This is a genomic window from Microbacterium sp. NPDC060117, from assembly GCF_042729315.1.
In the GTDB taxonomy this organism is placed as follows: Bacteria; Actinomycetota; Actinomycetes; order Actinomycetales; family Microbacteriaceae; genus Microbacterium.
The window spans coordinates 791,276-847,112 of the sequence record NZ_JBHWXR010000001.1; the positions used below are offsets into that span (position 1 = coordinate 791,276).

A 55,837-nucleotide genomic window follows, 5' to 3' on the forward strand; every position below is an offset into this window, starting at 1 on the left:
GACGTCGGGTGGGCTGACGGCGATCTGCTCGTCGTCGGGTCCAGTTCCCTCAATCCGCTCGCCCGGGTCTTCCTCGGCTCGCACGGCACGAAGATCGTCCGCAACGCAGGAGTGCCCGTGCTCGTGGTGCCCCGCGCGGCCGCCTGGGGGTGACGCCTCGCGTCCGGCCCAGGCTTCGTCCCGACCCCGTTGAGGCGATTGCGGTTCAGGCGTCCTGGTCCGCGGCGCGCGCCCTGGCCACGACGATGCCGCGCTGCGAGGTCCAGAATCGCTCAAGCATCGCCCGCAGCTCGGCGGCGTCGACGTCGGCGCCGAACGCCTCCGCGCCGGGTTCGAGCATGATGCCGCTCGCGAGATCGCCGGCCACCACGGGGTCGAAACCGAGGTCGTCGACCAGCCGTGCCACCTGCGCCACGTCTGCGGAGTCGTCCCCGGCGATGGCGATCGCCTTGCGACCCGGGGCGCCCGCGGGGCGGGCCTCGTCCTCGACGTCGTGGTAGCCCATGTGGTTGAGCCCCTTCACGACGCGGGATCCGGCCAGGAACCGCTGCACGATCTCGCTGGTGGACGTGCGCGGATCGTCGAGGTCGTCGCGGAGCCCGTCGGCGCCCCACCAGTAGTTCATGGCGTCGATCACGAGCTTTCCGCGCAGCAGCTCCGCCGGCAGTGTCGTGTGCCGGCCGAGCGGCAGGGTCAGCAGTACGGCGTCCGCATCGCGGGCGAGCTCCGCGACGTCGACCGCACTCGCCCCGAGCGCGGCGGCGGCGCGTGCGATCCGGGCCGGATCCGAGGATCCCGCGACCAGCACGCGATAGCCGGCCGCCACCGCGAGGCGCGCGAGCACGCTGCCGATCCGGCCGGCACCGATGATGCCGAGCGTCTGGATCCGAGATGTCGTGTCCGCCACGGCGCCATCGTAGCCAGAGCGCGCCCGGCCGTTCCGACGAACGCGCGCTGGCATCCGGGCGGCACCGGGACTAGGTTCTTCACGTGCCGCACACGGAAGCCGTCATCGCCTTCGCCCTCACCTCCCTGGTCCTCATCGCGATCCCGGGCCCCAGCGTGCTGTTCGTCATCGGACGCTCGCTCGCCTGGGGTCGCAGCGCCGGGCTCTGGAGCGTGCTCGGCAACGAGCTCGGAAGCCTGGTCCCGATCACCGCGGTGGCGTTCGGCGTGGGATCGATCGTCGCCCAGTCCGTGGCCCTGTTCACGGTGGTGAAGGTGCTCGGTGCGCTCTACCTGGCCTATCTCGGAATCCAGGCCATCCGTCACCGGCGCGACGGTTTCGAGGGCGCGTCCCAGACGGGTTCGCCGCGGATGTCCACGCTCATCGTGCTGCGGCAGGGCTTCATCGTCGGGGCCACCAACCCCAAGACCATCGTCTTCTTCGTCGCCGCGCTGCCGCAGTTCGTCGACTTCCACGCCGGATCCGTTCCCCTGCAGATGATGGTCCTCGGGCTGATCTTCACCGTCATCGCCTTCGTCTGCGATGGGACCTGGGCGTTGATCGCCGGCGCGGCGCGGTCGTGGTTCGCACGCTCGCCCCGACGGCTCGCCGCGGTCCGCGGCACCGGCGGGGGCATGATGATCGGGCTCGGCGGCGTGCTGCTGCTCGCCGACAACAAGGCCTGACGGCGATCCGGAGCTCTCCGGGAGCTCTCCGCGCCGGCTGGCCGCGGCCGCACCGGACGGGGACCGGATCAGCGACGCAGCGCCGTGGGCCGAGGCAGGCCGAGGTCCTCGATGAGGTCGCCGAGGGCGCGATCGAGCTCTGCGCCGGCCTGCGCGATCTTGTTGACACCGAAGCCGGCGAGCCGGGCGCCCGGAGCCTCGAAGCTCAGCGTCGTCCCCGGCGCGCTCGACGTGTGCGCCTCGATGCGCAGCGGGGCGTAGAGCATCGTGCCGGGATCGTGCCGGAACAGCCGCGCGGTGATCCCGTGGTGCGCGATCAGCCACACCACGCTGCGGGCGCCGCTGCCCGCGTGCGCCATGAGCGCGTCGGGACGCGAGGTCCAGACCCGGACGAACCCGCTGGGCGCCTCCCACTGCAGCCCCCGCACGAATCCCGCCCAGTCGCCGCCGCGTACCTCGGCCAGCGCCTGCTCCTCCGGCAGCGCCGGGACCGCGGCCTCGAACGCCCCCACCAGGGCGTCGAACTGCGCGTTCGCCTCCAGCCGGATCCGCCGTCCGGCATGCTCGAAGACGGTCTCGTCCGCGTCGTAGCTCACCGGACCATCCTCTCGCAGCGCACGAGATCCGTCGGCCACGCAAGAGAGCGCAAGTTGTCGTCGCGTTCTTGCGTAAACTGCCAGCATGTCGAAGCGTCTCGTCGAAGTGGCCAAGAAGGTGGGTGTCAGCGAGGCCACGGTCTCGCGCGTCCTCAACGGAAAGCCGGGGGTCTCCGACAGCACCCGTCAGGCGGTGCTCACTGCCCTGGACGTGCTCGGCTATGAGCGCCCGACGAAGCTTCGCGGTGAGCGGGCGCGACTGGTCGGCCTGGTGCTGCCGGAACTGACCAATCCGATCTTCCCCGCCCTCGCCGAGGTGGTGGGCGGCAGCCTCTCGCAGAACGGCTACACCCCCGTGCTGTGCACCCAGAACGCGGGCGGGGTGACCGAGGCGGACTACGTCGAGCTGCTCCTGGAGCAACAGGTCTCCGGCGTCATCTTCCTCGGCGGCAACTACACCCAGGCCGATGCACCCCACGGGCACTACGAGCAGTTGCGCCGCGTGAAGCTGCCCACCGTGATGGTGAGCTCGGGTGTACCCGACCTCCCCTTCACAACCGTGGCCACCGACGACGCCGCAGCGGCGGAGCAAGCGGTCAACCACCTCTACCAGCTCGGGCACCGCCGCATCGGACTGGTGCTCGGGCCGACGGATCACATCCCCTCCCGACGGAAGCGCGAGTCGGCCCGGCGGGTGCTCGCGGACCTGGGAGCACCCCTGAGCGACGACCTGATCGTGCACGGCCTGTACTCGCTGGAGTCAGGGCAGGCGGGCGCGACCCGCCTGCTGGAACGCGGCGCCACCGCCATCGTGTGCGCGAGCGATCCGCTCGCCCTGGGTGCCGTGCGGGCGGCCCGTCGGGCGGGGGCCAGGGTGCCCGACGACGTGTCCGTCGTGGGCTTCGACGACTCGGCGCTGATGAGCTGCACGGAGCCGCCGCTCACCACGGTGCGGCAGCCGATCGAGGCGATCGGGCGCACTGCCGTGGAGTTGCTCATGGCGCAGATCGCCGGCACCGCCGCCGCGGGAGAGGAGCTCCTCTTCGAGCCGGAGCTGGTGCTGCGGGGGTCGACCGCGCCAGCCCCTTCGCAGGAGATCGATTCTCGGACCGCGAGAACCTCCGACTCTTGATTGTCTGTTTCTTGCAAGATTTCGTTCATCTCTTGCTTTCCTGACTCCGGCGAATTACGGTGATCAGCACGCCCCGGATCCGGGACGTCCCGCTGCACCCCGAGCAGGAGCACGATGGCGATGACGCCTCCGAACTCTTCCGACGACGCCGACTGGTGGCGCACCGCCGTGATCTACCAGGTGTACGTCCGCAGCTTCGCGGACGGCGACGGCGACGGCACGGGCGACCTCGCGGGCGTGCGGAGCCGCCTGTCCTACCTCGCAGCGCTCGGCGTCGACGCCCTGTGGTTCAACCCCTGGTATCCGTCGCCGCTCGCCGACGGCGGCTACGACATCGTCGACTATCGCGCGATCCACCCGATGTTCGGATCCCTCGCTGACGCCGAGGCGCTGATCGTCGAGGCAGCCGAGCTCGGCATCCGCACGATCATCGACATCGTCCCGAACCACATCAGCGCTCAGCATCCGTGGTTCCAAGAGGCGCTCGCCGCGGATCCCGGATCCGCCGCCAGGGAGCGCTTCTGGTTCCACCCAGGCAAGGGCGAGAGCGGATCCACCATCCCCACGCACTGGGTGTCGAGCTTCCAAGGCGAGACGTGGACCCGCACGGTCACCGCCGAGGGTGATCCCGGCGAGTGGTACCTGCATCTGTTCACCCCCGAGCAGCCCGACTGGAACTGGAACCACCCCGACGTGCGGCGCGAGCACGAAGACATCCTGCGCTTCTGGTTCGATCGCGGCGTCGCCGGGGTGCGCATCGACTCGGCGGCGATGGTGATCAAGGATCCCCACCTGCCGGAAGTCGGCGAGCGCACCGGCCCCGGCACGCATCCGACCGAGGACCGCGACGAACTGCACGACCTGTATCGCTCCTGGCGGGCGATCGCGGACGCATACCCGGACCGCCGAGTGCTCGTCGGAGAGCTTTGGGTCGAGGACGCGGAGCGATTCGCGGCTTACCTCCGCCCCGACGAGATGCACACCGCGTTCAACTTCGACTTCCTCGCCCGGCCATGGGATGCCGCAGAGCTGCGCACGTCGATCGACACCACGCTCGCCGCGCACGCGCCGGTCGGCGCCCCGAGCACCTGGGTGCTGTCCAACCACGACGTCACCCGGCCGGTGACCCGGTACGGCCGCGAGAGGACCGGCTTCGCCTTCCTCGACAAGCGCTTCGGCATCCCCACCGACCTCGACCTCGGCCGACGCAGGGCGCGCGCAGCGGCCCTCCTGGTCGCCGCTCTCCCGGGCAGCCTGTACATCTACCAGGGCGACGAGCTCGGGCTCGACGAGGTCGAGGATCTCCCGCTCGAGCTCATCCAGGATCCGATGCACTTCCGCTCCGGAGGGGTGGATCCGGGACGCGACGGATGCCGGGTGCCGCTGCCCTGGTCCGGAGAGCGCGCCCCGTTCGGCTTCAGCCCGGACGGCATCACGACGTGGTTGCCGCAACCGGAGTCGTGGCGCGACCTCACGGTGCAGCGGCAGGAGTCGGATCGCGCATCCATGCTCAGCCTCTATCGAGCGACACTTCGGATCCGGCGCTCAGAGACCGACCTCGGCGGCTCCGATCTGGACTGGATCGAGGTTCTGGGCGAGAACGTCCTCGCGTTCCGCAGGGGTCAGCGATTCGCATGCATCGTCAACACCGGATCGTCCCCGCTCGAGCTGCCTCCCCACGACGAGCTGATGCTGGCCTCGGCGGAGCTGCACAACGGGATCCTGCCCGGCAACGGCGCCGCCTGGCTGCGGCTCGCACCTCGACATGTCCCCGAGGGGGGCCGATCATGACGATCCTCGCACCAGAGGAGCCCGGCGCATCCGCGCCATCATCCATGAAGGGAAAGACGATGAAGTCACGAATGAAAGTCCTGCTGGCCGGCACGTCGGTGCTCGCGCTCGCAGGCGCCCTGGCCGGATGCTCAGCCTCCGGATCCGGGTCGGGATCGGACGGCGGCAAGGTGCATCTCGTCGTCGCGCCGGTGCTGCCCGGCGCGACCGCCGACGCGTTGAAGGCGCTCGCAGATCGCGTGAAGCAGTTCGAGAAGGCGAACCCGGACATCGACGTCAAGGCGATCGAGTACCAGTGGACCGGCACCACATTCGCCGCCGAACTCGCCGGAGGCACCCTGCCAGACGTGTTCAATGTGCCGTTCACCGACTCGAAGACCCTCGCGAACAATGGCCAGCTCGCCGACATCACCGCGGACTTCAAGAAGACCGCGACCGCCGACAAGTGGAACAAGAAGGTGCTCGACGTCGCGACCGGCACCGACGGCAAGGTCTACGGCATCCCGTGGGGCCCGTACGCGATGTCGCTGTCGTACAACCGCGACATCTTCACCAAAGCGGGCCTCGACCCCGACAAGCCGCCCACGACCCTCGACGAGGTCGAGACCTACGCGAAGACCATCGCCGCGAAGGTGCCCGGCGTCGCCGGCTACATGCAGATGACGCAGGACAACACCGGCGGCTGGCAGCTCACAACGCTGACGGAGGCGCTCGGCGGGCGCATGGAGAAGGTCGGACCTGACGGCAAGGTGACCGTCACCGCCGACAACGACGCGACCGAGAAGGCGCTGGCGTGGCTGAAGAAGCTGCGCTGGGACGACAACGCGATGGGAAGCAACTTCCTGTTCAACTGGTCGGGCATCAACGAGGCGTTCGCCGCCGGCAAGATCGGCATGTACATGAGCGGGTCGGACGTCGTGGGCTCGCTCATGCAGGCCAACGGGCTGGATCCCAAGACCTACGGCGTGACGACCTTCCCTGTGGCGAAGGACGCCGATGCGGGGATCCTGTCGGGCGGAAACGTGGACGTGGTGAACGTGAAGGACTCCCCTGAGCAGATCGCCGCCGCCGTGAAATGGATCGACTTCTACCGCACTCAGCCGACGGTGGACAAGAACGCGGCGGTGAAGAACGCGGAGACCCTCAAGGCCGGGAACCAGGCGGTCGGCGCGCCCACCCTGCCCGTACTGGACAAGGCGACCTGGGAGCAGAACCAGGAGTGGATCAAGCCCTACGTCAATGTCCCCGCGGCCAACGTGAAGCCGTTCACCGACGGGATCTGGTCGCAGACGATCGTGCCGGAGCCGCCGGCCCACACGCAGGACCTGTACGGCGCCTTGGACGCGGTCGTGCAGGCCGTGCTCACCGATCAGAACGCGGATGTGGACACCCTGCTCAAGGGCGTCAACACCAAGATCCAGGCGCTCGTCGATTCCGGCAGCTGACCCGCCCGCACGCGGTGCGACCGGGATGACGTCCCGGTCGCACCGTGCCATGATCCGATACGAAGGTCCCCGCATGTCTCAGGCCGCAACCATGAGTCCCGACACCCCTCCTGCTGATCCGACATCGGCACCCGAGGCGACGTCGACGGCGGCGCGTCCGCCTCGTCGGACGCCGGTCACCTGGGTCCGACGAGGAGGGCTCACCACACTCCTCTTCGCGCTGCCGATGCTGATCGTGTTCGGAGTGTTCTCCTGGTCGCCGATCGTGCAGGCCGTTGTGATGAGCTTCCAGCGGACGAACCTCGTCACAGAGCCGCAGTGGGTGGGAATCGCGAACTTCGCAGCGGTGCTGCAGGACCCGCTCTTCTACACGGCGCTGCGCAACACCGCGCTGTTCGCGGGGATCGCGCTGTTGATCGGGTACCCGATCCCACTGGTCGTCGCCGTGCTGATGAGCGAGTTCCGCCGGTCGAAGGGGTGGTACAGCGTGCTCGCCTACCTGCCCGTCGTGATTCCCCCGGTGGTGTCCGTGCTGCTGTGGAAGGTGTTCTACGACGCGTCGCCGAACGGCGTCTTCAACACGATGCTGAGCTGGTTCGGGATCCCCGCGCAGCCGTGGATCCAATCCGCCGCGACCGCGATGCCGTCGCTGGTCCTTCAAGCAACCTGGGCGGGCGCCGGCGGCACGATCATCATCTACCTCGCCGCGCTCACCTCGGTGGCTCCCGAGCTCTACGACGCCGCTGAAGTCGACGGAGCCTCGATCTGGCAGAAGGTGTGGCACGTCACCCTCCCCCAGCTGCGCGGGATCCTGTTCATCACGCTGATCCTGCAGATCATCGCCACCGCGCAGGTCTTCCTGCAGCCGTTTCTGTTCACCGGCGGAGGGCCTGCCAATTCGACCACGACGATCCTGCTGCTCATCTACCAGTACGCCTTCACCAACAGCCTCGGCGGTGCCTACGGTAAGGCGACGGCGCTGAGCCTCATGCTCGCGCTCTTCCTGGGACTGATGTCGCTCGGGTACTTCCGGCTCACCAAGAAGTGGAGCGACTGATGGCGCTCACGACCCCTGCGCCGACCGCACCCGCGCCGCGGCGGACGCGCCGTTCCTCGACGGAACAGGCCGACCGCGGCATCCTCTCGCACGCCGACTGGTCCCGGCCTGCGACGCGGGCCTTGGGGACGGTCCTGAACGTGCTTCTCGGGATCGCCCTGGTCGCTGCGGGTCTCCTCCCGCTGCTGTGGCTGCTGAAAGCCGCCGTGACGCCGACGCGGGAGACGCTGACGCATCCGCTCCAGTTCATCCCGACCGACTGGGCGTGGTCCAACCTCGAACGCGCATGGAACGACGTGCACATCGCGAGCTTCTTCGGCAACACGATCGCGATGGCGGCCGGATCCTGGGCCGTGCAGCTGCTGGTGGCGACGACCGGTGGCTTCGTCCTGGCGGTGCTGCGACCCAGGTACGGCCGGATCCTCAGCGGCATGGTGCTCGCGACCCTGTTCATCCCGACGGTGGTGCTGCTCGTCCCGCTGTATCTGACGATCGTGCACCCGCCCCTGATCGGCCACTCCCTGATCAACACGTTCTGGGCTGTCTGGCTGCCCGCCGGCGCCAGCGCGTTCAACGTGCTGCTGGTGATGCGGTTCTTCGAGAGCCTGCCCAAGGAGATCTTCGAGGCGGCGCGCACCGACGGCGCCGGCACGTTCCGCCTGTTCTGGTCGATCGTGCTGCCCATGTCGCGGCCGATCCTCGGAGTCGTGTCGATCCTCGCGATCAACGCGGCATGGGCGGACTTCCTCTGGCCGAACCTCGTGCTGGCCGACATCTCGGTGCAGCCGCTGTCCGTGCGACTGCCGCAGATCCAGGCCTCCACGGACCTCGGCGTCTATCTGGCGGCGCTGGCGATCGCGACGATGATCCCCGTGGTGATCTTCCTCGTCTTCCAGCGAGCGTTCCTGAACAGCGGCGGGATCGGCGGTGCGGTCAAGGGATAAGCCGAGTCCGTCCCTCGATCGGTCGTCCAGGCTCGGCGGCGAGCGTACGCCTGATCGTGATGACGGACGTCGGGCACACATGACGCATGGCGCGGGATCCCGAATGTCCGAATAGATTGATCGTTTGATTTAATCATTTGATCAATTAGGCTGACGGCATGAGTGTTCAGGGTTCAGCCACCCCTGCGTCGTCACCGGCCCGCCCGACCGGCGATGAGACTCGGCATGCCTTGCTCGCCACGGCCACCATCGCCTTCGCCCGCGATGGCTTCCACGCGGTGAGCACCCGCCGGATCGCACAGGACGCCCAGATCAACCAGGCGCTCATCGGCTATCACTTCGGCGGGAAGGACGGCCTGTACCACGCCGTCCTGGCACAGGCCGCGGCCGAGGTGGGCGCGATCGCCGCCCCTCTCCTCGACGACATCGCGGAGGCCCTCGCGCGTGGCCGCGCCGAGCAGGTCGGCGCTGCCACGGCCGACTTCGCGACGACGATGGTCGCGGCCCTGCTCCGCCCCGAGTCCGCGGATCCGATGCAGCTGATCCTGCGCGAGCAGCAGAACCCGTCGACATCGTTCGACGCGCTGCTCGACGGGTTCATGGACCGCCTGGCGACGACGCTCACCGCCGCCGCAGCACGGCTGCACCCGGAGGGCTCGGCACAGACGCACCGCCTCACTGCCCTCTCCGTCATGGGTCAGGTGCTGATCTTCCGCACCGCGCACGCCGTCGCGTTGCGCCAGCTCGACGAGACCGACCCCGCCGCACGGATCCCCACGGTGCAGGAGCACGTCCGCCGAGCGGTCATCGCGATCCTGGCAGCCCCCGCATGAACACGCTCGTCCGCACCGAGCAAGGTATCGTCGACGGCTTCGCAGAGGACGGAGTTGCACGGTTCTTCGGGATCCCCTTCGCACAGCCGCCCGTCGGCGACCGGCGCTGGCGGCCTCCACTCGAACCGGTCGGCTGGGGAGGCGCCCGCCCCGCGTGGGAGTTCGGCCCGATCTGCCCGCAGACTTCCGGTGCGGTGTTCACCCCGCGCGCGACGTCGCAGAGCGAGGACTGCCTCTATCTGAACGTCTGGACGGGCAGCACCGACTCCGAGGCGAAGCAGCCGGTCATGGTCTGGATCCACGGCGGAGGTTACCTGGGCGGCAGCGGCTGCGAGGACGGCACGGACGGCGCCTCCCTCGCCGCCCACGGCGTGACTGTCGTGAGCATCAACTACCGGCTCGGCGCATTCGGTTACCTCGCCGATCCCGAGCTCGGCTGCAACTTCGGCCTGCTCGACCAGATCGCCGCGCTCCGCTGGGTGCAGCGGAGCATCGCAGGCTTCGGCGGAGACCCCGGCAACATCACGGTTTTCGGCCAGTCGGCCGGCGGCCATGCAGTGCGGATGCTGCTCGAGGCACCGGCGGCACGGGGACTGTTCCACCGCGCGATCGTGCAGTCCAGCGCCATCGAGCGCTTCACCTTCGACACCCTGCCGACCGGCGAGCGCACGCGGCTCGCGTCGCAGAGCCTGATCCGCCACCTCGGCGGAGGAAGCCCCGACGACCTGCGCCGCCTCCCGACCGCGGCCGTCACGGAAGCCTCGCATCTGTTCAGCGGGACGATCCCGAAGCGCGGCCGCGTGCACACCCCCGCGAATCTGGCGTGGATGCCGGTGCCGGACGGCGAGATCCTTCCTGCGCAGGGTGGCACCGCGGATCTCGCCCCCGTGCCGCTGCTCCTCGGCACGACCGAGAACGAGGCCCGCTACTTCATCAAGCCCGGCATGCTCCCCTACAACCGGATCCTGCTCTGGGCACTCACTCGTGCCCTCGCCGGCAAGCAGGCGGGCGCGGTGCGCCGGGCGGTGCGGACCGGATCCGATTCGATGTACTCCCGCTTCGACAGGGCCTACACCGCCGCGGTCTTCACCGAGACGACGTTGACGGCCGCCGAGCGGCTGCTCGCGAGCGGCGGCGACCTGCACGCCTACCGCTTCGCGCGCGTCTCCCCCGCCGCCGCAGCCTCGGACGAACGCGCCCGCCATACCGCCGAACTGCGCTATCTCTTCGGCACACTGACGCCCGAGGGGTATGACGACGCCGACCGGAACGTGTCGTCATGGATCCAGGAGCAGTGGGTCGCGTTCGCACGCGACGGCGCCCCCGCCGATCCCTCCTGGCCGCGCTACGACGAGCGCGGTCTGATCGCGATCATCGACGAGACCGTGGAGCAGGGACACATCGATGACGACCCGGTCGTCGGGATCATGCATCGGAACCGCTGAGCCCGCACCATCAGCCCGCGAGCCCCGTGATCAGCGCCTCCAGGATCCGTACCAGGCGGGGCTCGACGTCGACCCGGGCGTGCGCGAGTTCCGGATCGGTCTCGTAGAGCTCGCGGAGCGCCGTGCCCGGCGCCGCCATCTGCCACAGCGCGCCGGCCATCGCCGTGGCCGTGGCGACCACTTCCATGCCCGCTCCCCGCGGCAGCCCGGTCGCGTCCGACAGCGCATCCGCGACGGCGGAGGCGGAGGCGATCGCGGTGAGCTTGAAGTCCTTCACGATCGGCAGTGAGACGCCGCGCTCGAGGTTGAGCGGCACGTGCGCGAGCAGTTCGCAGAACAGGGGCCGAGTGAGCAACGTCGATGTCAGCAAGGCCGCGGTCTCGGCCGGAGCCCACCGCCTTGCGGCGCCGCCAGCGCTAACTCGCAACCCCGCAACGACCTCGCGCGACCACTCCCGCCACTGCGCCGCAGCGAGCCGCAGGAAGATCTCCTCCCGGGTCTCGAAGTACCGCAGCATCGTCGACTTGTGCATCCCGACACCGGCCGCGATATCGGTCAGCGTCACCGCGCGCACTCCGTCGCGGAGGCCCAGCTCGGCCGCCGAGCACAGGATCGCGTCCTCGCGCTCCTGCTTCGCCGCGGCCGATCGCGCGCGCTCGTATGCCACGTTCGTCATCCCACGATGATAGCGCAACAGGGTTGCATTACTCTGACGTCCGTGTTTCACTCATAGCACAACACCGTTGCGTTAAATAGGACGCAGAGAGGACCCGTCCATGTCATCGCCCACCGTCGTCATCACCGGAACATCAACAGGCTTCGGCCGTCTCGCCGTCGAGCGCTTCCACCGCGCAGGCTGGAACGTCGTCGCGACCGTCCGCAAGGAGGACGATCTGCGCACCCACGACGCCCTCCCGAACGTGCGGACGCTCCTCCTCGACGTCGACGACGAGGCGGCGGATCTCACGTTCGGCGAGGTCGCGGCGGCCGCGTTCGGCCGGGTGGACGCACTCATCAACAACGCCGGCTACTTCCAGGCGGGGCCACTGGAGGCCACGACGATGGAGCAGGTGCACCGCCAGTTCCAGACCAACGTGTTCGGGCTGATCGCGCTGAACAAGGCGTTCATCCCGATCTTCCGGCACCAGCGCTCCGGCGTCATCGTGAACGTCAGCTCGATCAGTGCCGACGGTGGCTTCCCCTACACCTCGAACTACCAGGCCTCCAAGGCCGCCGTGGCGTCACTGACGGAGGGGCTGCACGCCGAGCTCGCCGAGTTCGGCGTGCAGGTCAAGGCCCTGCATCCCGGCAACCACATGACACGGATCTTCAGCAAGGTCGACGTCGCCGACGACGTCCCCGAGGACTACCTGCCGTCGATGACGCTGTTCAACACCCTCAACACCGTCCGATCCGACCCGGCGGGCACCGCCGAGGTGATGTTCCGGATGGTCGTGGACGGCGACGCCGGGAAGGTGCACTACTACAGTGGCCCCGACGGCACCGCGATCCCCCGGGTGAAGCAGCTGCTCGGGCAGGACTGGTACCTCGAGGAGCTGAGCGCCCGCAACCGCGCGCAGGCCAGCCCGCTCTGGGACGCGCTCATGCCACGTCCGGTCGCGGCCGGCTGAGCGGCAAGGGAGCGGCATGTATCGGGTACCGGATCAGACGGGGCGACGGATCGTCGTCACCGGAGCCAACAGCGGGACCGGCCTCGAAGCGGTCCGACGCCTGGCCGCGGCCGGGGCGAGCGTGGTCCTCGGCGTCCGCTCACCCGAGAAGGGCGAGGCCGCGATGACCGCCGTCCGCGCCGAGACTCCGGGCGCGCGCCTGGAGGTGCACCGGATCGACCTCGCCGACCTCGCGAGCGTGCGTGCGTTCGCGGCCGCGGTGACGGCCCACGGCACACCCGTTGACGTCCTCATCAACAACGCAGGCGTGATGGCCCCGCCGCGCCGGTTCGAGACGGCGGACGGTTTCGAGTTGCAGTTCGGCAGCAACTTCCTCGGCCCCTTCCTGCTCACCAGCCTGCTGCTGCCGCGCCTGCTCGACGCCCCGGAAGGGCGGGTCGCGACGATGTCCAGTCTCGTGGCGCATCGCGGGCGGATCCGCTTCGACGACCTGCAGTGGCGACAGCGATATCGGCCGAACGCCGCCTACGGCCAGTCCAAGCTCGCCGACCTGCTCATGGGGATCCACCTCGCCGACACCGCCCGCGCGAACGGATGGCGCCTGCGCTCCACGATCGCTCACCCCGGGTACACACGGACGAACCTGCAGGTCGCGGGCGGCAACCTCGTCCGCGCCGCCGATCAGGCCAGGCCCCCGGTCCGTCGCACGCTCCTGCCCTCACAGGACGTCTCGCAGGGTGCCGAGCCGCTCCTGTTCGCCGCAACGGATCCGGGAGCCGGCAACGGCGAGTACTTCGGTCCGCGCCGCACGCTAACCGGCCCCGCCGTGCGCATCGGGATCCCGCACGCCGCGCGAACGGGACCCGACCTCGCCGCATCGCTGTGGGCCGTGGCTCAACGACTCATCGGCGCGGAGGATCTTCCTCACAGCGCTGTGTCACGTCGCCCCTCACGGGCGCCTACCGGATGACGCACCGCCGCCATCGACGATCCGCGTAGCGATGCGCTCTACTGTGCTGCACGCGCTCGTGCGCGGGACGTTTCCGCGGGATCGAGGTCGACGACGAGCAGACCCGGCTCCGGGCCGAGCTCACCGAGTGCCGCCCCCATCGGATCGACGACAAGGCTCGTACCGATCGAGACGGGCGGCGCCTGGCACACCGCCGCGGTGAGGATGACGTTCTCGATCGCGCGGGCGGCGGCGAGGGTGCGCCACTGGTCGATCTTGTGCGGTCCGGGTACCCATGACGCGCAGATCGCGAGCACGTCGGCGCCTGCGGCGGACAGATCCCTGGCCAGCGCCGGGTGGCGGAGGTCATTGCAGGTCATCACGCCGACCCGGATCCCCGCGATCGGCATCACGACCGGCAACGCGGGGTCGGGCCGGGATATCCAGTGCGACTCCCGGAACCCGTAGGCGTCGTAGAGGTGGATCTTCCGATACAACCCGACAAGGCCGCCGTCCGCGTCGAACCCCACGAGCGTGTTGTAGGGCCTGTCCCCGTCCGGGGCCGCTTCCACCATCCCCGCGATGACGGCGATCCCGTGCTCGAGGGCGAGCGCAGCGAGCGTCCTGCCGTACTCGCCGTCCACGGGTTGCGCGACCTCGGCGAAGCTGCCGTCCACCACCTTCTTCTCGTACATGGCGTACTCGGGGAACAGCAGCAGATCCGCGCCCCGCGCCGCCGCATCTTCGAACCCGGCACGGATCAGCGCGAGATTGTGCGCGACGTCGGTGCCGGAGTCGATCTGGGCGAGCGCGAGACGCACCGATCACTCCCCCGCGACCGCACCGGCGGGAGCGGCCGCGGAGGGCGCTTCCTCCTGCTCGTAGGTAAGCTCGGGCGGCAGCTTGCGGAAGCCCTTGGTGATGACCGCGAGCACGACGATGCCGACAGCGAGCCAGCTGAGCCCGAGGATGATCGCGTTCGCGTCGAGCTTGGTGAGCAGGTAGGCGGTGATGACGGCTCCGATCGCGGGGATGACGACGTAGACGAGTGGGTTGTGGATGCGTCCGGCCCGTCGTTCCTTCACGTAGTACACGATGACGGAGATGTTGACCATGGTGAAGGCCGTGAACGCGCCGAAGTTGATGAAGGACGTCGACGTCGCGACGTCGAGGAAAAGCGCGGCCAGCCCGATCACGCCGATGATCACGATGTTGAGCACCGGGGAGTGGAAGCGCTTCGAGACCTCGCCGAATACGCGCCGCGGGAGGGCGCCGTCCCGACCCATCGCGTACAGCAGCCGGGCGGCGGACGCCTGTGCGGCAAGACCGGATGCGAACTGGGCGATCACGAGCCCGGCCAGGAAGATCGCGCCGAACACGTTTCCGCCGATCGTCATCGCGATGTCGAATGCGGCCGACGACGAGTCCTTGAAGGCGCCGCCCGGATGCACGAGCTGCGTCGTGTACGACACCAGGATGAAGATGCCGCCGCCGATGAGCGCGATGAGCATGATCGCGCGAGGGACGTTGCGGGTCGGATCCTTCGTCTCCTCGGTGAATGTCGTCACCGCGTCGAAGCCGAGGAAGGAGTACGCGGCGATCGCGGCTCCGGCGGAGACCATCGGGAAGCTCGTCGTCGAGTTCCAGAACGGTCCGCCGCTGACGAGTCCGCCGAGGCCCTTGCCGCTGACCACGGAGCCGATCGAGAGCGCCACGAACACGACGATGACGAGCACCTGGAACGCCATCATGATGTAGTTCACGCGGTCGGCGACCTTGATCCCGAGGATGTTGAGCAGCGTCGTGACGAGCACGAATCCGATGATCCACACCCAGCTCGGCACGGCGGGGAACTCCGCCTTGAGGTAGGCGCCGCCGATCAGCCAGATGACCATCGGCAAGAACATGTAGTCCAGCAGCACCGCCCAGCCGACGAGGAAACCGACCCTCGAGTCGATCGTGCGGCGCACGTAGGTGTAAGCGGATCCGGCGACCGGATGCGCGGCCGCCATCCGCCCGTAGCTCGAGGCGGTGAACAGCATCGCTATCAGCGCCACCAGGTATGCGGAGGCGCTCGCGCCGCCGGTCGTCTCGGCGACCACGCCGAAGATGCCGAGGACGATGAGCGGGGTCATGTACGCGAGTCCGAACAGGACCAGCGAGGTGAGCCCGAGCGATCGGGTGAGGTGGGGTTGCTGTTCGGTCGACATCGTCGTCTCCAGAGGGGTGAGAGGGGATCGGGTTCGGGGAGGGGCGGTTTCGGGGGCCGGGATCGGATCGGGCGGCTCAGGCGGTTGAGGGGCGCCGCGGCTCCCATCGATGCGGCTCGATGCGGCCCTCGTAGAGCGGCAGCTCGAGGGCCGCATCGGCGGGGAGGAACTGCGCCCACATCCGATTGCTGCCGGCAGTGCCGTGGGTGCGCACGCGGTCGACGTGATCGAGATCGAGCGCCACCCTCAGGACCTCGGGGTCGACGCCGGCCTCGGCGAGCACCGCGCCCTCCGGGTCGACCACGATGCTCTGCCCCTTTCCGACGGGGCCGGCGCAGTTGACGCTGACGGTGAAGGTCTGGTTGACGATCGAGTTCGCGCGGGCGAGCACCAGCTCCTGCGCGCGGTCGGGAGTGGTGGTCTTGACGATATTGACGACCACGTCCGCTCCCATCCAAGCGAGATGGCGGGTGACCTCGGGGAACCAGGCGTCGTAGCAGATCGAGAGTCCGACGACGCCCGCATCCGTCCCGTACGTCACGAATCGGTCGCCGGGGTCGTACGGCTCGTACGGTCGCCACGGGAAGATCTTGCGGTAGGACGCCGTCAGCGCGCCGTCCGCGGCGATCGCAAGAGAGGTGTTGTACAGCTCCCCGTTCCGCCCCCGTTCGCACACGCTTCCCGGGATGAGCGCGACCCCGGCATCGTGCGCGATCGCGCGCAGGTCGTCGACGAAGGCGCCGTCGAGGGGGACGGACGCCGCGCGCAACCGCTGCTCGTTCTCCGCCTCCGGCCACCTCTCGGTGCCGAACAGGTGCAGTTCGGGATAGACCACGAGGTCGATGCCTGACGCACCGTGGCCCTTGACCTCCGCGGCGAATGCGTCGAGTGACGCACCGATGGGGATGGGCCCCGCCTGGACGGCGGCGATGGTGAGCGTGCGGGCCATGGTGACCTCCCTGTCGAACCTGCTGGAATTAAAATAGATCACTTTGAACGATTATGTCCAGCCCTGGGTAGGGTGAAGTCATGTCCAGCGCAGGAGAAGCGGTGCACGCCTCACTCCACGGCCCCGAGCTGACCGGGATCACGCGGCTGTCGGCGGCCGATACGGTGCGCGCGCGCATCGCACTGGCCGTGGAGCTCGACCTCATCGGCGCCGGCGAGCGGCTGCCCCGCGACGCCGAGATCGCCGTGGCGCTCGACGTCAGCGAGATGACCGTCCGGCGCGCGCTCGAGGCGATGGCGGAAGACGGCCTCGTAGAGCGACGCCGCGGCCGCAACGGGGGGACGTTCGCGACCGGCAGGAACGCGGCGATGCCTGACCGCACCGCAGAGGTCTACCGACAGGACGCAGCCGAGGTGCATCGCCTCATCGATGTTCGGACGCTGATGGAATGCGCTCTGGTGCATCACGCGGCGATGACCGCGACCGAGCAGGACGTCGTCGCGCTCGCTTCGCATGTGGCCGCGGCATCGTCCGCCCGCGACTGGAGCGAGTACCACCGTGCCGACGAGCTTTTCCATCTGAGGCTCGCCGAGACGAGCGGCCTCGAGTGGGCGGTGGCTCCCTACCGCGAGGTGCTCGCCCAGCTCTACACCTACTTCATCCCCTACCCGATCGAGCGACTGCACCACGCGAACGAGGATCACGCCCGCATCGTCGAGGCGATCCGCCGCCGGGACCCGGTCGGCGCGGTCGAGCACATGCGCGGCCACATCCAGGTGCTCCACCGCACCATGTACGTCGGCGGCGCCGCCGACGCGTGAGGTCGGCCCCGCCGCGCACGGCAAGGGCGCCCGGGCCGGAACCCACGGGCGCCCTCTTCGTGCTCAGGCGACCGCCTTGGCCGCCGTGTCGATCAGTCCCGCGACCTGTTGGGGGTGACTCAGCATCGCGACATGCGACGACGTCGGCAGCTCGACCACCTTGCGTGCGTTCGCGCGCGCATACATCCATCGCTCGCACTCGGGCGGGATCGCCTTGTCCGCGCCTGCGACCAGCGCCCAGGTCGGAATCGTCTTCCATGCGGCCGCGGTCGTCGGGTAGATGAACGAATCGGCGTCGAACGGGCGCTGCGTCGCCTGCAGGACTCGGAAGTCGGACGCGGAGATGTCCGCCGCGAACGCCGCCTGGCCGTCCTTGCTCAGGTACAGATCGGTGCCCGTCGTGCCGTCGGACTTCGTGTACGGCACGGGCACGCTCACGGGGAGCACCTCACTGCCGGGGAACTTGTTGATCAGATCCGCCTGCGTCTCGCCGACGTCTGGCACGAATGCGGCGATGTAGACGAGCGCCGCGACGTTGGCCTTTCCCGCCGCCGCATTCGTGATGACGGTGCCGCCCATCGAGTGCGCGACCAGCACGACGGGTCCGCTGATCGAGTCCAGCAGGCTCGCGATGTACGGCGCATCGGTCGGGATCCCCCGCAGTGGGTTCGAGCCGCAGACGGTCGTGTACCCCTTCGCCTGCAGGATCCCGATCGTGTCGTTCCAGCACGAGGAGTCGGCGTAGCCGCCATGCACCAGCACGATCGTCGGCTTCGCCTTCCGATCCGTGGTGTCGGCTGAGGCCGCCACAGCTCCCAGGGGACCCGCGGCGAGCGCAACCGCTCCCGCAGCGACGGCACCCGCGGCGAGCACCTGACGGCGCGACAAGTTCGCGTTCATGATCGGGTTCCTCCTCAGCCGATGGATGCGGCGGCCTGGGCGATGAGATCCGCGACGACGCGCGGCTGGGAGACGTAGATCGCGTGGCTGCCCGGCGTCTCCGCGATGGTGGCGCCGATCCTCGCCGCCATGGACGACTGCGCTGCAGGCGGGATCATCCGGTCCTCGGTGACGTGCAGGTACCAGCTCGGCTTCGCGCGCCACGCGGCCTGTGTCACGACGCCGCCGAGAGCCTCGAGCCCCCAGGGCACCTGCGCGTCGGCCATGAAGGCGGCCTCGGCGGGAGCCACGTCGCCGGCGAACGACTCGGCGAACTTCGCCCGGTCGAGGAACAGGAATCCGTTCACGGGCGGCAGGATCGGCGGCTGCGGCCCGTCGGCGGGGAAGCTCGCCAGCAGCGCATTGACGGACTCGCCCTGGTCCGGCGCGAACGCTGTCACGTACACGAGCGCGGCGACCCGGTCGTGGTTGCCAGCCTCGGTGATGACGGCTCCGCCGTAGGAGTGACCGACGAGCACGACGGGTCCTTCGATGTCGTCGAGGACGTCGCGCGTCACGGCCGCGTCGCCGGCGAGCGACGCCGTGGGGTTCTGCACCACGCGCACGGGGTAGCCGTCGTCGGACAGCGCGTCATAGACGCCGCGCCAGCCGGATCCGTCGACGAATCCGCCGTGCACGAGGACGATGGTGGGAAGCATGGGGAGCTCCTTCTCTCGGGGGATGGGAGCGAATCTATGCGTGTGGCACACGACCTCGAATCGGTCAGATGACTGAGTTCTCCCGTATCGGTCGGCCGCCCGCGCCGCTACGGTGAACGCATGACCGGTCGGGACCCGTCCATGCTCATCGGTCGCGAGCATGAGTTGCGCCTGTTGCGAGGCTTCGTCGAGGCCGCCGCTGCCGGTGGCGCGGCCCTCGTCGTGATCGGCGAGGCCGGCATCGGCAAGACGGCCTTGGCCGAGGCAACGGCCGATGACGCCGCCGCACGAGGAATGCGGGTGCTGCGCGCCGCCGGGGTGGAGTTCGAGGCCGAGGTGAGTTTCGCGAGCCTCCACCAGCTGCTTGCCCCGCTCGTCGCCGAGTTCGCGACGCTGCCGCCGCCGTATCGGCGCGCCCTCGCGATCGCACTCGGGATGGAGAACGGGCCGACGGACCGGCTCGTGCTCGTCAACGCGGTCTCGGACCTGCTCGCCGCTGCTTCGACGGGAGGGGTGCTGGTCGTCGTCGACGACCTGCAGTGGCTCGACCCTGCGAGCGCCACAGTGCTCGCCGCTCTCGCGCGACGGGTCAAGGGCACCGCGATCGGACTGCTCGGCGTCGTCCGCGCCGGCGAGACCAGCGCGTTCGACGACGCCGGTCTCGACGAGCTCGCCGTCCCACCGCTCGACGAGGCCGCCGCCGGGACGCTGCTCGCCGAGGCCTTCCCCGAGTTGGCGTCGCGCCTCACCCGTGAGGTGATCGCCGAAGCCCAGGGGAATCCCCTCGCCCTCATCGAGCTGCCCCGCGAGACCGGGAACGGATCCGCCGAGCCGAGCGCGGGCCGCACGCCCGTGGGCCGGAGACTGCGTCAGCACTTCGCCCGGCGCATCCGCTCGCTCCCCGACGCGTCGCGGGCACAGCTGCTCCAGGCGGCGCTCGACGGCATCGGCGACCTGTTCCCCGCCACGGCGGCGGCGGATCTCGCCCCCGCGGAACGCGCCCGGCTGATCAGTGTGAACCCGGTCACCCACAGCGTGCGGTTCCGGCATCCGCTCACTCGGTCGGCCGTGGTCGAACTCTCCACTGAGCAGGAACGACGCCACGCCCACGGCGCGCTCGCCGATCGGCACTCTCCAGGATCCGAGCGTCATGCCTGGCATCTCGCAGCCGCGGCCGCCGCCCCGGACGAGAGCATCGCCCAGCTCCTGGAGGACGTGGCGCTGCGCACGAAGAGTCGTGGCGATCCAGTCGGCGCGATCCGGCTGCTGCTGCGCGCGGCCGAGCTGAGTCCCGCGACCGCGGAGCACCATCGTCGGGCGATGTTCGCGACCTATCTCGGCGCCGATGTCACCGGCGACCTCGCGCCTGCGCGGCTGTCCGCGGTCGCCGTCGAAGGCGGACGCAGCCACACCGTCGCGACCGCCGTGGCGGCCGCGGCGTACATGGTCAACAGTGGCGGCGACGTCGACACGATCCATCGGCTGCTGCTCGGCGCACTGCGCAGCGTCCCTGTTCCCGTCCGGGAGTGGGACGCGCCGCTCGCCGAGATCGTCTACGTGCTGCAGGCGAACTGCTCCTTCGGCTCCCGAGCGGATCTCATCGCCGACTACCGGACAGCACTGGATCGGCTCGGGCTGGCTCCGCCGGAGGGCCTGCGGCTTCTCGGCGACACCTTCCTCGAACCGGCGACGCGTGCGCTGCCGGCACTGACCGCTCTCGACGCGGCGATCCACACGATCGATCAGGAGTTCGACCACGCACTCGCGGTGCGCATGGGCATCGCCGCGATGTACGTCGACCGGATCGACGGCTGCCGCACCGCGCTGTGGCGGGTCGTCAACCACGGGCGGGCAGGCGGAGCGATCGCCTCGGCCATCAAGGCGTTCGTGCTGCTCGGCTTCGACGGAGTGCTCTCGGGAGACTGGGACGGCACGCTACGACTCGCCGACGAAGGCCTGGAGTACACCGACCGCCACCGCTACCGGCTGCTCGGCGGGTTCCTGCAGTACGACCGCGCGATGATCGCTGCGGCCCGCGGCGACACCCTGACCGCGCACGTCCTGGCGAACGAGCTGGTCGGTTGGGCGGACCAGAACCGGATCGGATTCGTACAGCAGCTCGTGGCACATGTGAGGACGACAGCCGCGCTCAGCACGGGCGATTTCGGGAGCGCCTACCGGCACGCCCTCCAGGTGTGCGCGCCCGAGACCGTCCCCGCCTTCGCCCCCGCAGCGCTCTGGATGCTGTTCGACCTGGTCGAGGCGGCGGTCCGCGCCGGCCAGCCGGAGGAAGCCGCGAGGCATGTCGCCGACATCCGCGCTGCCGACGTCGCGGGGATCTCGCCCCGTCTCGCGCTCGTCACAGCCGCGGCGGAGGCGATGATCAGCCCGCACGATCGCGCTCCCGAAGCCTTCGCCGCCGCCCTCGCGATCCCCGGAGTCGAGCGCTGGCCGTTCCTGCTCGCCCGTATCCGCCTCGCGTACGGGGAGCGGATGCGGAGGGCGAAGGAGAACGGGGAGGCACGGCGACAGCTGAGCCAGGCCGCTGAGGCCTTCGAGCGCCTTGGCGCGGCACCCTGGCTCGCCCGCGCCCGGTCAGAGCTGCGAGCGATGGGGGTCGCCGCTGGCCCCGCCCCGGAGGCGACCGCCGATCTGACGCCGCAGGAGCAGGAGATCGCGCGCCTGGCGGCGGCCGGCCTCACCAACAGGCAGATCGGCGAGCGCCTCTACCTCTCGCCGCGCACGGTCGGCTCCCACCTGTATCACCTGTTCCCGAAGCTGGGCGTCGCCTCGCGCGCGGGCCTTTCCGACGCGCTGCGGGAGCGCTCGTCCTGACGGCGACGGACACGCGGTGCACGTGGAGCGCGCGTCCCCCTCAGGCTCCAGCACGCCGCAGCGCACGCTCCTCGTGCCGGTACCCGACCGTCTCGTAGGAGACGACGATGAGCGCGGGAGAGGCGGCGACGATCAGCAACGCGACCCCGACGCTCGCCCCGAGCGCGGCGGCGAGCACGGCTCCGGCGAGCACCACGGCCGCGGCACTGAAGATCCAGGTGTGGAACGGATCCATGGTGCGCAGCATCACCGAGTAGACGGTCAGCAGCGTCACCTCGAAGACGAACACCGGAACCGCGACGCTGGCCACCGTCGCGACGGCGCCGATATGGCTCTCCCCTGCCAGGAAGTTCGCCGCTGCGTGCAGCCCGGCGCCGGTCGCGACGATCGCCCCGAACACCACGATGTGCCCGTAGCCCCACCCGAACGCCCTGCCCCGATAGCGCCCGATGACCCGCCCGGAGGGCAGCGTGAAGTAGAGCCACCACATCCCGAAGGCGAGCGAGGTGCCGCCCGCGGCGATGAGCACGGCCTCGACCGACCAGCCGCCGTGGTCGACGGCGGCTGAGATCGCGAGCACCGTGCCCAGGATCACCTCGCCGAGCGCGATGATCACGAGCAATGCGTACCGCTCCGCGATGTGCCGCGGATGCCACGGCGTTCCGCCGTCCTTGCGCTCGGCCAGGACGGGACCGGCGAGCTCCACGGCCGCGAGCACCGCGATGACCCACAGCGCCGTCGCGAGGGGAAGCCCGGCGAGGAACAGCGCGATCCAGCCCACCTGAGCGGCGGAGATCGTGATGACGTAGGTCAGGCACGCACGACGATGCGCCGGATCGTGCAGAGCGGCACGTAACCAGATCGCGACCGCCGCGACCCGCATGACCACATATCCGCTCAGCATCACGCCGTTGAACGCGTGATCGCCCGCATCCACCGAGCGGAAGAAGGCCGGGAGCCCCAGCGCGATCGTGAGCACGCCCACCATCTCGACCAGAGTCGCGACGCGGAAGAACACATCGTCGTTGTCGTAGGCGGAGGCGAGCCAGGCGTAGTTCACCCATGCCCAGCTGATCGCGAAGAAGCCGAGCGCGAAGCCGATCAGCGCAGCGGTCCAATGCCCTCGCTCGACGAGAAGCGCCGTCTGCGTCGACACAACGCTGAACCCCACCACGAAGGTCAGATCGAACAGCAGCTCGAGCGGCGTGGCCGCGCGGTGGTTCTCCTCCGGGTCTCGTCCGGACATCCGCGCCAGTCGGTGCGCCAGGCTCATGCCAGCAGGGTACAGGCCGGCGGTCGGCGCAGGGCGGGCGTAGACCCGCCGCGCCCACCGGGCGTACTCTCACGAGCATCGGCGACGAAGGGATCCTCATGAAGATCGGTGTTCTGGGCACGGGCAGGGTGGGGCGGTCGATCGGCCAGGGACTGCAGGCGGCGGGACATGAGGTGGTCTACGGATCGAGGGATCCGGCATCGAGCGAACCGCTCGGCACCGCGGTCGTCTCGCTCTCCGAAGCCGTCACCGACGCCGAGGTCGTCGTGAGCGCCATCCCCGGCAGCGTCGCCCTCGACACCCTGCGCGCGATCGGCGCCCCGGCGCTCGCCGGGCGGATCCTGATGGACATCGGCAACGCCCTGGCCCCCGACTTCACCCTGATCTTCCCGAACGCGAGCCTGGGCGCGGCGATCCAGGGCGAGTTCCCGGATACGGCCGTCGTGAAGACCTTGAACACGGTCACGGCACCGCTCATGTCGAACCCCGGCGCGATCGCGCCGACGAGCGTGTTCCTCTCCGGCGACGACGCGTCGGCGAAGACGACGGTGGCGGGCCTCCTCACCGACCTCGGCTGGAGCGACGCGGCGCGGATCGACCTCGGTGGCATCGAGACGGCCCGCGGGCCGGAGCACTACATCTTCCTGTCGATGGCGCTGATGCGCACCCTCGGCACGACCGGCTACGGCATCGCGGTGCAGCGCGGCTGACCACCACCGAGGACGGTGACACGCGATGGACGACGACACGACCGACAGGCCGGCGATCCGCGAGTACGCGGCCCCTGGCCTCGTGGTGACCTGGGAGTCCAGCCGATGTCGGCACGCGACGGAATGCGTACGCGGCCTGCCCCGGGTCTTCGACCGCGACCGGCGGCCGTGGATCGAGCCGGCAGCGGCGCCGATCGACGATGTCGTCGCCGTGATCGACCGGTGCCCGAGCTTCGCGCTCGGCTATCGGACCGAGGACGGCAGGGTGAGGGCAGCCTCGGCTGGCTGAGCATCGCTCAGACCTGAGCGGCGACCCTGACGTCGTTCGTGAAGCAGCGGCGGTGGGGACGGACGCCGCTCCTTCAGCCGTTCGCGGGGTCGAGTCCTCGGATCAGGGCGGCGAGCCCGGTCTCGAACTCGTGGTCCTGGCCCAGGAGCACGACGTCCCGAACGGTGTCGATGAAATGGGCCGCGGCGGCATCGGCACGACCCGTCTCGATCACGATGTCGCCGCCGTCGCGGGCCGCCTGCTGCTCGACAGCTGAGCCGATGGTGTACCGCGAGACCGCGATCAACGCGAGCACCGCATCGGTCGGGGCGAACCCAGCGCCCTCGAGAACAGTCACTTGAGCGATGGCGTTGTCCAGCCCGGGGCTCCGGGAGCCGGACGACGCGATCAACCGCGCACCGTCACGGACGCTGAGCATCGCCCGCCTCAAGCTCCGCGCGTTCCGCGTCACGAACACGCTCCAATGTTCGCCGTCTGCCGGCAGCCGGTCCGTGTGGTGACGATCCAGGATCTCCTCGGCGACCGCGTCGAGCAGCGCAGCCTTACTGTCGAAGTGGTGGTAGAGCGCCGGCTGGCGAATGCCGAGGTGCGATGCAATCGCTCGCAGCGACACACCGTCGAGCCCGTGCACGCTCAACACCTCGATCGCAGCCGCGACGATCGCGGCCCGGTCGGTGCGCGACGGGTACGGCATGGGATCCACGGTATCTGTTGTCCTTCAAGATTATCAACGATAGTCTTCGGGAAGATCACCCACCGAGCACCGAGGAGACTCCCCCATGGGACACGAAGACAGCTGGAGCGGCACCGTCGTGAACAAGTCACACGGCCTGACGGACGGCTCCAACCTCTATCGACGGGTCACCGTCGAAACGGATGGCGGCGGGACCGAGAAGGTCCGTGTCGACCGAGCACTATGGGACGAACTGAGCGTCGGCGACCGTCTCGTCAAGGACCCGGACGGGAAGCCGGTTCGCGCATGACCCGGCGCGTGGTGCTCTACGAGCTGATGTCTCTGGACGGCTTCGCTGACGATCCCGGCGAAGGCGACTGGTTCCACGGATCCGATGCCCGACTGATGGACTTCCTCGCCGAGGTGATCGCATCGCAGGACGCGGTACTGCTCGGTCGCCATACCTACGAGAAGTGGGCTCCGTACTGGCCGAAAGCAACGATGCAACCGTTCGCGGACTTCATCAACACCACTCCAAAGCTCGTATTCTCGTCAACACCCCTGGCAGAGGAATGGGCGAACACAACTCGGATCACCGATCCCGTTCTGTCCTTCGTCGCAGATCTGAAACAGCTCCCCGGCGGCGACATCGGCATCCACGGCAGCATCACCCTCGCGCGGGCCCTTCTCGCCGCACAGCTGGTGGACGAGCTACGACTGGTCCTCGCCCCCAGCCTCGCAGGACACGGAAAGAGACTGTTCACCGACGAGGGCGACTTGCAGCGGTTCGCCCTCGTCGACTCGCAACGTTCCGGCGACTGCCTGCTCCTGCACTACCGCCGGTGAGGCCTGAGGAGACGGAAGTCGCGACCGAGGGACATCTCGGTTGCCGCATCGTGCCGTCCGTTCAGAGTTCGTCGAAGCGATACACCGCGACCGAACCTCCGAAGGTCCCGCCCGGGAACGGCTGCGCGGCGAGGCCGTTCGAGACCACGATCTCGTGCGCCGCGCCGCCCTCCCGGGCCGGCAGCACGGCGACGTCGGTCCCGCCGGTCGTGCGGAACCCGGCGATGCGCTCCAGCACGCCGCGGTCGAATCGGTACACGTGCGACTCGAGGTCCGGCTGGGGATCGGCCGGGGTGCCGTGGATGAAGTCGACCCGGAACAGGAAGGTGTCGGTCTCGGTCCGCACCAGGGCGAACTCGCGCCCGCCCGGTCCGCCCGGAATCACGGTACCGTCGGCGAACCGCGTGCCGTCCCAGCGCAGCAGCAGCGAATCGCCATCGATGCGGGCGACCGCGAGCCAGACGTCGCCGCCGTCGCGGATGAGCTGGAAGGCCCGTCCGCCCGAGGGCACGAGCTCCTGCCACGCAACGAACCGCGCGCCGTCGAAGCGGTACAGCCGGCTCGGCATCACGTGGTCGGCGTGCGCGAGATAGGTGGTCCCGTCGATGTCGAAGACGGCGATGTTGTAGCCGGCCGCGGACGCCAGGTCCTGGAACGGGATGAACACGGATCCGTCCCAGCGCAGCACGGTGCTGGTGGTCGGGCCACCGGGCATGCCCTGTGCGATCGCCAGGAAGTGCTCGGCGCCGATCCGGAAGTGGCGCAGCTGCTTCGCGGCGAATGTGTGCAGACCCTGCGTGCGGACGAAGCCGTCACCGTCCCGCACGAACAGCGGTGACACGGTCGCGAAGTCGTAGGGCCCGCGACCTGTGCGGATCGATGCCACGCCGATCATCGTGCGCCCCTCGAGCGAGAACACCTCGGCGTCCTCGCCGCCCCCGATCGGGAGCACGCCGGCCACGGTGAAACCGGCCGCCCCCTCCCGGAGCAGCTGCACCTGCGTGCCGGAGTCACCGCCGTTGATCCCCGGCGGGGTGCCGGGGCGGTCCACGGCGAGCTGCGGAACGGCGAGCCATCTCGCACCGTCGAGCAGGAAGGGGGCGACGGCACGCGCTCCCGAAGCGGGAAGGCGCTGCTGCAGCGTGAGCACGGCCGCCTCCTCAGCGTCCGAAGAACAGGGCGTCGGGGCCGTCGACGAGGATCCGTCTGCGATCGGCCGGATCCGGAGCCCACTCGGCGAGCAGGTTCAGGACCTCGCCGGTGTCGCGCTGCCCGTCGGGCAGATGCGGCCAGTCCGAGCCCCAGATCAGGCGATCGGACCGCGCCTGCACGAGGGCGCGGCCGAGCGGCACCACCGTGTCGAGAGGAGCTCCCGCCGCGACGCGGTAGGCGCCGCTCAGCTTGATCCAACAGTTGCCCGCGTCGAGGGCCGCGAGCAGCACGGCCGTGCCCGCGTCGCCGAGGCCGTCGGACGCCTTCATGTAGCCCAGGTGATCGACCACGTACGGCACGGGCAGACCGCCGAGCAGCGGAAGGAGCGCGTGCACGACGCTCCCCGGGGCGTAGAACTGCAGATGCCAGTCGCGCGGTGCGGCGATGTCGGCCATCCGGCGCACGTAGGCCAGCAGTTCGTCGAGCGGCTGCTCCCGACGTGTGAACAGGTCGAGCCGGAGCGCGCGCACGCCGGCGCGGTCATAGGCGTCGAGGAGCCCTGCCGAGACGTCGTCCGCGACCCGCGCCACGCCCCGGGCACGCTCCCCCAGCCGGGAGAGCGCATCGATGAGGAGTGCGCCGTCCTCCCCGTAGTAGGTGGGCTGCACCAGCACCATCCGCTCGACGCCGAGCACGTCGGCCAGGGCGAGGTACTGGTCCAGCGTCGCCTCGGGGAAGGTGTATTGCGGCGCGTCCACGGAGGGGTAGCCCTCCTCGAACACGTGGAAGTGGGTATCGCAGGCCCCTGCGGGCATCTCGAACGCAGGCGGCGTGTTCGTGCGGGCCGCCCGCATGGGCGTGGTGATCTGGAAAGGCAGATCCATCAGCGATCCTCCATCGTCTCGGTGTGCCAGGTGATCGTCGCCGCGACCCTCTCCGCCGCGGCGCGGAAGACGAGGTCGCTGTCCATCCCTGCGAGCAGCATCGGGGCGAAGCCGTCGCGCAAAAGCCCGGAGAGGACGGGGCCGTTCGGCACGCCGCCGACCATCGCGATCCTGTCGTGTGCGCGCGCCGCGGCGAGCACGAGGGCGAAGGCGTCCGCGATGGCCGGATCCGCGTACTCGCCCGGTACGCCGTACTCGCCGGTGAGATCGTTCGCGCCGATCCCCACGATGTCGATGCCGTCGACCGCCGCGATCTCGTCGGCGGCGTCGACCCCAGCCGGCGACTCGATGAGCACCTTCACGATCGTGGTGGCCTCAATGCGAGGCGCGAGCACGGACCCCGGCGTCGGCACCATGCCAAGCTGCGGCAGCTGCGTCAGCTGGGAGCGGTGCCCGCGCGGCGGGAAGCGGCACGCCTCCACGAGCAGACGGGCCTGGGCGGCGGTCTCGACCCGCGGTGCGATGATGCCGTGCGCGCCTCCGTCGAGGAGCCGGCCGATCATGCCGTACTCGCGTTCCGGAACGCGCACGAGGGACGTGAGCCCAAGGTCCCCGGCCGCCGCAGCGAGCTGGGCGGCCACGTCCACGCTCATGGTGGAGTGCTCGAGATCGATCATCAGGCATTGGAATCCGGTGGACGCGGCGATGCGGGCGATGTCAGTCGTACGGCTCATCCGCACGCCGAGCATGAGCTGCGGCACGCCGGCACGCAGCGCCGCCAGCAGCGGCGCGGTCCCGGTCATGACCGCTCCCCCTCGATCGCTCCGGACGCCGTCGCGCCGGACGCCTCCGGCACCGCATCCCCGAAGAACCAGTCCATCAGGTTCGGATCCGACTCCATCTCGGACGCGGTGCCCGCCACGGCGACCCTGCCCGCGCTCACGAGCACCGCATCGTCGGCCAAGCCCAGTCCGAACCGCACGTTCTGCTCGACCATGAGCACGGTCACACCGCTCGCCGTCATCCGGCGGATGCTGTCATCGATGAGGTCGAGGCTGTGCGGATCCAGCCCCAGTGTGGGTTCGTCGAGCAGGACCACCCGGGGGCGGATGATGAGCGCCCGAGCGAACTCGACAGTCCGTCGCTGACCTCCCGACAGCAGACTCGCCGGGATGTTCGGTCGCGTCGAGAGTTGCGGGAACGACGTGGCCAGCTCGTCGTAGCGCCCCGCCACCTCACGCCGGGACAGGCCGAGGGCGTAGGCGCCGAGCTCGACGTTCTGCCGCACGGTGAGCGTCGGGAAAAGCCCGTGCCGTTGCGGCACCTGGGCGATGCCGGCCCGGAGCAGCTCTTTCGGAGCGAGCTCGGTGACGTCGGCACCGTCCACGAGGATGCGTCCTGCGCTGGCGCGCAGCAGTCCGCTGATCGTCTTCAGCACGGTCGACTTGCCCGCACCGTTGGGCCCGATGATGCAGCTCACGGTGCCCGGACGCACCCGCAGGTCCACCCCGCGCAGGATGTCGAGGGATCCGTAGCCGGCCCGCAGCCCTTCGATCTCGATCATGCGCCCCTCCTCGTGCTCACCGCGTCGCGGTCGCCCAGATAGGCGTCGACCACCGTCGCGTCGCTCTTGATCTGCTCCGGTGCGCCCTCGGCGATGATCCGGCCCTCCGCCATGACGTAGACGTCGGAGCAGATGTCGGACAGGAAGGGCAGGTCGTGCTCGACGAGCAGCACGGCGACGCCGCGTTCGTGGAGTTCGTCGACGATCCGTCGCAGCCGCTCCATGAGCGCCGGGCTGATGCCGGCCGCGGGCTCGTCGAGCATCACCACGAGCGGATCCAGCCAGAGCACCTGGATCAGCTCGATGAGCTTGCGCTGGCCGTAACTGAGGTCACCCGGACTGGCCTCGGCGTAGGAGGCGAGGCCCACGTGGGCGAGCAGCGCGCTCGCCCTGTCCCGCTCCTCCGCGGTCACGCGGCGAGACAGCACTCCGCGCAGCGAGAACGAGCGCTGTGCCACCACGACGTTCTCGAGCACCGTGAGTCCCGGGAACAGCCGCGGCAGCTGATACGTGCGCGCGAGCCCCGCCTGGGCGCGGGTCGCCCTGGTGCGCCCCGAGATCCGCGTGCCGCCGAGCACGATCGTCCCGTCCCTGGTCGGGATGGTGCCGTCGAGCAGGTTGAAGAGCGTGGTCTTGCCCGACCCGTTCGGCCCGATGAGCCCGGTCGCGCGACCGGCACGCAACGTGATCGTGACGTCGTCCACGGCTCGCAGAGCGCCGAAGCGCTTGGCGAGTCCCGACGCCTCGAGCACGATGTCGCCCACGGCCGCGGGGCGCGCGGCTCCCAGGCCCGCAGCGAGCCCGGTGGGCCCGCTGTCCGTGCGCGCCCCGTCGTCGGCCGCGTTCGCGTCCCGCGAGCCTCCGGCCGCAATCGGGCCCGCGCCACGGCGTCGCTGGATGATCGCGCGCGCCGTCGGGATGATGCCGCGCGGCAGGAACAGCACGACCGCGCCGAGAAGGCCACCGAAAAGGGCGAGCCGGAGCACGCCGGAGTCCGCGCCGAGGAGGTCGGTGCTCGTGAGGTTGGCGAGGGGCTCGATGATGAAGGCGCCGAGGACCGGCCCCCAGAGAGTGCCGCGTCCTCCGAGCAGGGCGGAGAGCAGGATCAACATGCTCGTGTCGATGTCGAAGACCGCCGCGGTGTTCAAGAAGGACACGTTGTAGGCGAAGAGCCCGCCGGCGATGCCGAGGAACGTCCCGCCCACGACGAACGCGATGAGCTTGTACCGTGCGGTCCTGACGCCCAGCCCTGCAGCCTTGTCCTCGTCGTCACGGATCGCGAACAGCCCGAGTCCCAGTTTGCTGCGCCGCACCAGCGCGGACGCGGCGACCGCGAGCGCGAGCAGGAACAGCATCGGATAGTAGATCGGCCAGCTGCCGAGACTCAGATCCCAGGTGGGCAGCGGCAGCGCGAGACCCGAGCTGCCGCCGGTCAGCGGGGTGAGGATCGTGCCGAGGATCTGCAGCAGCATCAGCGCCGCGAACGTCACGATCGTGAAGAACATGCCGCGCGTGCGCCAGGTGACGACGCTCAGCAGCACCGCGTACACCGCGCCGGCAGCTCCGCCGAGCAGGCATCCGACGAACGGCGACAGCCCGAGGTGAACGGCGAGGATGCCGGTCGTGTATGCGCCCAGCCCGACGAACGCGCTGTTGCCCAGGGAGATGTATCCGGCATAGCCGCCCATGATGTTCCAGCCCGTCGCGCCGATCGCGAGGAGGAAGGTCGTGATGAGCAGGTTCTGCGTGTACAGATTGCCGGAGAGGACCGGCATCGCGAGCAGCACGATCGCGGCGAGCGCGGGCAGCCCGATCCGCACGGCCGTGCGGGATCCGGCGTTCACGAACCCACATCCGTCCGGACGGCGCGAGTGAACAACCCGCGCGGGCGGACGAGGAGCACGAGCAGGATGAGAACCATCGGCACCGCGGCGGCCCACCGCACGGAGACATAGGTCGCCGTGAGCGACTCGGCGAGGCCGAGGAAGACTCCCGAAGCCGCGACCGCAGCCACGTTCCCGAGGCCCCCCACGATCACCACGCACAGCGTCAGCCCGATCCAGTCGTCCTGCGAATCGGGGGTGAACTGGTACAGGAAGCTGAGGGCCGCGCCGCCGAGCGCCGTGCTGGCGGAGGCGAGCGCGAAGACGGCCGCACCGATCCGGTTCGGCTCGATGCCGATGAGCCGGGCGCCCTCCGGGTTCTCGGACGACGCTGTGATGGCGTGACCGAGTGCGGTACGACGCAGCAGCAGCTGGAACGCAACGATGACCGCCGCCGCGAGCAGGAACGCGTAGAGCTGTGCGAGCGGGATCGTGATCGGGCCGAGGTGCAGCGACTGGTTGAAGTAACTCGGGGTTGCCGTCGTCTGGTTCGGCCCCCAGAACAGCTCGACGAACGCCTCGAGGAAGATCGCGACGGCGAAGGTGGCGATGATCCCCAGGTTGTGGTCGATGCGCTGCACTCGGGCGATGATGAGTCGGTAGACGACGAGCCCCAGCAGCGCCATCGGGATCGTGATGATCGCTCCGACGAGGAGGGGGTCGATGCCGAATCGGCTCCACAGCGTGTAGCAGAGGTACGCCGACAGGATGAGGAACGTCGCGTGCGCGAGGTTGACGATCCGCATGACCCCGAAGGTCAGGGTCAGACCGGCGCTGACGAGCGCGTACACGCCGCCGGCGAGCACCCCGAACACGACCGCCTGCAGGAGCGGGATCACTTGGTGCTCCAGGCGGGCTTCGGGTACGCGATCGTCTTCGACGTGGCGGCATCCGCGGGGGCGACGATCTGCAGCGTGCCGTCCTGCCACTGCGACAGCAGCAGGCTGCCCTCGGGGTCGCCCTTCGTGTCCCACTTCAGCGGACCGACGATCGTGTCGACTGAGTGCGCGTGCAGCCAGTCCGCGAGCGCCGTCTGATCGAGCGACCCGACCGCCTTCACTGCTGCAGCGAGCACCTGTCCCGCCGTGTAGGAGTTGGCCGCGTCCTCGGTGGGCGCCGCACCGTACTTCTTGGTGTAGGCGGCCACGAACTCGGCGTTGCCCGGATACTCGGCCTGCGCGTTCCAGGAGGCGCCCGTGAAGATCGCCTGGGTGTTGGCGGATCCGATCGCCTCCGGGTACTTCTCGTCGGTCGGCGCGTTGGTCTGGAAGAGGAAGCGCGGGTTGTAGTCCAGCTTCTGCAGCGACCGCACGAACTGGGCGCCGTCGTCCGCAACCGCGCCCTGGACGATCATCTCGGGCTGAGCGTGGGCGACCGAGGCCGCGATCGAGTCGAAGGCAGTGGTCCCGGGATCGTAGGTCTGGCTGTACATCGTGGAGATGCCGAGGGCCTCGAACTTCTTCTGGAACGCGGCGATGGCCGGCGCGGCGCTGGGGTCGTCCTGGGTGACATAGGCGGCGGTCTTGGGGCGCTGCGACGCGGGCAGGGACTCGATGTACGCGACGAAGTTGTCGGGCAGGTTGGCCGAGGTCCCGGGCTGCGCGAAGAAGAAGTAGCGGAACCCACGGTCGAACAGGCTCTGCGCACCGCCGGACGGCTGCACGTAGAGCATGCGCTGGCGCTCGGCCACCGCGGATGCGGGCGCGTTCAGCAGCGACGAGAACGTGCCGAGCAGCAGTTCGGCGTGATCCTGCGCGATCAGGCGGGTGTAGTCGGTCGTGACCTGCTCCGGATTGAAGCCGTTGTCGAGCACCTTGAGCTTGACCTGCCGACCGAGCAGACCGCCGGCCGCGTTCGTCTGCTCCGCCCAGAGCTCATAGCCCTGATAGCCCGACTTGGAGACGTCGGCGACGGGTCCGGTCATCGGCAGGGAGGTACCGATGACGAGAGGTCCGGTGGCACTGGCCGTCGGTGCGGCGGTGCCGCTGCAGGCGGCGAGCAGCGCGGTCGCCGCGAGCGCGGCGCCCAGGGCGGCGACCCGTGCGATTCGGCGGAGTGCGGGGCGGGGGAACATGGGAGACTCCTTCGTCTGTGGCGGTTCCGGGTGTCAAGCGGTGAGTGCGGGGTAGGGCTCGTCGTCGAGCCCGGGGATGAAGACAGCGGAGGGGTCTCCCCCGGCGTCGAGCAGGGCGTGCGCCGCAAGATCGGTCGCGGCTCCGGAGAGCAGCTGGCGCGGATCCTCCATGACCACGCGCAAGCGGGTGGTCAGCGCATGCCAGTCATCGGCGGTGCGCACGGCCGGCTTGCCGGACACGGTGACCGTGTCGGCGTCGAGCGGCACGGCGGAGAGATCATCCTCGCGGAACCCCGGATATCCGGGGAACATGAGCGCGCCCAGCTCCGATGTCGCCTTCACACCGGCCCAGAGCGTGCGATAGGCCGGTTCGAGAGCCGCCGCGGCCGAGGAGTCGCCGTCGAACGGCGGGAACTCCGGGGCGTGCGGCGCGAGCAGGATCCGTTCGCGATCCAGCCGCCCGGAGGACGCGATGTGGATGACCCGGGCCACGGAGTGCGACTCGAAGGTGACCCCGGCCGTCGGGCGCCCGGACCTGCCCGCGATCACGACCATGAGGCGCGCCCAGTCGAGGTTCCGCTCGGCGCACCACGTCAGCAGGCGGTGCGCGATGTCGAGGCCGGTGAGGAAGAATGTCGCGACCATGACCCGGTTCAGCGGCACCGGCAGCTCCGGATCCGGTCCATCGAGGTAGCGGGTCCCGAGCTGCGCGAACCCGAACGCCGCTGCCGGGTCGAGGAGGTCCTCCACCCCGCGTTCGCCGAGCCGGCAGGCGTAGTCGGTCATCGCAGCAATCCGACGAGCACGGCCGGCGAATGCGGGGACCGCGATGCGGTCGCCCCACAGCTCGGCGGAGTTGGCCTCCCGCGCACGGCGCGAGGCCGCCGCGAACCGCCGGGCGTCGTCCCGCCACGAACCGGGGCCGTCCTCACCTTCGTCAAGCTCTTTCTGGCGTACGAGGGTCGCGAGCGCCGGCCCTGTGTGTGAGACCGCCGCGAGCTCGCGGAAGCCGCGCCCACCGAGGCGGAACGTCTCGATCTGCGGCCCGCGCCCTCCGCCCTCGTAGAGAGCGAGGTCGGTGCTGGTCACGACCAGGAGCGGGTCATCGCGGTGGCGGCGAGCGGCGTCCGCTCCGAAGTGCGCGCCGATGCTGTCCGCCGAGGCGGTGTAGGTCGTGAAGAGCTCCGTCAGCTCAGGGCTCTGGAATGCCGGCATGCGCCGAGTCCAGCAGAGCACCCTTCCTCCGACAAGTCATCCAGGGTTACGATGACGAGCACACACCGTTAGAGGAAGTGACGCATGTTGGACGTACGGAAATTGCTCATGCTGCGCGCCGTGGTCGCCGAAGGGTCGATCGCCGCCGCCGCGCGCTCGCTCGCATACACCCGATCAGCCGTCAGCCAGCAGCTCAGCGCCCTCGAGGCCGAGACCGGCGTCGCGCTGCTCGAGCGAACAGGCCGACGCGTGACCCTGACAGCAGCTGGGACGCGCCTCCTCGAACACACCGAGCGCGTCCTGGTGGAGCTGCGGGCGGCCGAGAGCGCGTTGCATGAGGATCGCGATGCGGTCTCGGGAGTGCTGCGGGTGGGGATCCCGTTCCGGGAGGGACCGCGCATCATGAGCCGCGCGCTGACCGCGCTGCGCCGGGAGCACCCTCAGCTGCAGATCCGCTTGCTGGCGGCATCCGACGAGGACGCGGCGGATCAGGTGCTCGCGGGGCGCCTCGACGTCGCGATCACCTCGCGCTACAGCGACGCCGCAGTGCCGCGCGCGGGGCTGGTCGAGTGGGAGGTCGGGCGCGACGAGCTGCGCGTGTGCGTCGCACGATCGCACCGTCTCGCCGATCGTGACGCGTGCCCGATGTCGGAGCTGCGGGGCGAGGAGTGGGTGCTGGCGCCGGACTCGATGCTCGGCCGCCTCTCGGTGACGCTGTGCGTGGCATCGGGATTCGAGCCCAACATCACGGCCAGCGTCACCGATGTGTCCACGGCGGTGGGTCTCGTGGGATTGGGCTGGGGCGTCACGATCGCGCCCGAGCGGACACCCGATCCGGACGGCGTGCTGCACCGGCTGAGAATCGAGGGCGCCGGCATCGAACGACGGAGCCTGCTCATGGCGCGCGACGGCGAGCAGACGCTGCCGCGGATCGCCGCCGTGGTCGCGGCCGTGCGTGCCGTCGACACGACCGACGCGGCGCTGGGGCGGGGCGCGGCCGGGCCCCGCCCCAGGCCGTAGCATCGGGGGATGGCCGGGTCCGTGAACGGGTTGGCGAGCACCGATGTGCGCCGCCACAACCTCAGCATCATGCTGCGCCACCTGGCGGCGGAGGGCCCGTGCTCCCGAAGCGATCTGGCCGAGCGGACAGGACTGAAGCGCAGCTCGATCACGCCGCTGGTGCAGATCCTGCAGGAGGCCGGCCTGCTGCAGGAGACGACGAGCATCCTCGCCGCGCGCGGACGGCCCCGCACGAATCTCGAGCTGACCGGCGACCGGTTCGGGCTGCTCGTGCTGCAGTTCGACGCCCTGGAGATCACCGGCGTGGTCACGACACTGGGCGGACGGGAGCTCGCCCACGAGTCGATCGCGCACGACGCCCCCTTCGGGGATCCCGGACCGGTGCTGGACGTGGCGGCGAAGGCGATGACCTCGCTCCTGGACGCCGCAGCGCGGCTCGGATCCACGGTCATCGACGCCACCGTCGTCACGAAGTCGCCCGTGGGCGGTGAGCCCGTGCATGTGCTCGCGGATGCGCACATGGGGTGGCGCTCGGTGGACGTCCTGGCAGAACTCGGGCAGCGCGTCTCCGCACTCGGCGGCATCCGTGCCCAGCTGTCCTCCGACGCCCCGCTCGCCGCCCAGGCCGAGCTGCGCAGGATCGGCTCCCCGTCCGATGCGATCTACCTCCGCGCGGATGCGACCACCGTGGGCGGCGCACTGATCGTCGACGGGCGCGTGGTCGAGGGCGCCCACGGCTTCGGGGGATCGCTCGGGCATCTCGCCGTCGTGCCCGACGGAGCACTGTGCGCGTGCGGCCAGCACGGATGCCTGGTCACCGCGACGGGAGAGGATGTCGCTGCACCCTCGGCGATCGGCTGGATCGCACGCACGCTGCAGATCCTGAGCATGGCGGTGGACCCCGACGTGATCGTGGTCGGCGGTCTCTGGGCGCCGCTCGCCGAGTCGATCGCAACGGCCTTCGAGGCCAACAGGCCCGCGCTGGCGCGATCGGGCGGGATGCCGACGACCGTGCACGCCGGAGTGCTCGGCATCGACGCCGCGCTCCTCGGCGGGATCGAGGCCGCGCAGCAGCGCGTGCTCGAGGATCCGGAGAGAATTCTTTAGTTTGAGACTAGAAATAAATCGGGGATCGCGGCATGCTGTGGGAGATACGCCGATGCACGGCGCTTCATCCCGCCTTCTCACCGTCGAGGAGAACTCATGTCCGCTCCACTCGCCTCCCGGGTCGAGGACCCCGCCTTCCGCAGTCCGCAATCGCCCCGGCGCCTGCTGCCTTCGATGGCCGTGCTCGCGTTCGTCATGTTCGCGAGCTACGCCGGCGTCCTCCAGGTCCTGCTGCCGAATCAGCTGACCGCGCTCGATGCCGCGCACAAGGTGCAGAACCTGGCGATCATCTCGTCGATCTCCCTGCTGTTCACGCTGGTGACGCAGCCGATCATCGGGACGTTCAGCGATCGCACCCGGTCCCGCCTCGGGCGGCGCGGCCCCTGGATCATCCTGGGCGGCTCGACCGGCGGCGTCCTGCTGGTGCTCACCGGCACCCTCACCTCGGTCGTCTGGGTCGGCGTGTTCATCGTCGTCGCGCAGGTCTGCCTGAACGCCGTGCAGGGGCCGTTCACCGCGATCGTGCCCGACCGCTATCCACGCGAGAAGCGGGGCCTCGCGAGCGCCATGTTCGGCCTCGGCACTTCGGCGGGCCTCACGATCGGCGTCATCGTCGCCGCGCAGCTGGCGGCAACGGTCGGCATCGCCTACACGGTGTTCGGCGGCACGATCCTGGTCGTGGCCCTCATGTTCGTCCTGGTCAACCGCGACTACTCGAGCACCGACGCACGGCCGGAGACGCTGTCCTGGCGGACGTTCGTGGCCGGATTCTGGGTGGATCCGCGCCGCCATCCCGACTTCGCATGGGCGTTCGCGGCGCGCTTCTGCTTCATCCTCGGCTACTTCCTGGTGCTGTTCTTCCAACTCTTCATCCTCACCGACTACATCCACCTGGAACTCGGTGCGGCGAACGCCACGATGGGCCTGCTCGCCGTGATCAGCCTCGTCACCACGATCGCCTCCGTCGTCGTCGGCGGGATCTGGAGCGACCGCATCGGCCGTCGCAAGGTCTTCATCTACGCCGCGTCCGGGTTCATCGCCGTCGGGCTCGCAATCCCGCTGCTGCTGCCCACCGTGACGGGCATGATCGCGATGAGCGCGGTGGCCGGCATCGGCTTCGGGCTCTACACGGCCTGCGACACGGCGCTGATGACCGAGGTGCTGCCCAAGGACGGCGCGACGGCGGGCAAGGACCTCGGGATCCTGAACATCGCGACGAACCTTCCGCAGGCACTCAGCACCGCTGTCGGCGGGGTGCTCATCGCGGCGGCCGGGTACCGCTCGCTGTTCATCGGCGGCATCGTCGCCGTCATCCTCGCGGCGTTCGTGATCGCCCGCGTCAAACTCGTCCGATGATCGGAGCGTCCTGATGAACCTGCCCACCTTGATGACCCGGCTCGCCGCCCTGCAGGGGCACCCGATCCCGGTGTCGACGCGATCCGCACCCTTCGACGACCATGACAGCGAGGTGGCCGAGGCGGATCCATCCCAGCAGCTGCCGAGGGTGCCGGGCGTGCGCGTCGTGCGCAATATCGAGTTCGCCCGCCGCCAAGGGGCCGACGGATCCACGCGACCGCTCCGCCTGGACCTGATGATCCCGCAGGCCCCGGGCCCGCATCCACTCGTGGTGTTCGTGCCCGGCGGCGGCTTCGTGATGGCGGTCAAGGCCGGCGGCGCCCGCATGCGGCGCGCACTCGCTGCGCGGGGCTTCGCGGTGGCCAGCATCGAGTACCGCACCACGCGGCACGGAGCGACCGTCGAGGACGCACTCGACGACGTCGCCGCGGCCTTACAGCTGCTGACCGCACGCGCCGCGGAGTACGCGATCGATGCGCGACGCGTCGGACTGTGGGGCGAGTCCGCGGGCGGATACCTCGTGTCCATGGCGGGCGTGACACGAGGTCATCCGCGCTGGGGCGAGGGCGGATCGTCGGTCCGGGCGGTCGTCGACAAGTTCGGCGCCTCGGACCTGTTCCGCATCGCAGAGGGCTTCGACCCGGAGACCGCGGCGCAGGTCTTCGCGCCGGGCAACGCGCTGGCCCGCTTCGTGGTCGGCCCGACGGCCGAGACGCTGGAGGACGACATCGCCGCGGTGCACGCCGCCGACCCGGCCCGATCCGCGAGCAGGGAAGCGGCCGCGTTCCTGCTGTTCCACGGCAGCGACGATCGGATCATCTCGCCGGTGCAGACGTCGATCCTGCATGACGCGCTGCGTGCGGCAGGGGCGCGCAGTCGGCGCGTGCTCGTGCGCGGCGCCGGGCACGGGGACATCGCGGTCAAGGGCGGGGAGGAACGGTACTGGACGACGGTGCCGATGCTCGACCTCATCGCCACGTTCTTCCGCGACGAGCTCACGGACGGTGCGGCGTGACGGCGGCGCACGCGCCGGCGCACACGCGATTCGCCGATGCGCTCGACGCGACGCAGGCACAGTCGCTGCGCGAGATCCTCGGCGCGGGTCGACTGCTCAGCCTGTCGACCGTGACCCGCCACGGGGAGGCGCACATCAACACGGCATTCTTCACGTTCTCCGACGACTTCACTCTGTACCTGCTGTCGCCGCCGTCGACCGAGCACGCGCGCAACGCGGCTGCGAACCCATCCGCCGCCATCGCCGTGTTCGACTCGCACCAGACGCACGCGACGCGTCGCGGCGCTCAGCTGTTCGGGCGCCTCGACGAGATCCAGCCCGAGGAAGCGGAGTCTGCGCTCGCATGCTTCCGTGACCGCTTCCCGGACGTCGCCGAGCCCGGTCAGGCGTACGGCGACTTCGCACGCGCGCGCGGCGTCGCACTGTACGCCTTCCGCCCCACGCGGGCGAAGCTGTTCGACGAGGCGCTGCTGATCACGGACGGCTACGTCGAGGTGGCCCTCGACTGCTGAGCGGAAGGTCGCGGCTCGCTCAGTGCCGGTCGTGGAACACGGTTCCCGTCTCGAACGGCCAGCCCGTGTAGGCCTCGGCGAGGTAGCGGCGGCCGGCCTCGGACTCGGTGACGCTGCGCAGCTCGCCGAGTCTTCGGCGGCGGTCAAAGCCGTCCTCCCCCGCGGCGCTGTGCAGCATGGTCGTCATCCACCAGGAGAAGTGCTGCGCCTTCCAGATGCGCCGCGATGCCGTGTCGGGGTACTCGTCGAGCAGGCGTTCGTCGCCGTCCAGGAGCAGGGCGCGGATCGCGCGATCGAGAAGCACGACGTCGGCGACCGCGAGGTTCATCCCCTTGGCCCCGGTCGGCGGCACCGTGTGCGCGGCGTCGCCCACGAGCACGGTACGCCCGCGGCGCAGTTCGCCCGCCACGAAGCTGCGGAACCGCAGCACGTCGCGCTGGATGATCGGCCCCTCGTTCAGGGTCGTGCCGGGCACCCGCCGTTGCAGCTCCTCCCAGATCCGCCCGTCGTCGTACGCGGCGGGGTCGGCGCCGGGATCGCACTGGAAGTACATCCGCTGCACGGTGTCGCTGCGCTGGCTGATCAGGGCGAAGCCGCCGTCGGAGCTGCTGTAGATGAGCACGTCGTTGCTGGGCGGCGCCTCGCACAGGATGCCGAACCAGGCGAACGGGTACTCCCGGAAGAAGCCGCGACCGGATCCCGACACGGCGCGCCGCACGACGCCGTGGGCGCCGTCGGCGCCGACCACGACATCCGCCTCGATCTCGAGGGGCGCGCCCTCGGCATCGACCGCGATCACGCGCGAGCGGCCCGGATCGTCGTCGCGCACCTCGGCCGCGGAGACCCCGAAGCGCAGATCCTGTCCCGCGGCGAGGCGCGCGGCGACGAGATCCTTCAGCACCTCGTGCTGCGGATAGAGCCACACGCTGCGCCCGCACAGCGCAGGGAAGTCCAGCCGGTGCGCGCCCTGTTCGAGACCCTCGCCCCCGAAGCGCAGCTCGATGCCGTCATGCCGGTGCCCTTCGGCGAGCACACGGGTCGAGGCGCCCGTCTGGACGAGCAGATCGACGGTGCCCTGTTCGAGGATCCCCGCGCGGATCGTCTGCTCGATCTCGGCGCGCGAACGGCGGTCGATCACGACGGATTCGATGCCGGCCCCGGCGAGCAGGTGGGACAGCAGGAGCCCTGCCGGCCCCGCGCCGACGATCGCGACCTGGGTGCGGATGGTGGGGGTCATGGGGTCTCCTTCGACTGCGCCAGCTTCGCCCGGCACGGGCCACCCCGCCGCAGGATTCCCGTTGAACGAGAACTGGGGGCCTCAGCGCCGGAAGCCGAGCGCCCGTTCCGTGTCGCGGGCGGCCGCATGCAGCTCGTAGAGGGCGACGTCGGTCTGCGCGTCCCGGCGCAGCACGCTCGAGAGAGCCGCGATGACCGTCCCCGTCTCGTCACGGATCGGCACGGCGACGCCGGTCGAGACCACTTCGATCGACCCCGGGGCGACGGCGTGACCGAGCCGGCGCACCTCCGCGAGCTTGCGGCGCAGGATCCCCGGATCGCTGATCGTCTCACGCGTGAGCGGCACGAGCGGGCCGGACAGGATCCGCTCCTGCAGGTCCCTCCCGGCGAAGGCGAGCAGGACGAGCCCCGAGGACGAGGCGTGCAGCGGCAGGCGGCCCGCGACCCGCGTGACGTTGGACCCCGAGTCGGGGCCGGACAGGCGCTCCAGGAACAGCGCCTCGTCCTGCTCCAGGATCGCGAGCTGGGTGTGCTCCCTGATGCGCGCCTGCACCCGCTCCATGAACGGCAGCGCGGCCTGACGCAGGCGCAGCGCCTGCGACGAACGGGTCGCGAGCTCCCAGAGCCGCATGCCGATGCGGATCCGGCGGTCCTCGTCGCGCTCGAGCAGACCGACCTCGACGAGCTCCCCTACGACGCGGTGCGCGGTCGACGAGGGCAGCCCCGCGCGGCGCCCGATCTCCGCCGCGGTCTGCACCGTACGCGTCGGCGTGAACGTCTCGAGCACACGCAGCAGCCGGTCGGTCACCGAGTCGCCCGAGGAGGAGTTGGCCATGCGTCCAGGATGCCATCGATCTCCGATCCGGTTCCCATTGAGCGGGAATCCCGGGCCGCGCGCCCGGGGCACGCGGGACGCTGTCGGAGTCGCCCCACCCGGTCGAAGGAGACAGGACCGATGGAACTCACCGCCGCCGCGCCGGAGTCGCTGCTCGCCGCCCCCGACCAGCTGACCCAGGCCGAGATCACCGCGGAGATCGGCGCTCTGCACGCCGAGTATCTCCGCCGCACCGCGGCCGGCGAGGACCTGCCGCGCACGATGCACGACTTCCCGCCGTATCGGTCCAGCCTCCTCCGGCACCCCACCAAGAACCCGAGGCTGGTCGACCCGGAGACCATCGAGCTGTTCTCCCCCGCCTTCGGACAGCGCGACGTCGCCGCGATCGAATCCGACCTGACGGTCCAGCACGCGGGCGAGCCGATCGGCGAGCGGATGACCGTCCGCGGACGCCTGCTCGACTCCTGGGGGCGGCCGGTTCCGAACCAGCTCATCGAGCTGTGGCAGGCCAACTCCGCTGGGCGCTACATCCACCAGCGCGACCAGCACCCGGCCCCGCTGGATCCGAACTTCACCGGTGCGGGACGCGCGATCACGAACGATCACGGCGAGTATCTCTTCACGACGATCAAGCCGGGGCCCTATCCGTGGAAGAACCACGTGAACGCCTGGCGCCCGGCCCACATCCACTTCTCGATCTTCGGCCGCTCCTTCACCCAGCGCATCGTCACGCAGATGTACTTCCCGGGCGACCCGCTGTTCGCCCTCGACCCGATCTACAACACGATCCGCCGCCAGGCCGACCGCGATCGGCTCGTCGCGACCTACGACCACGATCTGACCACCCCGGAGTTCTCCACCGGGTATCGCTGGGACATCGTGATCGACGGCCCGGATGCGACCTGGTCCGAGCAGGACGGAGAGCACTGATGGCGCCCGACGGCCTCGCCCCGCGCGTCCCCGCGCGCACCCACGAACCCACCGCCGGCCAGACGGTCGGGCCGTTCTTCGCGTACGGCACCGAGTATCCGAAGATGCACGAGGTGGCCTTCCCGCACAGCCCCGGAGCGGTGCTGCTCGGCGGCACCGTGCGCGACGGCGCCGGCGCCCCCATCCCCGACGCGATGATCGAGATCTTCGGTGCCGACGCCGACGGATCCGTTCCCCGCGCCCGGGGATCCTTCCGGCGCGACGATCACACCTTCACCGGCTTCGGGCGCTCGTTCACGACTGACGAGGGCCGCTACGAGTTCTGGACCAGGGAACCCGGATCCACCGGCACGGGCGCGCCCTTCTTCGCCGCGATCGTCTACGCGCGCGGCCTTCCCGACAAGCTGCACACCCGGATCTACCTGCCGGTCGCGGACCGGATCCTCGCCGCGGATCCGCTGCTCTCGACCCTCTCCGCGGATGAGCGTGCCACGCTGGTCTCGACTCGCGCCGACGACGGGAGCCTCCACCACGACATCCGCCTGCAGGGCGAGCGAGAGACGGTGTTCCTTGTCTTCTGAACGAGCGTCCTCCAAGCCGGGCCCCGGCGACTTCTTCGCCGCGGGCGGCCTGCTGTCACCGCTGACGGCCGATCTCCAGGACGGTTCCGACCGTGCGGTCGCGCACGCCCTGGTCGGCACCGAGCTGGCGCTGCTGCGCGCGTTCGTCCGGGTGGGGGTCGCACCGGCCGCCGTCGGCGAGGCGGCGCTCGCGGCATGGCGCGAACCGTGGTTCGACCTCGACACCACCGGGCTCGCGCAGTCGTCGATCGCCGACGGCAACCCGGTGATCCCGCTGCTCCCGCAGGTGCGGGCCCGCGTGGCCGCGCATGACCCCGACGCATCCGCGTGGGTGCACCGCGGCGCGACCAGCCAGGACGTCCTGGACACCGCCCTGATGCTGGCCGGACACGACATCTGCTCCCGGCTCGATGTGCTGCTGCGCGCCACCGAAGGCGGGATCCTCCGCCTTGCGCAGCAGCACATCGACGATCCCGCGGTCGCGCGCACCCTGACCCAGCACGCGGTGCCCACGACTCTCGGCCTGCGCGCCGCCCGCTGGCTGGACGCGCTGGGCCGCGCCCGACGTCGCCTCGCCGCGGTGGCCGACCTCCTCCCGGCTCAGCTCGGCGGCGCCGGAGGCACCCTCGCCTCGTTCGTCGAACTCTTCGGCGAGGATGCCGCGGCGGCGCTCCCCGGAGCGTTCGCCCAGGAGGTCGGCCTGCGCAAGCCCACGGCCCCCTGGCACACCGACCGATGGCCCGTCCTCGAGCTCGGCGACGCGCTGGTCGCCGTCATCGCGGCGCTCGGCGTCTTCGGGAGCGACGTCGCGCAGCTCGCACGCACCGAGGTCGGCGAGGCCACCGTCGCCGACGGCGGTGCATCGAGCGCCATGCCGCAGAAGCGCAACCCCGTCGACGCCGTGCTGCTGCGGTCAGCGGCGATGCGCGCACCCGGCCTCGCGGCGACGCTGCACATCGCCGCCGGCCTCGCCGTCGACGAGCGACCGGACGGCGCCTGGCACGCCGAGTGGCCGGCACTGCAGGAGCTGCTGCGCCTCGCGGTCGGATCCGGCACTCGCGCGGTGACGCTCTCCGCGCACCTGACGCTGCACGCCGATCGCGCGCGGGCGAACCTGGACCTCACCGACGGTCTCGTCGTCGGCGAACGGCTCGCACTGGTGCTGGTGCCTCGGATCGGTCGGGCCCGGTTCGACGCACTGATCGCAGGCGCGGCGGCCGACGGCGATCTCGCCGGCCGGGTGCGAGCGCTCCCTGAGGCTGCGGGGCTCGACGTGGACGCCCTGCTCGACCCCGCTCGCTACACCGGACTGGCGGCGCGGATGACCGACGACGCGATCCACCGCGCCCTGCAGGACGGGATCCGGCCGTGACGACCGCCCTGACCTTCTCCACCCCGGTCGGCCCCGAGGGCGCACCGCTGCTCGTGCTCGGCCCGTCGCTCGGCACCTCGACGATCGTCTGGGAGACGGCGCTGCCGGTGCTCGCCGCGGAGCACCGGGTCGTCGCCTGGGACCTGCCGGGGCACGGCGCCTCCGAACCGGCGACGGGTTCGTTCACGGTCGGCGATCTGGCGGACGCCGTCGCGGACTTCGTCGGCTCCCTCGGCGCCTCGCGGATCCGCTACGCCGGCGTCTCCCTCGGCGGTGCGGTCGGGCTCGAACTGCTCCTGCGCCACCCCGGCCTCGTCGAGCGCGCCGCGATCCTCTGCTCCGGCGCGGTCATCGCCACGCCGGCGAGCTGGCGAGAGCGCGCCGCCCAGGTGCGCGCGCAGTCGACCTCGGCGCTGCTGACCGGATCCGCAGAGCGCTGGTTCGCTCCCGGATCCGTGGCCGCGCACGCCGACCAGGTCGGACGCCTGCTGCACGTGCTGCAGAACGCCGACGACGAGAGCTACGCTCGCTGCTGCGAGGCGCTCGCCTGCTACGACGTGCGCGATCGCCTCTGCGAGATCACCGCCCCGGTGCTCGCGGTGTGGGGCGGACACGACGCGGTCACCCCCGAGGCCTCGGCCCTCCGGATCGCCGAGGGCGTCCGCGACGGTCGCGCCATCGGGATCCCGGACGCCTCCCATCTCGCGCCCGTGGACGACCCCGCCGCCGTCGCCCGGCTGCTCACGGCCTTCTTCGCCGGGCGCGACGGCGGGCCGGACCAAGACCCGACTGCGGCGGCGTCCGCCGAGACCGAAGAGAGGATCCGACCATGAGCGCATCGACCGATGACGAGCGTCGCGCCCAGGGCATGGCGGTGCGCCGCGAGGTGCTGTCCGATGCGCACGTGGACCGCGCGATCGCCGGCACGACCGCCTTCACCACCGACTTCCAGGACTTCCTCACCCGTGTCGCGTGGGGGGATGTCTGGTCGCGCCCCGGGCTGGACCGGCGCGCCCGCTCGATCGCCGTGCTCAGCTCGCTCATCGCCCTCGGCCACGAGGAGGAGCTCGCGATGCACGTGCGGGCCGCGCTGCGCAACGGCCTCACCGTGGACGAGATCCGCGAAGTGATCCTGCAGTCGGCCGTCTACGCCGGGATCCCCGCGGCCAACATCGCCTTCCGGATCGCGGCGCGCGTGCTCGCCGAGGAGGGGCTCGCGTGATCGACAAGACCGTCCCGGACCTCGCCGCCGCGCTCGCCGGGATCCGCGACGGGGCGACGGTGATGGTCGGCGGGTTCGGCCGCGCCGGGCAGCCGGTCGAGCTGATCGACGCCCTCATCGCCCAGGGTGCGACCGATCTCACGATCGTGAACAACAACGCCGGCAACGGCGACACCGGCCTCGCCGCCCTGCTCGCCGCCGGCCGCGTGCGCCGGATCATCTGCTCCTTCCCCCGACAGGCGGACTCCTGGGTCTTCGACGAGCTCTACCGCACCGGCAGGATCGAACTCCAGCTCGTGCCGCAGGGCAACCTCGCCGAGCGGATCCGCGCGGCCGGCGCGGGGATCGGCGCATTCTTCTCCCCCACCGGAGTCGGCACGCTCCTGGTCGAGGGGCGCGAGCAGCGCACGATCGACGGCCGCGCGTACGTCCTGGAGTACCCGATCCGGGCGGACGTGGCCCTCATCAGCGCCCGTCGCGCCGACCGCTGGGGCAACCTCGTCTACCGCGAGACCGCGCGCAACTTCGGCCCGATCATGGCGACGGCCGCGACCACCACGATCGCGCAGGTCGACGAGATCGTGCCGCTCGGCGCGCTCGATCCGGAGGCGGTCGTCACGCCGGGGATCTTCGTGGATCGCGTGGTGGCCGTCGGCGAGCGCCTCTGGCTGCGCGACGGCGAGTTCGTCGGCGGGGTCGATCTGGAGGGCCGAGTCCTGGACGGCGCGTCATGACCCGGATCGGCCGCGCGGAGCTGGCGGCGCGGATCGCCGCGGACATCCCCGAGGGCGCGTCGGTGAACCTCGGGATCGGGGCGCCGACAATGGTCGCCGACCAGCTGCCCGCCGGGCGGGAGGTGATCCTGCACACCGAGAACGGCATGCTCGGGATGGGGGCCGCGCCTGCGCCCGGACACGTGGATCCCGACCTCATCAACGCCGGCAAGCAGGCCGTCACGGCGCTGCCCGGAGCCGCGTACTTCCATCACGCCGACTCGTTCGCAATGATGCGCGGCGGGCACCTCGACGTCTGCGTACTCGGCGCGTTCCAGGTCTCCGAGACCGGAGACCTGGCGAACTGGTCCACGGGTGCGCCCGACGCGATCCCCGCGGTCGGCGGGGCCATGGATCTGGCGATCGGCGCCAGGGAGGTGTTCGTGATGACGGATCTGCTCACCCGCGACGGCCGGCCCAAGCTCGTGCGGGCCTGCAGCTACCCGCTGACCGGGGTCGGCTGCGTCACCCGTGTCTACACCGACCACGCGGTGTTCGACGTGACACCGACGGGGTTCGCGGTGCGCGAGGCGTTCGGCGACAACACCCGGGACTCCCTCTCCGCGCTGCTCGGGCTTGCTCTGTCGTGACGGCCTCGTTCGTCTACGACGCCGTGCGCACCCCGTTCGGTCGCGCCGGAGGCGCGCTCGCGGGCGTCCGGCCCGACGATCTCGCCGCGATCGTGCTGCGGGCGATCGCCGAGCGCGCCCAGCTGGATCCGACCCGGATCGATGACGTGATCCTCGGGGACGCCAATCAGGCGGGCGAGGACAATCGCGACGTCGCGCGCTTCGGGGCGCTGCTCGCGGGGTTCCCCACCTCGGTGCCCGGCACCACGGTGAACCGGCTCTGCGCGTCGGGCCTCGAGGCCGTCGTGCAGGGCGCCCGCGCGATCGAATCCGGCGATGCGTCCCTCGTCGTCGCCGGCGGGGTCGAGTCGATGAGCCGCGCGCCGTTCGTCGTGGAGAAGTCGGCACGACCCTGGCCGAGCGTCGGCAACCAGACCCTGTGGAACACGGCGATCGGCTGGCGGATGACCAATCCGCGGCTGCCCCGGCACTGGACGATCTCGAACGGGGAGGCTGCGGAGAAGGCGGCCCGCGGGCACGGGATCACCCGCGAGGCGCAGGACGCGTTCGCGGTGCGGTCGCATCGGCACGCGGCACGCGCCTGGGCCGAGGGCGTGTACGCCGACGAGGTCGTGCCGGTCCCGGGCGTCGAACTCGGGCGGGACGAGGGGATCCGCGACGACACGGGCGTCGAGACGCTCGCGGGACTGCGGACCCTGTTCGCGGCCGATGGCTCCGTCACCGCAGGGAACTCGTCGCCGATCAGCGACGGCGCGTCCGCGGTGCTGCTCGCCGCGGAGGGCGCGCTGCCCGGCGTGCCGCTCGCGCGCATCGCCGGGCGCGCGGTGCACGGCGTGGATCCCGACGACTTCCCGATCGCCCCGATCGAGGCGGCGAACACCGCGCTCGCCCGCGCCGGCCGCACCTGGGCCGATGTCGACCTCGTCGAGCTCAACGAGGCGTTCGCCGCGCAGGCGCTGGCCTGCATCGCCGGCTGGCCCGAGCTGGATCCGGAGCGCGTGAACGTGCACGGCGGCGCGCTCGCGATCGGTCACCCGCTCGGCGCGTCCGGCGGACGCATCCTCGGGCACGCGGCGCACGAGCTCGCCCGCCGCGGCGGCGGCATCGCCGTGGTCGCGATCTGCATCGGCGTCGGCCAGGGCATGGCCGTGGTGCTGGAGCGTTAGGGGTCGCGACGTGTTCGCGTGGTCGACGCGACGGGGCGCGCTCGCACGCTGTGAGAACCCCGCGTGCTGGGCGCGGCGTCTCGACGCACGGCCCGGCCCGACGGCTTGTCGCCGTCGGGCCGAGCCCGCGATCACCGCGTCACGTATGACAAGGCGTCGACGCGAAGCACGTCGCCGGTCTTCAGCACGAGGCGAAGGGTGTGCTGCCCCTTCTTCAGCCCGGTCTTCGCGAACAGCTGCTGCTGCGTCAGACGCGCGCCGTCGTGCACGTCGACCGTGTCGACCAGCTTGTCGTCGAGGTACACCTCGACCGTGCCCTGATCCGGAGCCTTCGGCCCGGTCACGGTGACCGCCGTTCCCGTGAAGGTCAGTGAGACGGCGTCGCTGGCGGTCTTCGTCCAGTGCACGTCGTCACGCACATCGCCGCGGAACCGGAACCCGAGCGTGGTGTCGCCGTCGGCGAGCGATCCGAGGAGCGCGGTGGACAGGGTCACGGCGTTGCCGTCGATCGTATAGTCCGATCCGGCGGTCAGCGCCGTGTCGCCGTGGTAGATCCCGAGCAGTTCGCTGGATGCGCGCGCGATGTGCACGGTCGCGGCGGCCGGAGCCGCTCGATCGAAGGCGATGTGGTCGACGTCGACGAGGCTCTCCTTCACGACGTCGAGCCGGTCCAGCAGCATGAACTGGCCGGACTTCTTGACCACGCGGATCGTGTGGCTCCCGTTCGGGAGGTCGCGCTTGCTGAACACCGTCTGCTGCGCACCCCGGCCGTCGGCCTGATACGTGTTGACCGTGCTGACCAGGACGCCGTCGACATACACGTCGGCCTCGCCCTGAGACGAGTGCGTCTCCGTGACCCAGTCGATGCCGGTGCCGACGAACGTGTACTGGAAGGAGCTGCCGTCGGGCTCCGCGTAGTGCACGTCGTCCTGGTAGTCGCCGAGTCCTCGACCCGTGCTCTGGCCCCACGCGCCGTTGTAGACGATCGACGGATCCGAGTCGTTGACGGCGACGACGTTCGACGGGGCGGTGCCGGGCGCGGATCCGCCCTTCGAGGAGTCGAACACCGAGGCGACGACGTTCTGCGTCACTCCGACGACCTCTTCTCCGCCGTTGCGCGACCAGGCGCCCGTGTAGGTCAGTTGGGCGTCGTCGTCGTTGAGGGCGACCGTCGCCCCCTTGGTCGGCGTGAACGTGTACAGCTGGGCGCCATGCACGGGGACATCACCGGCGACGAACGTGCCCTCGGCGGAGCCCACGTTCTTCTTCGCCCAGAGGTCCCGCACCTTTGCGGAGCCGGTGAGGCCCACATCCGCCAGAGACACGGTGATGTCGGCGTCGGTCTGGCCCAGGTTGAAGACCCCGACGGTGACGGATCCGTCCGGGTTGTTCGCGTACCAGACTTGACGCGGAGACGCGGTCGACACCGGGTGCGCAGCACGGCCGGCCTGGTTCACGGCGATGACCTCGTCGTTGGTGAGCAGCTGGATCCCGTAGTCGTCGAGCTTCGTCATGTCGTTGCCGATGTAGAACGGCGCGGCCGACACGGCCCAGAGCGTGGTCGCAGTGCGGCGCTCGTCCTTGGTCAGCCCGTCCATCTTGCCGTTGCCGACGTTGAGCGAGTCGAAGTCGTTCCACCCGGTGCGAGGGCCGGCATAGCGCCACCAGTCCGCTGCACGCGGGAACAGGCGCGCGATGTTGTCCCACTTGGTGAGCGCGACGTTCTCGCAGTAGCACTCGACGTCCCACTCGACCCGCCGGCCCTGCGCGTACTGCGTCCAGTAGTCGGCGTAGCGGATGTCGAGCGCCCAGGAGAGCTCGAACCAGATGTTGTTGCGCTTCAGCGCCTGCGACCAGGCCTTGACATCGTCGCGCGCGTCGACGGAGAGGTCGCCGATCCCGGATCCGGGCGTCACGCTGTCGAACTTCAGGAAGTCGATCCCCCATGACCCGAACAGGTCGGCGATCGAGTCGACGTACTTCTGGGCACACGGACGGGAGAAGTCGAGCGCGTAGCCGATCCCCCAGTAGTCGGCCTTCTGCAGCGGCTGCTTGACGATGTCGGCCGTGGTGCAGTCGGGCGCGCCGTAGATCGGCAGCGCCGCCTCGTAGACCGCCGGGGAGACGCCCGGGATGGAGTACAGCCCCACCTTCTGCCCGTTTCCGTGGATGTGGTCGATCACGGCCTGCAGACCGCTCGGGTAGAGGGTCTTGCTGGGGGTGGGACGCCCGTACTCGTCGTTGCCGTCGTTCCAGGCCGCGTCGATGTTGATGTGATCGAAGCCTGCGGACTGCAGCTTCTGATGCATGGCGTCGGACTGGGCGATGATCTGGTCAGCGGTGATCCACTTCGACCCATTGCCCGCGTAGACCTGCATGCTGTAGCTGCTCCAGCCCATGTAGGGACGAGCGCCGAGCGGTTCGTCCGGCGTCGTCGCGGCAGGCACGGCGTGCGTCGGCGTGGATGCCGAGGGAGCTGCGTGGGCGGCGGCCCCGAATCCGAGACTCAGCGCGCCGACGGCGGTGACGGCGAGTCCCGCGATCCAGCGTTGCCCGAGGGCGCGGCGATCGATGGTGTTCATGATTTCCTCTCTGCGGTGGGTTCGGCGGTGAACCCCGCGCCTCGTCGCGCGGTTCCCAGGGTGGATCCCGTCGGCGGATCAGATCCGTTCGACGTCGAAGAGCATGGCCTGCTGCGGGTTCAGGGTCGGCAGGGGGACGCCGGCGACGGCGAGCACCGTTCCGGGGAGCTCCACGCCGTCGTCGGCGAGGCCAGACATCCAGGCGGGGGCGGCGACCAGATGCTGGCTCACCGGGCCGAGCTCGTCCCGCAGCCGCACGCGATAGCGCGCTGCGGCGTCGAGTCCCGGGAAGCGCACGCGACCGGTCTGCCCATCCGCGGAGGTCGCCAGCCGCGCCCAGGTGAACAGCGCACGAGCCCGATCGGGTGCGACGATGCCGGTGAGCAGGGCGCCGTCATCGTTGAGGTCGGCGTTGACCACCTCACCGCGATGAATCAAGGGCCGCAGCTCCTTGTACAGCGCCGCCCACGCGGCGATCACCTCGAGTTCCTCCGGAGGCGCGGCAGTGAGGTCGGCCTCGATACCGGCATGGGCGGTGAGCGCCACCGCGAGCCGGAACGAGAGATCTGTCCGACGTGAGGTCGTGTGCGAGCGTTCGGCGCCGAGGTGCGAGCCGATCAGCTCCGGCGGCACGAGCAGACGCGTCCACCGCTCGATGCGGGCACGCTCGACGGGGTCGTTGCAGTCGGAGGCCCACACCCGGTCCGTGCGCTCGAGAATACCGAGGTCGACGCGGCCCCCGCCCCCCGAGCAGGTCTCGATCTCGAGCCCGGGGTGGCGCTCGCGCAGCTCGTCCAGCATCCGATAGAGCGCGAGGGTCTGGGCATGCACGAGGGGGCGGTCGCCGCCGTCGCGCCGGCCGACGGGCTCGAGCAGGTCGCGGTTGTGATCCCACTTGAGGTAGTCGATGCGATGCCGCCCGACGAGGGCGCTGATCCGCTCGATCACCAGGGCGTAAGCGTCCGGATCCGCAAGATCCAGGACCTGCTGGTGGCGCGATGTGGATCCTGCGCCTTCCTGCGGCGCGAGGATCCATTCGGGATGCTCGCGGGCGAGATCCGAATCGGGGTTGACCATCTCGGGCTCGAACCAGAGCCCGAACTGCATCCCCCGTGCGCGCACGGCTTCGACGAACGGCCCGAGCCCCTGCGGCCACACCTGCTCGTCGACGAGCCAGTCGCCGAGCCCGGCACTGTCGTCGCGACGACCGCGGAACCAGCCGTCGTCGAGCACGATGCGCTCGACGCCGACCTCCGCGGCGCGGTCGGCGATCTCCACGAGCCGATCGAGGTCGTGGTCGAAGTAGACCGCCTCCCACGTGTTCAGCACGAGCGGGCGCGGGGTGCTCGGGTGCTGACGCCGGGCGCGCAGCCGACGGTGGAAGCGCGACGACAGGCCGTCGAGTCCGCGATCGGACCACGCGAACAGCACAGTGGGCGCGTCATAGCGCTCCCCCGGTTGCAGGATCACCTCACCCGCGCGCAGCAGCTCGCCGGCGCCGAGGGTGCGCGAGAAACCACCGGCGCCCTCGGGCAGACGCTCCGCGAGATACTCCCCATCGCCGCTCCAGGCGAGGTGGACGCCCCAGACCTCCCCTCGCCCGAACCCGAACGCGGGGGTCCCTGCGACCAGCAGGAACGGCGCATCGTGGCCGGGCTTGCCCCTGCGGGCGCGGCGAGAATGCGTGCCGAAGGCGAACGGCAGGCGCTGCGGCGCGCGCTCCCGGCACCACTTGCCTGTCAGGTCGAGCAGCTCCTCGGCGCGCTCCGGCAGGGGCAGCAGGGCTCGCAGGCCGTCGAGCATGTAGGCGCCCGGCGCGTCGGACGGATTCTGCACCGAAAGATCCACCGCGAGCACCCCTGCGGGGTCGAGTCGGAGGTCGAGCCGCGCGGCGGTTCCGGCGACCGCGTCATGGAATCGCAGAGTGAGGAGTCCGCCGCCGTCGTGCGCCGGCTCCACCTGCGCGGAAACGAGCTCGGGTCGCGGCGTGGTGGCGAGACCCGAACGGTGCCCCGTCTGCGCCGGAGTCCCGGCCCAGCCGTCGCGCTCGCTCGGCCACACCGTGAATGAACGGGGTACGTCCGGGGCGTTGTTCAGCACAGCGGGGATCGCCGTCGCGCGCAGCGCTCGGATCGCCTCCTCGTCGAGCAGGCCGAGATCGGCCCCCCAGTGCAGCACCTGCGGAACCGGTGCGGAGCAGTCGACGACGACCGCTGTTCCCGCGGCTCGCAGTGTGTGGACAGCACCCTCGCTGTGCAGCATCGAACGTTCCCCTCACATTTATTGACAGTGGTAATTAATCACGATTACGCTGGCGGTGCAAGCAAAGATCCGAGGTCTGCGGCGACAGCCCCGACCACTGCCGGATCGCACGATCGATGAGGATGCCGATGCCCGACACCCTGCGCCTGTCCTGGGACTGCCCTGCTGACCGGTGGGAAGCAGCCGTCCCGCTCGGCAACGGGCGGATCGGCGCGATGGCGTTCGGCGGCCCGTCCGCTCGATACGCGCTGAACGACGCGACCGTGTGGTCCGGGACACCGGACGGCCCGGCGCGGGCACTGCACGAAGTACTCGCCCACGGGGCTGGCCCCGAACGCCTCGCCGACGTGCGGAGGGCTCTCGACGCCGGCCGGGTGCGAGACGCCGAAGCGCTGCTGATGGCGTTCGAGGGGCCGTACTCGCAGGAGTTCCTGCCTCTCGCCGATCTGCGGATCGCGATACCCGGTGCGCGCGCCGCAGCCCCGGTGCGGATCCTCGACCTCGACGATGCGGTGCTGACCGAGACCCTCCTCACCGACAACGGCCCGGTGCGCCGTCGCTCGTGGGTGTCCGCGCCCGCCGGCGCGCTGATCGTCGAGCTGACCGGCGAGGCGGAGTTCGCGGTCGACCTGGCTCTCTCGACGCCGCTGCACGGGGCGGCACACGAGCACGGGATCGGGCTCGACGTCATCGCCCCCGTGGACGGCGCACCCTTGCACGAGGCCCCCGCGGCGCCGCACCGCTACGCAACCTCCGACGACGACTTCGACGCCTTCGCGTCGGTCGCCGTCGCACTCGACACCGACGGTTTCGTGGAGGCGACGCCGTCCGGCGCACGCCTGCACGGGGTCCGACGGCTGCTGATCGCCCTCTCCACATCGTCTCGCGCCGGGTTATGGTGGGCCGACGCGGACGGGGAGTGGCGGACCGCCTCCCGCGAGGCGATCCGGGACCGCGCCAGGAAACAGGCCGATGCGGCAGCACACCGCTCCGCATCGGACCTCGTCGACGAGCACGTCGCCGACCGTCGGCGGCAGGCTCAGGCGCGGTTCGCGATCGGCGGCCGACGTGAAGGCACCTGGGACGTCGATCGTGACGTGCTGCACGGGGCGGATCCTGCGCTGCGCGCGACCGTGATCGCAGAGTACGGCACCTACCTGCTGCTCTCGGCGTCGCGCGACGGCAGCCCGCCCGCGAACCTGCAGGGCATCTGGAACGATCAACTGCGTCCGGCCTGGTCGTCCAACTACACGATCAACATCAACACTCAGATGAACTACTGGGCCGCTCCCCTGCTCGGCCTCGACGACTCGTTCGAGCCCCTCCTCGCACTCGTGGAGCACGTCGCACGGAACGGGCGCGAGGTCGCTCGGAAGCTCTACGGTGCGCGCGGCTGGGTCGCTCACCACAACACGGATCTCTGGGGTTGGGCGTTGCCCGTCGGAAACGGCCGCGGCGCCGCGAGCTGGGCGATCTGGATGATGGGCGGAGTGTGGCTCACCCACAACCTGTGGGATGCGTACGCGTTCGGGGGCGATCGAGGACTCCTGCGCACCAGGATCTGGCCACTCCTGCGCGGAGCCGCCGAGTTCTGCCTCGACTGGCTGATCGCGGGTCCGGACGGAGCCCTCCGCACCTCGCCGTCGACCTCTCCCGAGAACTCCTTCGTCGCCGCGGACGGCGCGAACACGGCTCTCGGTCACACCGCGGCGAGCGATCTCTTCCTCATCGCCGCACTGTTCGAGCGCACCCTCATCGCGCTGGAGGATCTGAGACTGGAGGATCCGCTGCGCGACGAGATCGAGGCGGCGCTGGCCGCGCTCGCCCGGGCCTGGATCGATTCCCGCGGCCGTCTGCAGGAGTGGTCGGCGGACGTGGAGGAAGCGGAGCCGCTGCATCGGCATCTCTCTCCGCTGATCGGCATGTACCCGCTCGACGTGCTCACGAGGGACCGGGATCCGCTCCTGTTCGAGGCGGGGATCCGCCTGCTCGACGCGCGCGGCCCCGGCGCGATGGGCTGGTCGTGGGCGTGGAAGATCGCGCTGCGCGCCCGCATCGGCGACGGCGAGGCGGCGGCCGCACTGCTCGAGGAAGCTCTGACGCCCTTCGGTGGCGACGCCTCGCGGCACGGACCGGTCGACGGATCGGAATGGGGCGGCCTGCTTCCGAACCTGTTCAGCACGCACCCGCCGTTCCAGATCGACGGGAACCTGGGCTTCCCCGCCGCCATCGCCGAGATGCTCGTGCAGAGCCACGAGGGCGTCGTGGCCCTGCTCCCCGCACTCCCCTCCACGTGGCCCGACGGCGACGTCCAGGGCATCCGGGCGCGCACCGGTCTGCGGGTCGACCTGTCCTGGCGAGGTGGCGCTCTCGCCGCATCGACCATCCACAACGCCCTGCCCGTGCCGCGGCGCGTCACAGTGGGCTGGGAGGGGCGCCGGATCTCGCTGGTGGCGCCCGGCCATGGAAGCATCGAACTATCGATCGCCGACTTCGAACGAGGGGAACAGGATGCACGGTGACCTCGCGGATGTCGACGTACCCACGACGCAGACCGAACCCGCCGACTTCGACCGGTTCTGGGCCGACACCCTCGCCGAGACCCGCACACATCCCCTCGACGTGACGCTGACTCCGCATCCGACCGGCCTCGCGGTGATCGACGTGTTCGATGTCACCTTCCAAGGCTTCGGCGGGTTGCGGATCCACGCCTGGCTGCGCGTGCCGCGCGGCGTCACCGGAGCATTGCCGGGGCTCGTCCAGTTCTTCGGCTACGGCAACGGCCGTGGGCACGCGCTGCGCGACCTGCGGTGGGCGGCGGCCGGTTATGCGCATCTCGTGGTCGAC

Annotated in this window: 54 protein-coding genes (2 of these 54 cut by a window edge); 32 read left to right on the forward strand and 22 right to left on the reverse strand. The window is 70.3% G+C overall.

Features of this window, described 5'->3' with window-relative positions; all coding sequences use genetic code 11:
* Positions 1-153: the end of a universal stress protein gene (locus ACFWCK_RS03555; RefSeq protein ID WP_378804571.1), read on the forward strand. It extends 744 nt beyond the left edge of the window; the window shows 153 of its 897 coding nt (coding positions 745-897); the start codon falls outside the window, past its left edge; the stop codon is at positions 151-153.
* Positions 154-205: 52 nt separating this feature from the next.
* Here the strand turns inward: ACFWCK_RS03555 and ACFWCK_RS03560 are convergent, their stop codons facing one another.
* Entirely contained in the window at positions 206-907 is a 702-nt protein-coding gene (locus ACFWCK_RS03560) for an NADPH-dependent F420 reductase (RefSeq protein WP_378804572.1), read from the reverse strand.
* A gap of 83 nt (positions 908-990) precedes the next feature.
* On the opposite strand from ACFWCK_RS03560, the gene ACFWCK_RS03565 reads away from it, so the two are divergent.
* Positions 991-1,632: a LysE family translocator gene (locus ACFWCK_RS03565; RefSeq protein WP_378804573.1), complete on the forward strand. Its 642-nt coding sequence runs from the start codon at positions 991-993 to the stop codon at positions 1,630-1,632.
* A 68-nt stretch (positions 1,633-1,700) separates the two neighbouring features.
* Here ACFWCK_RS03565 and ACFWCK_RS03570 read toward each other — a convergent pair whose 3' ends face one another.
* Complete coding sequence (locus tag ACFWCK_RS03570; protein ID WP_378804574.1) at positions 1,701-2,228, reverse strand: hypothetical protein; 528 nt, start codon at positions 2,226-2,228, stop codon at positions 1,701-1,703.
* An 85-nt stretch (positions 2,229-2,313) separates the two neighbouring features.
* Between ACFWCK_RS03570 and ACFWCK_RS03575 the strand changes: the two genes are divergently transcribed.
* The 7 genes from ACFWCK_RS03575 to ACFWCK_RS03605 all read left to right on the forward strand — a co-directional run bounded on the left by ACFWCK_RS03575 (position 2,314) and on the right by ACFWCK_RS03605 (position 10,875).
* On the forward strand, positions 2,314-3,360 hold the full coding sequence (locus tag ACFWCK_RS03575) for a LacI family DNA-binding transcriptional regulator (protein ID WP_378804576.1): 1,047 nt from the start codon (positions 2,314-2,316) through the stop codon (positions 3,358-3,360).
* A gap of 114 nt (positions 3,361-3,474) precedes the next feature.
* Positions 3,475-5,151 carry a glycoside hydrolase family 13 protein gene (locus ACFWCK_RS03580; RefSeq protein ID WP_378804577.1) on the forward strand — a complete coding sequence of 559 codons (1,677 nt, stop codon included), beginning with the start codon at positions 3,475-3,477 and terminating at the stop codon, positions 5,149-5,151.
* Between the two features lie 59 nt (positions 5,152-5,210).
* Positions 5,211-6,596, forward strand: coding sequence for an extracellular solute-binding protein (locus ACFWCK_RS03585; protein ID WP_378804579.1), 1,386 nt, complete (start codon positions 5,211-5,213; stop codon positions 6,594-6,596).
* 73 nt (positions 6,597-6,669) lie between these two features.
* Positions 6,670-7,653, forward strand: coding sequence for a carbohydrate ABC transporter permease (locus ACFWCK_RS03590; RefSeq protein WP_378804580.1), 984 nt, complete (start codon positions 6,670-6,672; stop codon positions 7,651-7,653).
* On the forward strand, positions 7,653-8,597 hold the full coding sequence (locus ACFWCK_RS03595) for a carbohydrate ABC transporter permease (RefSeq protein ID WP_378804581.1): 945 nt from the start codon (positions 7,653-7,655) through the stop codon (positions 8,595-8,597). The genes ACFWCK_RS03590 and ACFWCK_RS03595 overlap by 1 nt, the downstream gene beginning before the upstream one ends.
* A gap of 158 nt (positions 8,598-8,755) precedes the next feature.
* Positions 8,756-9,430 carry a CerR family C-terminal domain-containing protein gene (locus tag ACFWCK_RS03600; protein ID WP_378804583.1) on the forward strand — a complete coding sequence of 225 codons (675 nt, stop codon included), beginning with the start codon at positions 8,756-8,758 and terminating at the stop codon, positions 9,428-9,430.
* Positions 9,427-10,875, forward strand: a complete 1,449-nt coding sequence (locus ACFWCK_RS03605) for a carboxylesterase/lipase family protein (protein ID WP_378804584.1) — start codon at positions 9,427-9,429, stop codon at positions 10,873-10,875. Before ACFWCK_RS03600 ends, ACFWCK_RS03605 begins: the two co-directional genes overlap by 4 nt.
* 10 nt (positions 10,876-10,885) lie before the next feature.
* Here ACFWCK_RS03605 and ACFWCK_RS03610 read toward each other — a convergent pair whose 3' ends face one another.
* Complete coding sequence (locus tag ACFWCK_RS03610; protein ID WP_378804585.1) at positions 10,886-11,551, reverse strand: TetR family transcriptional regulator; 666 nt, start codon at positions 11,549-11,551, stop codon at positions 10,886-10,888.
* Between the two features lie 100 nt (positions 11,552-11,651).
* Between ACFWCK_RS03610 and ACFWCK_RS03615 the strand changes: the two genes are divergently transcribed.
* Together ACFWCK_RS03615 and ACFWCK_RS03620 are read left to right on the forward strand one after the other, a co-directional pair.
* On the forward strand, positions 11,652-12,506 hold the full coding sequence (locus ACFWCK_RS03615) for an SDR family oxidoreductase (RefSeq protein WP_378804586.1): 855 nt from the start codon (positions 11,652-11,654) through the stop codon (positions 12,504-12,506).
* 16 nt (positions 12,507-12,522) lie between these two features.
* Positions 12,523-13,476: an SDR family oxidoreductase gene (locus ACFWCK_RS03620; protein ID WP_378804587.1), complete on the forward strand. Its 954-nt coding sequence runs from the start codon at positions 12,523-12,525 to the stop codon at positions 13,474-13,476.
* A gap of 38 nt (positions 13,477-13,514) precedes the next feature.
* Here ACFWCK_RS03620 and ACFWCK_RS03625 read toward each other — a convergent pair whose 3' ends face one another.
* From ACFWCK_RS03625 to ACFWCK_RS03635, 3 genes are all read right to left on the reverse strand, one after another.
* Positions 13,515-14,276, reverse strand: a complete 762-nt coding sequence (locus tag ACFWCK_RS03625; RefSeq protein WP_378804588.1) for a carbon-nitrogen hydrolase family protein — start codon at positions 14,274-14,276, stop codon at positions 13,515-13,517.
* Positions 14,277-14,279: 3 nt separating this feature from the next.
* Positions 14,280-15,665 (reverse strand): APC family permease, encoded by a 1,386-nt coding sequence (locus tag ACFWCK_RS03630; protein WP_378804589.1) that lies wholly within the window; start codon positions 15,663-15,665, stop codon positions 14,280-14,282.
* Positions 15,666-15,741: 76 nt separating this feature from the next.
* Positions 15,742-16,614 carry a carbon-nitrogen hydrolase family protein gene (locus ACFWCK_RS03635; RefSeq protein ID WP_378804591.1) on the reverse strand — a complete coding sequence of 291 codons (873 nt, stop codon included), beginning with the start codon at positions 16,612-16,614 and terminating at the stop codon, positions 15,742-15,744.
* Between the two features lie 80 nt (positions 16,615-16,694).
* On the opposite strand from ACFWCK_RS03635, the gene ACFWCK_RS03640 reads away from it, so the two are divergent.
* Entirely contained in the window at positions 16,695-17,435 is a 741-nt protein-coding gene (locus ACFWCK_RS03640; RefSeq protein WP_378804593.1) for a FadR/GntR family transcriptional regulator, read from the forward strand.
* Between the two features lie 63 nt (positions 17,436-17,498).
* Here ACFWCK_RS03640 and ACFWCK_RS03645 read toward each other — a convergent pair whose 3' ends face one another.
* Positions 17,499-18,335: an alpha/beta hydrolase gene (locus ACFWCK_RS03645; RefSeq protein WP_378804594.1), complete on the reverse strand. Its 837-nt coding sequence runs from the start codon at positions 18,333-18,335 to the stop codon at positions 17,499-17,501.
* Between the two features lie 14 nt (positions 18,336-18,349).
* Positions 18,350-19,033, reverse strand: a complete 684-nt coding sequence (locus tag ACFWCK_RS03650; RefSeq protein WP_378804595.1) for an alpha/beta fold hydrolase — start codon at positions 19,031-19,033, stop codon at positions 18,350-18,352.
* Positions 19,034-19,153: 120 nt separating this feature from the next.
* Here ACFWCK_RS03650 and ACFWCK_RS03655 point away from each other — a divergent pair, with 120 nt between their 5' ends.
* Positions 19,154-21,868, forward strand: coding sequence for an AAA family ATPase (locus ACFWCK_RS03655; protein WP_378804597.1), 2,715 nt, complete (start codon positions 19,154-19,156; stop codon positions 21,866-21,868).
* A gap of 40 nt (positions 21,869-21,908) precedes the next feature.
* On the opposite strand, the gene ACFWCK_RS03660 is transcribed toward ACFWCK_RS03655, so the two are convergent.
* Complete coding sequence (locus ACFWCK_RS03660) at positions 21,909-23,141, reverse strand: low temperature requirement protein A (protein ID WP_378804598.1); 1,233 nt, start codon at positions 23,139-23,141, stop codon at positions 21,909-21,911.
* Positions 23,142-23,239: 98 nt separating this feature from the next.
* Here ACFWCK_RS03660 and ACFWCK_RS03665 point away from each other — a divergent pair, with 98 nt between their 5' ends.
* A complete protein-coding gene (locus ACFWCK_RS03665; RefSeq protein ID WP_378804599.1) occupies positions 23,240-23,851 on the forward strand; it encodes an NADPH-dependent F420 reductase in 612 nt (203 codons plus the stop codon).
* Between the two features lie 25 nt (positions 23,852-23,876).
* Positions 23,877-24,140 (forward strand): (4Fe-4S)-binding protein, encoded by a 264-nt coding sequence (locus ACFWCK_RS03670; RefSeq protein ID WP_378804600.1) that lies wholly within the window; start codon positions 23,877-23,879, stop codon positions 24,138-24,140.
* A gap of 73 nt (positions 24,141-24,213) precedes the next feature.
* Here the strand turns inward: ACFWCK_RS03670 and ACFWCK_RS03675 are convergent, their stop codons facing one another.
* Positions 24,214-24,834 carry a TetR/AcrR family transcriptional regulator C-terminal domain-containing protein gene (locus ACFWCK_RS03675; RefSeq protein WP_378804601.1) on the reverse strand — a complete coding sequence of 207 codons (621 nt, stop codon included), beginning with the start codon at positions 24,832-24,834 and terminating at the stop codon, positions 24,214-24,216.
* Between the two features lie 85 nt (positions 24,835-24,919).
* On the opposite strand from ACFWCK_RS03675, the gene ACFWCK_RS03680 reads away from it, so the two are divergent.
* Both ACFWCK_RS03680 and ACFWCK_RS03685 read left to right on the forward strand, forming a co-directional pair.
* Complete coding sequence (locus ACFWCK_RS03680; RefSeq protein ID WP_378804602.1) at positions 24,920-25,123, forward strand: hypothetical protein; 204 nt, start codon at positions 24,920-24,922, stop codon at positions 25,121-25,123.
* Positions 25,120-25,659, forward strand: a complete 540-nt coding sequence (locus tag ACFWCK_RS03685; RefSeq protein WP_378804603.1) for a dihydrofolate reductase family protein — start codon at positions 25,120-25,122, stop codon at positions 25,657-25,659. The genes ACFWCK_RS03680 and ACFWCK_RS03685 overlap by 4 nt, the downstream gene beginning before the upstream one ends.
* Before the next feature lie 61 nt (positions 25,660-25,720).
* On the opposite strand, the gene ACFWCK_RS03690 is transcribed toward ACFWCK_RS03685, so the two are convergent.
* The 8 genes from ACFWCK_RS03690 to ACFWCK_RS03725 are packed head-to-tail and all read right to left on the reverse strand — an operon-like array spanning position 25,721 to position 34,431.
* A complete protein-coding gene (locus tag ACFWCK_RS03690; protein ID WP_378804604.1) occupies positions 25,721-26,809 on the reverse strand; it encodes a hypothetical protein in 1,089 nt (362 codons plus the stop codon).
* 10 nt (positions 26,810-26,819) lie between these two features.
* Positions 26,820-27,695: an amidohydrolase family protein gene (locus ACFWCK_RS03695; protein WP_378804605.1), complete on the reverse strand. Its 876-nt coding sequence runs from the start codon at positions 27,693-27,695 to the stop codon at positions 26,820-26,822.
* A complete protein-coding gene (locus ACFWCK_RS03700) occupies positions 27,695-28,498 on the reverse strand; it encodes an HpcH/HpaI aldolase/citrate lyase family protein (protein WP_378804606.1) in 804 nt (267 codons plus the stop codon). Before ACFWCK_RS03700 ends, ACFWCK_RS03695 begins: the two co-directional genes overlap by 1 nt.
* On the reverse strand, positions 28,495-29,259 hold the full coding sequence (locus ACFWCK_RS03705) for an ABC transporter ATP-binding protein (RefSeq protein WP_378804607.1): 765 nt from the start codon (positions 29,257-29,259) through the stop codon (positions 28,495-28,497). The genes ACFWCK_RS03700 and ACFWCK_RS03705 overlap by 4 nt, the downstream gene beginning before the upstream one ends.
* Positions 29,256-31,103, reverse strand: coding sequence for an ATP-binding cassette domain-containing protein (locus ACFWCK_RS03710; protein ID WP_378804608.1), 1,848 nt, complete (start codon positions 31,101-31,103; stop codon positions 29,256-29,258). Before ACFWCK_RS03710 ends, ACFWCK_RS03705 begins: the two co-directional genes overlap by 4 nt.
* Positions 31,100-31,981 carry a branched-chain amino acid ABC transporter permease gene (locus ACFWCK_RS03715; RefSeq protein WP_378804609.1) on the reverse strand — a complete coding sequence of 294 codons (882 nt, stop codon included), beginning with the start codon at positions 31,979-31,981 and terminating at the stop codon, positions 31,100-31,102. The genes ACFWCK_RS03710 and ACFWCK_RS03715 overlap by 4 nt, the downstream gene beginning before the upstream one ends.
* Positions 31,978-33,216, reverse strand: coding sequence for an amino acid ABC transporter substrate-binding protein (locus ACFWCK_RS03720; RefSeq protein ID WP_378804610.1), 1,239 nt, complete (start codon positions 33,214-33,216; stop codon positions 31,978-31,980). The genes ACFWCK_RS03715 and ACFWCK_RS03720 overlap by 4 nt, the downstream gene beginning before the upstream one ends.
* A 33-nt stretch (positions 33,217-33,249) precedes the next feature.
* On the reverse strand, positions 33,250-34,431 hold the full coding sequence (locus ACFWCK_RS03725; RefSeq protein ID WP_378804611.1) for a DUF5624 domain-containing protein: 1,182 nt from the start codon (positions 34,429-34,431) through the stop codon (positions 33,250-33,252).
* Positions 34,432-34,515: 84 nt separating this feature from the next.
* On the opposite strand from ACFWCK_RS03725, the gene ACFWCK_RS03730 reads away from it, so the two are divergent.
* From ACFWCK_RS03730 to ACFWCK_RS03750, 5 genes are all read left to right on the forward strand, one after another.
* Positions 34,516-35,451, forward strand: coding sequence for a LysR family transcriptional regulator (locus ACFWCK_RS03730; RefSeq protein ID WP_378804613.1), 936 nt, complete (start codon positions 34,516-34,518; stop codon positions 35,449-35,451).
* 9 nt (positions 35,452-35,460) lie between these two features.
* Complete coding sequence (locus tag ACFWCK_RS03735) at positions 35,461-36,558, forward strand: ROK family protein (RefSeq protein ID WP_378804614.1); 1,098 nt, start codon at positions 35,461-35,463, stop codon at positions 36,556-36,558.
* Positions 36,559-36,654: 96 nt separating this feature from the next.
* Complete coding sequence (locus ACFWCK_RS03740) at positions 36,655-37,914, forward strand: MFS transporter (RefSeq protein WP_378804615.1); 1,260 nt, start codon at positions 36,655-36,657, stop codon at positions 37,912-37,914.
* Between the two features lie 13 nt (positions 37,915-37,927).
* Positions 37,928-38,929, forward strand: coding sequence for a prolyl oligopeptidase family serine peptidase (locus ACFWCK_RS03745; protein WP_378804616.1), 1,002 nt, complete (start codon positions 37,928-37,930; stop codon positions 38,927-38,929).
* Positions 38,926-39,441, forward strand: a complete 516-nt coding sequence (locus tag ACFWCK_RS03750; protein WP_378804617.1) for a pyridoxamine 5'-phosphate oxidase family protein — start codon at positions 38,926-38,928, stop codon at positions 39,439-39,441. Before ACFWCK_RS03745 ends, ACFWCK_RS03750 begins: the two co-directional genes overlap by 4 nt.
* Before the next feature lie 19 nt (positions 39,442-39,460).
* On the opposite strand, the gene ACFWCK_RS03755 is transcribed toward ACFWCK_RS03750, so the two are convergent.
* Together ACFWCK_RS03755 and ACFWCK_RS03760 are read right to left on the reverse strand one after the other, a co-directional pair.
* Positions 39,461-40,678, reverse strand: coding sequence for a 4-hydroxybenzoate 3-monooxygenase (locus ACFWCK_RS03755; RefSeq protein ID WP_378804619.1), 1,218 nt, complete (start codon positions 40,676-40,678; stop codon positions 39,461-39,463).
* Positions 40,679-40,759: 81 nt separating this feature from the next.
* Positions 40,760-41,512 carry an IclR family transcriptional regulator gene (locus ACFWCK_RS03760; RefSeq protein WP_378804620.1) on the reverse strand — a complete coding sequence of 251 codons (753 nt, stop codon included), beginning with the start codon at positions 41,510-41,512 and terminating at the stop codon, positions 40,760-40,762.
* A 120-nt stretch (positions 41,513-41,632) separates the two neighbouring features.
* Here ACFWCK_RS03760 and pcaH point away from each other — a divergent pair, with 120 nt between their 5' ends.
* The 8 genes from pcaH to ACFWCK_RS03800 are packed head-to-tail and all read left to right on the forward strand — an operon-like array spanning position 41,633 to position 48,146.
* Entirely contained in the window at positions 41,633-42,442 is an 810-nt protein-coding gene (pcaH, locus tag ACFWCK_RS03765) for a protocatechuate 3,4-dioxygenase subunit beta (RefSeq protein ID WP_378804621.1), read from the forward strand.
* Entirely contained in the window at positions 42,442-43,023 is a 582-nt protein-coding gene (pcaG, locus tag ACFWCK_RS03770; RefSeq protein WP_378804622.1) for a protocatechuate 3,4-dioxygenase subunit alpha, read from the forward strand. Before pcaH ends, pcaG begins: the two co-directional genes overlap by 1 nt.
* Positions 43,013-44,395: a lyase family protein gene (locus ACFWCK_RS03775; RefSeq protein ID WP_378804623.1), complete on the forward strand. Its 1,383-nt coding sequence runs from the start codon at positions 43,013-43,015 to the stop codon at positions 44,393-44,395. Before pcaG ends, ACFWCK_RS03775 begins: the two co-directional genes overlap by 11 nt.
* Positions 44,392-45,228 carry an alpha/beta fold hydrolase gene (locus tag ACFWCK_RS03780; protein ID WP_378804625.1) on the forward strand — a complete coding sequence of 279 codons (837 nt, stop codon included), beginning with the start codon at positions 44,392-44,394 and terminating at the stop codon, positions 45,226-45,228. Before ACFWCK_RS03775 ends, ACFWCK_RS03780 begins: the two co-directional genes overlap by 4 nt.
* Complete coding sequence (pcaC, locus tag ACFWCK_RS03785) at positions 45,225-45,617, forward strand: 4-carboxymuconolactone decarboxylase (RefSeq protein WP_378804626.1); 393 nt, start codon at positions 45,225-45,227, stop codon at positions 45,615-45,617. The genes ACFWCK_RS03780 and pcaC overlap by 4 nt, the downstream gene beginning before the upstream one ends.
* Positions 45,614-46,351, forward strand: coding sequence for a 3-oxoacid CoA-transferase subunit A (locus ACFWCK_RS03790; RefSeq protein WP_378804627.1), 738 nt, complete (start codon positions 45,614-45,616; stop codon positions 46,349-46,351). Before pcaC ends, ACFWCK_RS03790 begins: the two co-directional genes overlap by 4 nt.
* A complete protein-coding gene (locus tag ACFWCK_RS03795; RefSeq protein ID WP_378804628.1) occupies positions 46,348-46,980 on the forward strand; it encodes a 3-oxoacid CoA-transferase subunit B in 633 nt (210 codons plus the stop codon). Before ACFWCK_RS03790 ends, ACFWCK_RS03795 begins: the two co-directional genes overlap by 4 nt.
* Positions 46,977-48,146, forward strand: a complete 1,170-nt coding sequence (locus ACFWCK_RS03800; RefSeq protein WP_378804630.1) for a thiolase family protein — start codon at positions 46,977-46,979, stop codon at positions 48,144-48,146. The genes ACFWCK_RS03795 and ACFWCK_RS03800 overlap by 4 nt, the downstream gene beginning before the upstream one ends.
* Before the next feature lie 131 nt (positions 48,147-48,277).
* Here the strand turns inward: ACFWCK_RS03800 and ACFWCK_RS03805 are convergent, their stop codons facing one another.
* Both ACFWCK_RS03805 and ACFWCK_RS03810 read right to left on the reverse strand, forming a co-directional pair.
* Positions 48,278-50,728: a X2-like carbohydrate binding domain-containing protein gene (locus ACFWCK_RS03805; RefSeq protein WP_378804631.1), complete on the reverse strand. Its 2,451-nt coding sequence runs from the start codon at positions 50,726-50,728 to the stop codon at positions 48,278-48,280.
* A gap of 78 nt (positions 50,729-50,806) precedes the next feature.
* Complete coding sequence (locus ACFWCK_RS03810) at positions 50,807-52,990, reverse strand: alpha-galactosidase (protein WP_378804632.1); 2,184 nt, start codon at positions 52,988-52,990, stop codon at positions 50,807-50,809.
* Positions 52,991-53,118: 128 nt separating this feature from the next.
* On the opposite strand from ACFWCK_RS03810, the gene ACFWCK_RS03815 reads away from it, so the two are divergent.
* Both ACFWCK_RS03815 and ACFWCK_RS03820 read left to right on the forward strand, forming a co-directional pair.
* Positions 53,119-55,512, forward strand: a complete 2,394-nt coding sequence (locus ACFWCK_RS03815) for a glycoside hydrolase N-terminal domain-containing protein (RefSeq protein ID WP_378804633.1) — start codon at positions 53,119-53,121, stop codon at positions 55,510-55,512.
* Positions 55,502-55,837, forward strand: partial view of an acetylxylan esterase gene (locus ACFWCK_RS03820; RefSeq protein WP_378804635.1) — the 5' portion only. It continues 606 nt past the right edge of the window; only the first 336 of its 942 coding nucleotides appear in the window; it begins with the start codon at positions 55,502-55,504; the stop codon falls past the right edge of the window. Before ACFWCK_RS03815 ends, ACFWCK_RS03820 begins: the two co-directional genes overlap by 11 nt.

Bases quoted from the DNA above. Each gene is read 5' to 3' on its own strand.
- ACFWCK_RS03575 (WP_378804576.1), top strand. From the start codon at position 2,314: ATGTCGAAGCGTCTCGTCGAAGTGGCCAAGAAGGTGGGTGTCAGCGAG.
- ACFWCK_RS03580 (WP_378804577.1), top strand. From the start codon at position 3,475: ATGGCGATGACGCCTCCGAACTCTTCCGACGACGCCGACTGGTGGCGC.
- ACFWCK_RS03585 (WP_378804579.1), top strand. From the start codon at position 5,211: ATGAAGTCACGAATGAAAGTCCTGCTGGCCGGCACGTCGGTGCTCGCG.
- ACFWCK_RS03590 (WP_378804580.1), top strand. From the start codon at position 6,670: ATGTCTCAGGCCGCAACCATGAGTCCCGACACCCCTCCTGCTGATCCG.
- ACFWCK_RS03595 (WP_378804581.1), top strand. From the start codon at position 7,653: ATGGCGCTCACGACCCCTGCGCCGACCGCACCCGCGCCGCGGCGGACG.
- ACFWCK_RS03600 (WP_378804583.1), top strand. From the start codon at position 8,756: ATGAGTGTTCAGGGTTCAGCCACCCCTGCGTCGTCACCGGCCCGCCCG.
- ACFWCK_RS03605 (WP_378804584.1), top strand. From the start codon at position 9,427: ATGAACACGCTCGTCCGCACCGAGCAAGGTATCGTCGACGGCTTCGCA.
- ACFWCK_RS03610 (WP_378804585.1), bottom strand. From the start codon at position 11,551: ATGACGAACGTGGCATACGAGCGCGCGCGATCGGCCGCGGCGAAGCAG.
- ACFWCK_RS03615 (WP_378804586.1), top strand. From the start codon at position 11,652: ATGTCATCGCCCACCGTCGTCATCACCGGAACATCAACAGGCTTCGGC.
- ACFWCK_RS03620 (WP_378804587.1), top strand. From the start codon at position 12,523: ATGTATCGGGTACCGGATCAGACGGGGCGACGGATCGTCGTCACCGGA.
- ACFWCK_RS03630 (WP_378804589.1), bottom strand. From the start codon at position 15,665: ATGTCGACCGAACAGCAACCCCACCTCACCCGATCGCTCGGGCTCACC.
- ACFWCK_RS03635 (WP_378804591.1), bottom strand. From the start codon at position 16,614: ATGGCCCGCACGCTCACCATCGCCGCCGTCCAGGCGGGGCCCATCCCC.
- ACFWCK_RS03640 (WP_378804593.1), top strand. From the start codon at position 16,695: ATGTCCAGCGCAGGAGAAGCGGTGCACGCCTCACTCCACGGCCCCGAG.
- ACFWCK_RS03645 (WP_378804594.1), bottom strand. From the start codon at position 18,335: ATGAACGCGAACTTGTCGCGCCGTCAGGTGCTCGCCGCGGGTGCCGTC.
- ACFWCK_RS03650 (WP_378804595.1), bottom strand. From the start codon at position 19,033: ATGCTTCCCACCATCGTCCTCGTGCACGGCGGATTCGTCGACGGATCC.
- ACFWCK_RS03655 (WP_378804597.1), top strand. From the start codon at position 19,154: ATGACCGGTCGGGACCCGTCCATGCTCATCGGTCGCGAGCATGAGTTG.
- ACFWCK_RS03660 (WP_378804598.1), bottom strand. From the start codon at position 23,141: ATGAGCCTGGCGCACCGACTGGCGCGGATGTCCGGACGAGACCCGGAG.
- ACFWCK_RS03665 (WP_378804599.1), top strand. From the start codon at position 23,240: ATGAAGATCGGTGTTCTGGGCACGGGCAGGGTGGGGCGGTCGATCGGC.
- ACFWCK_RS03670 (WP_378804600.1), top strand. From the start codon at position 23,877: ATGGACGACGACACGACCGACAGGCCGGCGATCCGCGAGTACGCGGCC.
- ACFWCK_RS03675 (WP_378804601.1), bottom strand. From the start codon at position 24,834: ATGCCGTACCCGTCGCGCACCGACCGGGCCGCGATCGTCGCGGCTGCG.
- ACFWCK_RS03680 (WP_378804602.1), top strand. From the start codon at position 24,920: ATGGGACACGAAGACAGCTGGAGCGGCACCGTCGTGAACAAGTCACAC.
- ACFWCK_RS03685 (WP_378804603.1), top strand. From the start codon at position 25,120: ATGACCCGGCGCGTGGTGCTCTACGAGCTGATGTCTCTGGACGGCTTC.
- ACFWCK_RS03695 (WP_378804605.1), bottom strand. From the start codon at position 27,695: ATGGATCTGCCTTTCCAGATCACCACGCCCATGCGGGCGGCCCGCACG.
- ACFWCK_RS03700 (WP_378804606.1), bottom strand. From the start codon at position 28,498: ATGACCGGGACCGCGCCGCTGCTGGCGGCGCTGCGTGCCGGCGTGCCG.
- ACFWCK_RS03705 (WP_378804607.1), bottom strand. From the start codon at position 29,259: ATGATCGAGATCGAAGGGCTGCGGGCCGGCTACGGATCCCTCGACATC.
- ACFWCK_RS03720 (WP_378804610.1), bottom strand. From the start codon at position 33,216: ATGTTCCCCCGCCCCGCACTCCGCCGAATCGCACGGGTCGCCGCCCTG.
- ACFWCK_RS03725 (WP_378804611.1), bottom strand. From the start codon at position 34,431: ATGCCGGCATTCCAGAGCCCTGAGCTGACGGAGCTCTTCACGACCTAC.
- ACFWCK_RS03730 (WP_378804613.1), top strand. From the start codon at position 34,516: ATGTTGGACGTACGGAAATTGCTCATGCTGCGCGCCGTGGTCGCCGAA.
- ACFWCK_RS03735 (WP_378804614.1), top strand. From the start codon at position 35,461: ATGGCCGGGTCCGTGAACGGGTTGGCGAGCACCGATGTGCGCCGCCAC.
- ACFWCK_RS03740 (WP_378804615.1), top strand. From the start codon at position 36,655: ATGTCCGCTCCACTCGCCTCCCGGGTCGAGGACCCCGCCTTCCGCAGT.
- ACFWCK_RS03745 (WP_378804616.1), top strand. From the start codon at position 37,928: ATGAACCTGCCCACCTTGATGACCCGGCTCGCCGCCCTGCAGGGGCAC.
- ACFWCK_RS03755 (WP_378804619.1), bottom strand. From the start codon at position 40,678: ATGACCCCCACCATCCGCACCCAGGTCGCGATCGTCGGCGCGGGGCCG.
- ACFWCK_RS03760 (WP_378804620.1), bottom strand. From the start codon at position 41,512: ATGGCCAACTCCTCCTCGGGCGACTCGGTGACCGACCGGCTGCTGCGT.
- pcaH (WP_378804621.1), top strand. From the start codon at position 41,633: ATGGAACTCACCGCCGCCGCGCCGGAGTCGCTGCTCGCCGCCCCCGAC.
- pcaG (WP_378804622.1), top strand. From the start codon at position 42,442: ATGGCGCCCGACGGCCTCGCCCCGCGCGTCCCCGCGCGCACCCACGAA.
- pcaC (WP_378804626.1), top strand. From the start codon at position 45,225: ATGAGCGCATCGACCGATGACGAGCGTCGCGCCCAGGGCATGGCGGTG.
- ACFWCK_RS03795 (WP_378804628.1), top strand. From the start codon at position 46,348: ATGACCCGGATCGGCCGCGCGGAGCTGGCGGCGCGGATCGCCGCGGAC.
- ACFWCK_RS03805 (WP_378804631.1), bottom strand. From the start codon at position 50,728: ATGAACACCATCGATCGCCGCGCCCTCGGGCAACGCTGGATCGCGGGA.
- ACFWCK_RS03810 (WP_378804632.1), bottom strand. From the start codon at position 52,990: ATGCTGCACAGCGAGGGTGCTGTCCACACACTGCGAGCCGCGGGAACA.
- ACFWCK_RS03815 (WP_378804633.1), top strand. From the start codon at position 53,119: ATGCCCGACACCCTGCGCCTGTCCTGGGACTGCCCTGCTGACCGGTGG.